Genomic DNA, 56,338 nt, shown 5'->3' on the forward strand with positions numbered 1-56,338 from the left:
CCGCCGCCCCGCTGGTGCGGACCGTGGGCGACGGGGACCTCGCCCGGGACGAGGCGGCGCGGGCCGCCCGGCTGCCCACCCTCGCCTGGCAGATCGTCAGGGACGGCCTGCGCAGCGGGCCCGTGCTGGTGCAGGTGCCCCGGCGCGGCTACGTGCCGAGGATGGCGTGCGCCAGCTGCCGGGCGCCCGCGCGCTGCCGGCACTGCGCCGGGCCGCTGGAGGCCCAGGACGCGGAGGCGTTGCGCTGCGGTTGGTGCGGGCGTGAGGAGGGCGGCTGGCACTGCCCGGAGTGCGGTGGGTTCCGGCTGCGGGCACAGGTCGTGGGGGCGCGGCGCACCGCCGAGGAGCTGGGGCGGGCCTTCCCCGCCGTGCCCGTGCGCACGTCGGGGCGCGAGCATGTGCTGGACACGGTGCCGGAGGCGCCCGCCCTGGTCGTGAGCACGCCGGGCGCGGAGCCCGTCGCCGAGGGCGGTTACGCGGCGGCGCTGCTGCTGGACGGCTGGGCGATGCTGGGGCGGCCCGATCTGCGGGCGGGCGAGGACGCGCTGCGGCGCTGGATCGCCGCGGCCGCGCTGGTCCGGCCGCAGGGCGCGGGCGGCACCGTGGTCGTCGTCGCGGAGCCGACGCTGCGGCCCGTGCAGGCGCTGGTGCGGTGGGACCCCGTCGGGCATGCCGTGCGGGAGCTGGGGGAGCGGGCCGAGCTGGGCTTTCCGCCGGTGTCGCGGATGGCGGCCGTGTCGGGACCGCCGGAGGCGCTGGCCGCGTTTCTCGCCGCCGTCGAACTACCCGCGCGAGCCCAGGTGTTGGGCCCCGTGCCGCTGCCCGTCACGGCGGCCGGACGGCAACGCCGGCCCGGTGCGCCACCGCCCGGCGAACGCTGGGACCGCGCGCTGGTCCGGGTGCCGCCCGGCAGCGGAGCCGCGCTGGCCGCCGCCCTGAAGACCGCCCAGGCGGCCCGTATGGCGAAGGGCGGCGCGGAGCCGGTGTGGGTGCGGATCGACCCGCCGGACATCGGCTGACGGGGCCCGGCCGGGCGGTGCCCGAAGACACCGCTGCCCTCCCAGGTCGGCGCCGGGAGGGCAGAAACAGGTGCGGTCGGCGCCGTCAGCCGTTGCGCGGGCCGGGGAAGGGGGCAGGCCTGGACTCGTCACGGAGGGACGAACTGCCCGCCGTCGGCTGGGTCGGCATGGAGCGGGCCGCGGGGACCGTGGGCATGCCGGAGCCCACGGGGACCGGCCGGGTGCCCGACGGTTCCGGGGTGCTCGTGGCCTCGGCGGCGGCCGCGGTCGCCTGCGGGGCGGCCCGGCGCGCGCCGTAACGGCGGTGCACCGCCTGCTTGGTGACTCCGAGCGCGGACCCCACGGCGTCCCACGAGAAGCCGAGCGAGCGGTCGAAGTCCACGGCGGCGGTGACCAGCGTCTCGACACTGTCCCGCAGTTCCTGGGCGAGACGGACAGTGGGAGCGGGCGCGCGTCCGTAGACGACGAAGCCCGTGGAGGGGCCGGAGCGGCGCGGGCGGTAGACGTTGCCCAACTGGGCGGTGAGGGTGCGCAGTGCGTCCACCTGCCGGCGGACCCGCTCGATGTCCCGCACCAGCAAGTGCAGGCTGGCCCGAGCCTGGGCGTCGTGGGTTGCGTGGTCGGCCATGAACAAGCCTCTCGAACCGGCGTTGAAAGGAAGGGGCCGCGATCGCGGCCCGTAGTGGTCAACTCTTTCTTGACCAACGCCGATCGGCTCCGTGGGTCACGGGTCGGGGGCGTGCGAGCATATGAGTGCGCCCGCTCCGGGCCGCGCACCACCTGTTTCGCGTCGGGCCCGGGACCTGTTTCGCGTCGGGCCCGAGCCGGAGGTTCCCGCCGGGCCGGAACAGCGGGACGAGTCCGCCCGCGAGGGCCCCTCGCCGCCGGCGGTCACCCCCACCGGCTCGCCCTAGACTTGCCCTGCCCGCCGACCCCGCCCGAGAGGCCCGATCCACTCCATGAAGCTCGTCTTCGCCGGTACCCCCGAGGTCGCCGTCCCCGCTCTCGACGCTCTGCTCGCCTCCGGGCGGCACGAGGTGGCCGCCGTCGTCACGCGGCCCGACGCGCCGGCCGGGCGCGGGCGCAGGCTCGTCGCGAGCCCCGTCGCCGAGCGCGCCGAGGAGGCCGGCATCGAGGTGCTGAAGCCGGTGAAGCCGAAGGACCCGGAGTTCCTCGCGCGGCTGCGGGAGATCGCCCCCGACTGCTGCCCCGTCGTCGCCTACGGCGCCCTGCTGCCCCGCGTCGCCCTGGACGTGCCCTCGCACGGCTGGGTCAACCTGCACTTCTCCCTGCTGCCCGCCTGGCGCGGCGCCGCCCCCGTGCAGCACTCCCTCATGGCGGGCGACGAGATCACCGGGGCGTCGACCGTCCTCATCGAGGAAGGGCTCGACTCGGGGCCCGTCTACGGCACGGTGACCGAGGAGATCCGGCCCACCGACACCAGCGGCGACCTGCTCACCCGGCTCGCCTTCGCCGGCGCCGGGCTGCTCGCCGCGACCATGGACGGCATCGAGGACGGCACCCTGAAGGCCGTACCGCAGCCGGCCGAGGGCGTGACCCTCGCGCCGAAGATCACCGTCGAGGACGCCCGGGTCGACTGGAACGCCCCCGCCCTGCGCGTGGACCGGATCGTGCGCGGCTGCACACCCGCGCCGGGCGCCTGGACCACCTTCCGCGGCGAGCGGCTCAAGCTCATCCAGGTCACGCCCGTGCCCGAGCGGACGGACCTCGCCCCCGGCCGGCCGGCCGTCGGGAAGAACAGCGTGCACGTCGGCACCGGCTCGTACGCCGTCGAGCTGCTGTGGGTGCAGGCCCAGGGCAAGAAGCCGATGAAGGCGGCCGACTGGGCGCGCGGAGTGCGGATCGCCGACGGCGAGCACCTCGGCGCCTGACGCGGGAGGTCCGGGCCGCCCCGGACGACGTAGGCTGGAGCGCGCACTTCACCTCACCACCGGAGCACCTTTTTCGTGAGCGACCAGCCCCGTCGGCCCCGCAATCCCGGCAAGCCCTACCGACGGCCCAAGAAGGACCCCGTCCGCATCCTCGCCTTCGAGGCGCTGCGGGCCGTCGACGAACGGGACGCGTACGCCAACCTCGTCCTGCCGCCGCTGCTGCGCAAGGCACGCGAGAAGGAGGGGCCCGAGAAGTTCGACGCCCGGGACGCAGCCCTCGCCACCGAGCTGGTGTACGGGACGCTGCGCAGGCAGGGCACCTACGACGCGGTGATCGCCGAATGCGTCGACCGGCCGCTGCGCGAGGTCGACCCGCCCGTGCTCGACGTGCTGAGCCTCGGCGCGCACCAACTGCTCGGGACGCGGATTCCCACCCACGCCGCGGTGTCCGCCACCGTGGAGCTCGCCCGGGTCGTCCTCGGTGACGGTCGGGCCAAGTTCGTCAACGCGGTCCTGCGGAAGATCGCCCAGCACGATCTCGACGGCTGGCTGGAGCGGGTCGCGCCGCCCTACGACGAGGACCCCGAGGACCATCTCGCCGTGGTGCACTCGCACCCGCGCTGGGTGGTCTCCGCCCTGTGGGACTCCCTCGGCGGCGGGCGCACCGGCATCGAGGACCTGCTGCGCGCCGACAACGAGCGGCCCGAGGTGACCCTGGTCGCCCGCCCCGGCCGCGCCACCACCGACGAACTGCTCGGCGAGGAGGCCGCCGTACCGGGGCGCTGGTCGCCGTACGCCGTGCGGCTGTCCGAGGGCGGCGAGCCCGGCGCCATCGACGCCGTGCGGGACGGCCGGGCGGGCGTGCAGGACGAGGGCAGTCAGCTCGTCGCGCTGGCGCTCGCGAACGCGCCCCTGGAGGGCGACGACAAGCGGTGGCTTGACGGGTGCGCCGGTCCCGGCGGGAAGGCCGCGCTGCTCGGCGCGCTCGCGGCGCAGCGGGGCGCGTTCCTGCTCGCCTCGGAGAAGCAGCCGCACCGGGCCGGGCTCGTGGCCCGCGCCCTGGACGGCAACCCCGGCCCGTACCAGGTGATCGCCGCCGACGGGACGCGGCCCGCGTGGCGGCCCGGCAGCTTCGACCGGGTGCTGGTCGACGTGCCGTGCACCGGGCTCGGCGCCCTGCGCCGCCGGCCCGAGGCGCGCTGGCGCCGCCGCCCCGACGACCTGGACGGCTTCGCCCCGCTCCAGCGCGGTCTGCTGCGCGGCGCCCTGGAGTCCGTGCGGGTCGGCGGCGTCGTCGGCTACGCGACCTGCTCGCCGCACCTCGCGGAGACCCGGGCCGTGGTCGCCGACGTGCTCAAGCAGCATCCCGGCGCCGAGCTCCTGGACGCCCGGCCGCTGCTGCCCGGCGTACCTGACCTGGGCGAGGGGCCGGACGTCCAGCTGTGGCCGCATCTGCACGGCACGGACGCGATGTACCTGGCGCTCATCCGCCGGACGACGTGACGGCGGCGCTCGCGCACGGGAGCCCCGCCGTCCGTGCGGGGAGTCCCGCCCTCCGCGCGGGCCGGCCGTCCTCGGTACGGTAGCCCGTCCTCCGAGCGGGCCGGCCGCCCTTCGCTCAGGTCGGCCAGCCTCCGCGCGGGCCGTCCGTCCTCGGTACGGAAGCCCGTCCTCCGCGCGGGCCGGTCGTCCTCCGGGCGCGGGCCGGTCGTCCTCCGCGGTCGCCGGCCGAGCGGCCGGTGCCGCTGTTTCCGGCGGTGCGGACCAGGCACGCGCTGCCCCGTTCCCCGTTCGTCGCCCCCCTGAGCCGTGGCGGCCCCCGGGGCGCGAGGGCCCGGGGGAGACGTCCCGGCGGACCCGGGCCGTTCATCCGACTCGTCCGGCGAATTCCCCGGGGTACCGATGCCCCTCACGTACCAGGGGCATGGCAGTCTTGGGTCATGGCCCCGCAGATCAACCCCAGCATCCTGTCCGCCGACTTCGCCCGACTCGCGGACGAGGCCAAGGCGGTCGAGGGAGCCGACTGGCTCCACGTCGACGTCATGGACAACCACTTCGTACCGAACCTCACGCTCGGCGTGCCGGTCGTGGAGTCGCTCGCGCGTGCGACGGACACTCCGCTGGACTGCCATCTGATGATCGAGGCACCCGACCGTTGGGCGCCCCAGTACGTGGAGGCGGGGGCCGGTTCCGTCACCTTCCACGTCGAGGCGGCCGCCGCGCCGGTGCGGCTCGCCCGGGAGATCCGGGCCAAGGGGGCCCGCGCCTCCATGGCGCTCAAGCCCGCGACGCCCATCGAGCCGTACGAGGACCTGCTCCCCGAGCTGGACATGCTGCTGATCATGACGGTCGAGCCGGGCTTCGGGGGACAGGCGTTCCTCGACATCATGCTGCCGAAGATCCGTCGCACCCGTGAGCTGATCAGCAAGCACGGTCTGGAGCTGTGGCTGCAGGTCGACGGCGGGGTTTCGGCGTCCACCATCGAGCGGTGTGCCGACGCCGGCGCCGACGTCTTCGTCGCGGGATCGGCCGTCTACGGGGCATCGGACCCGGCCGAGGCGGTACGTGCACTGCGCAACCAGGCGGAGGGGGCGACGGCCAAGGCGTCCTGGGCGTGCGACCACTGAACCACAGGAACATGAACGGCTCCCATCAGGGCTGATCAACCGCGCCGGATCTGCAAGGATGAACGGCGAATCCAGAGTGTGAACAGCAGTGAGGAGATCGCCGTGTCGGGTATGTCGGCGGGCCGGTCAGCCATGCGGATGGGACCCGCTGAGCTGGTGCAGGCGGCGGCCATGGCCCGCCGCTTCTACCTCGAGGGGAAATCCAAGATCCAGATCGCGGAGGAGTTCGGCGTCAGCCGCTTCAAAGTGGCCCGGGTCCTGGAGACCGCCCTCGAACGGGACCTCGTGCGCATCGAGATCCGGGTCCCGGCCGAGCTGGACGCCGAGCGCTCCGACGCGCTGCGCGCCCGCTACGGCCTCAGGCACGCCGTGGTGGTGGAATCCCCGGCCGACGCCGAGGAGACCCCCGATCCGGAGAACCTGGGGGAAGTGGCCGCCGACCTGCTCGGCGAACTGGTCAACGAGGGAGACGTCCTGGGCCTCGCCTGGGGCCGCTCCACCATCCACATGGCGGCGGCCCTGAACCGCCTGCCGCCCTGCACGGTCGTGCAGCTGACGGGGGTCTACGACGCGGGGACCGCCGAGCGCGGTTCCGTCGAGGCCGTCCGCCGCGCCGCGCAGGTGTCCGGGGGCGACGCGCACCCCATCTACGCGCCGATGCTGCTGCCGGACGCCGCCACCGCGACGGCGCTGCGCAACCAGACCGGGCTCGCCCGGGCCTTCGAGTACTTCGACAAGGTCACGGTCGCCTGCGTCTCCATCGGCTCCTGGGAGCCCGGCATCTCGACGGTGCACGACATGCTCAGCGACGAGGAGCGGGCCCACTACGCCTCGCTCGGCGTCGCCGCCGAGATGTCCGCGCACCTCTTCGACGGCGAGGGGCGCCGGGTCGGCCGTGACCTGGGGGAGCGGTGCATCACCGTCAAGGCCGACCAGCTGCGGCGCATCCCGGAGGTCGTCGCGATCGCCGGCGGTCAGCGAAAGGCCGCCGCCATCGACGCGGTGCTGCGCTCGGGACTCGTCACCAGCCTGGTGACGGACACGTCGGCCGCGGACTACCTGATGACGGCGGGGACGACGCCGAAGCCGGCGCTCAACCGGGCGGACCCGGACGGCGTCTGACGACGGGTCGGAAAGGGAGGACCGTGGCAGCATCGGCGGCATGCTGCTGCGGTTCGCCCTCCGGGCCCTCGTCTGCCTGCTCGTCCTGGTCACGGGCTGCACCACCACGGACCCCGCCGCCCCGTCCTGGGCGGACGGCACGGCCACCGTCCGGGAGGCCGACCTGCCCGCCGAGGCCCGCGAGACGCTGCAACTCCTCGACGCGGGCGGGCCCTTCCCGTACGAGCGGGACGGCGCCGTCTTCAACAACTTCGAGGATCTGCTGCCGCGGCACCCGCGCGGCTACTACCACGAGTACACGGTCCGGACGCCCGGCTCGCGCGACCGCGGGAGCCGGCGCATCGTCACCGGCCGCGGCGGCGAGACGTACTACACCGACGACCACTACGAGTCCTTCAGGGCGGTACTGAGATGACGCAAGACGCGGCAGGCCGGATCGTGGTCACCCTCGACCTCGACGGGGTCACGGACAAGGCGGGCCTGATGGACCGCTGTGCCCGGGCCCTGGACCTGCCCGAGTGGTTCGGCCGCAACTGGGACGCCCTCGCCGACTCCCTCGCCGACCCCTCCCTGTGGCCCGAGGGGGCCGTGGAGCGCGGGCTGCTGGTCGTCGTGGAGGGCTGGCGGGCGTACGCGCGGGAGCGGCCCGAGGAGTGGTCGGTCGCCGAGGAGGTGTTCGCCGAGGCGACGGACCGCGGCGCGGGACTCTTCGTCGCCCTGGGCTTTGGAGGTTCGTCCGAACAGGCCTCTGACCAGCCTGGATGATCCGCCCGGGGATAACCGGGCGGGCGTCGTGGGACAATGAAGTACGTGCTCTTTCCCCCTGGCTGACCTGTCCGGGGGCCACCTCTGATCGACTGGGATGTGCAGCACGTGCGTTTTCTCAATGACATCCAGCCCGCCTACGACCTGACGTACGACGACGTCTTCATGGTGCCGAGCCGCTCCGCGGTCGGGTCGCGGCAGGGCGTGGACCTCAGCTCCCCGGACGGGACGGGTACCACGATCCCGCTGGTCGTCGCCAACATGACCGCCATCGCCGGACGCCGCATGGCCGAGACGGTGGCCCGGCGTGGCGGGCTGGTCGTCATCCCGCAGGACATCCCCATCGAGGTCGTCACCGACGTCGTCTCCTGGGTCAAGAGCCGGCACCTGGTGCTGGACACCCCGATCGTGCTGGCCCCCCACCAGACCGTCGCCGACGCGCTCTCCCTGCTGCCGAAGCGCGCGCACAACGCCGGTGTCGTCGTCGACGAGGAGCAGCGGCCGATCGGCGTCGTCACCGACACCGACCTGTCCGGCGTGGACCGCTTCACCCAGCTCGAAGTGGTCATGTCCAAGGACCTGCTGCTGATCGACGCGGACATGGACCCGCGCGAGGCCTTCAACACCCTCGACGCCGCCAACCGCCGCTACGCGCCCGCGGTCGACTCCGACGGCCGTCTCGCCGGCATCCTCACCCGCAAGGGCGCGCTGCGCGCCACGCTCTACACCCCGGCCGTCGACGGGCGGGGCCGGCTGCGCGTCGCCGCCGCCGTCGGCATCAACGGCGACGTGGTGGGCAAGGCCCAGCAGCTGCTGGACGCGGGCGTCGACACGCTCGTCATCGACACGGCGCACGGCCACCAGGAGTCGATGATCAGCGCCGTCAAGCTGGTGCGCGACCTCGACCCGGCGGTGCCGATCGTCGCGGGCAACATCGTGTCCGCCGACGGCGTGCGCGACCTGATCGAGGCGGGCGCCGACATCGTCAAGGTCGGCGTCGGACCGGGCGCCATGTGCACCACGCGCATGATGACCGGCGTGGGCCGGCCGCAGTTCTCCGCCGTCCTGGAGTGCGCGGCGGAGGCGAAGAAGTACGGCAAGCACGTGTGGGCCGACGGCGGCATCCGCCACCCGCGCGACGTGGCGATGGCGCTCGCGGCCGGCGCGTCCAACGTGATGGTCGGCTCCTAGTTCGCCGGTACCTACGAGTCGCCGGGCGACCTCCAGCACGACGCCGACGGGCGCCCCTACAAGGAGTCCTTCGGCATGGCGTCCGCGCGTGCCGTGCGCAACCGCACCAGCGAGGAGTCCGCGTACGACCGGGCCCGCAAGTCGCTGTTCGAGGAGGGCATCTCCACCTCCCGGATGTTCCTCGACCCGGCCCGCCCCGGCGTCGAGGACCTGATCGACTCGATCATCGCGGGCGTCCGTTCGTCCTGCACCTACGCCGGTGCCGCGAGCCTGGAGGAGTTCGCCGAGAAGGCCGTCGTCGGCATCCAGAGCGCCGCGGGCTACGCCGAGGGCAAGCCGCTGCACGCCAGCTGGAACTGACCCGCGAACCGTCCGGCCCCCGGTCGCCCGTCACGGGAGACCGGGGGCTTCGGCATGCCCCCGCGGGCAGCGGCCGGCGAATGTCCCGTCCCCGTCCCGTGTTCGGGCTCCTTTGACGTCGCGCCCCCTCCCGTGTCCGGGTTCTTTGACGTCGCGCGGCCCCGGCGTGAGCCTGGAGACATGAGCACACCGCAGAGCGTCGAACCGCAGTACACACTGCAGACCGCCGCGGCCCGCATCGACGAGCTGCGCCTGCGCGAGTCGCTCGCCGGGGGCGGCGCCGACGCGGAGCGGCTCGACCGGGCCGAGCTGCTCGAACTCCTCGCCCTCGGCGAGGCCGTCGCCCGCAAGGCCGCCCGGGGCCGTCGGCTCACCGTCCGCGCGGCCCGCGAGGCCGGCGCCTCCTGGTCGCAGATCGCGGCCGCGCTGGGCACGAGCGAACAGGCCGCGCGGGAGGCGCACACGCACCGGACCGACGCCCGGCAAGCGCCCCCCGGCAGGCCCGGTGAGCTGGGTCCCGACGCAGGCGGCACGGCCGCGGACCGGGCCGCCGAGGGGCGGCCGGACGAGGCCTGACCTGCCGCCCGACACCCTCCCGACGGGCCCCTGTGCAACGGTCTTGACCCTCCGCGCAACGAACCCCCGCCACCGCCTGAGGAACGCAACGATCTTGCGGAGATGCGCAAGGTTGCTGCATTACAGGGGCAACGTCCCGCTCATAGGGTTCTGCGCTGTACGTGGCGTGGCGAGGACCCCGCTCGGTGGGTCCCCGCATCCGTGGGGTCGCCGCCGGTCCCCGCCACCTCGACCGGCAGCGACGAAGGAGTCAGCGCGTGCTCGACCAAGGCGCACCCCCGCACCACCGCCCCCAGGCCGCCCCACCGTCCCCCGGGGCAGCCGGGCGCCTCATGCGCCGCAAGCCCGTGGAACGCCTGGTCGCGGAGGGTGGCCAGGGCGAGGGAGGCAGCCTGCGCCGCTCCCTCGGCCTGTGGCAGCTGACGATGATCAGCATCGGTGCCACCCTCGGCACCGGCATCTTCGTCGTCCTCGGCGAGGCCGTCCCCAAGGCCGGACCCGCCGTGACGCTGTCCTTCGTCATCGCCGGTCTCACGGCGCTGTTCTCGGCGCTGTCCTACGCCGAACTCGCGGGCACCATCCCGGTCTCCGGGTCCTCGTACTCGTACGCGTACGCAACGATGGGCGAACTGATCGCCTGGGTGTGCGGCTGGTGTCTGATCCTGGAGTACGGCGTCTCGGTCGCGGCCGTCGCCGTCGGCTGGGGCGAGTACCTCAACGAACTGCTCGACGGGACCATCGGCGTCACCATCCCGGCCGCCCTGTCCGCGCCGCCCGGCGACGGCGGGATCTTCAACCTGCCCGCGCTGATCGTCGTCCTGCTCGCCATGGCGTTCCTGCTCGGCGGCGCCCGCGAGTCCGCCCGCGCCAACACCGTCATGGTCGTCGTGAAGATCGGCGCGCTGGTGCTGTTCTGCGCGATCGGCGTCCAGGGCTTCCGCTCCGGCAACTACGAGAACTTCATGCCGCTCGGCATGGCCGGCGTCAGCGCCGCCGGAGCCACCCTGTTCTTCTCGTACATCGGCTTCGACGCCGCCTCCACCGCCGGTGAGGAAGCGAAGAACGCGCAGCGCGACCTGCCCCGCGCGATCATGCTGTCCCTCGTCATCGTCACCGCGCTGTACGTGCTGGTCGCGGCCGTCGCCGTCGGCGCCAAGCCCTGGCAGCGGTTCGAGGGCAGCGAGGCCGGGCTCGCCCAGATCATGCGCGAGGTCACCGGCCAGACCTTCTGGGGCACCCTGCTCGCGTTCTGCGCCGTCATCGCCATCGCCAGCGTCGTGCTGACCGTCCTCTACGGCCAGACCCGCATCCTCTTCGCCATGTCCCGCGACGGTCTCGTCCCCAAGGTCTTCGCGAAGGTCCACCCGCGCACCGGCGCGCCCCGCGCCAACACCCTCATCGTGTCGCTGTTCTGCGGAGTCCTGGCCGCCGCCGTGCCGCTCGGCCAGCTCGCCGACGCCACCAGCATCGGCACCCTCTTCGCCTTCGCGCTGGTCAACATCGCCGTCGTCGTGCTGCGCCGGAAGAGTCCCGAGATGCCCCGCACGTTCCGTGTGCCGCTGTCGCCGGTCCTGCCGGCGCTGGGCTTCGCCTTCTGCGTCTGGATGATGGGCAGCCTCGACAGCGTCACCTGGGCGGTCTTCGGTGTCTGGATGGCCGTCGGGCTCGTGGTCTACTTCCTGTACGGCTACCGCCGCTCGCGGCTGGCCGCACCGCTCGCACCATCGGAGAAGTGAACCACCCACCGTGCTGAACGATCTCGACGAACGCATCGTGCACGCCCTCGCCGAGGACGCCCGCCGCTCCTACGCGGACATCGGGCAGCAGATCGGCCTGTCCGCGCCCGCCGTGAAGCGGCGCGTGGACAGGCTGCGGGCCACCGGCGCGATCACCGGATTCACCGTCCGGGTCGACCCGGCGGCCCTCGGCTGGGAGACCGAGGGGTTCGTCGAGATCTACTGCCGCAGCAACACCTCCCCGGAGACCATCCAGCGGGGCCTGGAGCGCTACCAGGAGGTCGTGGCCGCCTCCACCGTGACCGGCGACGCCGACGCGGTCGCCCAGGTCTTCGCCTCCGACATGCGGCACTTCGAGCGGGTCCTGGAGCGCATCGCCGGGGAGCCGTTCGTGGAGCGCACCAAGTCCGTGCTGGTGCTCTCCCCGCTGCTGCGGCGCTTCTCGTCGGGCTCGCCGACGTAACGGCCCGGGCCGGGCCCGCCCCAAAGGGCTGGCCCGGCCGGACCCTCACGGTCTAGCCTCGTGTCATGACCTGGCGACATTGATCCACCAGCCGTGCCTCCCGGGGACCGCCCCGGACGCCTGACCACCGGCGTCCGAACAGTCCCTGCGGGAAGGCCTCATGACACTCTCACCTGCGCGTGTGCCCGGCACCGGAGCCCGGCGGCTCACGGCCACGCTGTACGGCTACTCGTTCCTGGACGAATGCGTCCTGCTCTACCCGGTGTACGCGCTGCTGTTCAGCGACACCGGGCTGCCCCTGTGGCAGATCTCCTCCCTCTTCGCCCTGTGGTCGGTCACCGGCGTGCTGCTGGAGATTCCCTCCGGCGCCTGGGCCGACGCCCACTCCCGCCGGCTGCTGCTGTGCCTCGGCCCGCTGCTGACCGCCGCCGGCTTCGCCCTGTGGGTGCTCGTGCCGTCGTACGGGGCGTTCGCGCTCGGCTTCGTGCTGTGGGGCGCGGGCGGCGCGCTCGGCTCGGGCGCGCTGGAGGCACTGGTCCACGAGGAGCTGGACCGGCTCGGCGCGGCCGACCGGTACGCCCGCGTCATGGGCCGGGCCCGCGCCGCGGGCCAGATCGGCGTGATGGCCTCGATGGCGCTGGGCGGCCCCCTGTTCGCGCTGGGCGGCTACCCGGCCGTCGGCGCCGCGAGCGTCCTGGCCTGCCTGCTGGCCGCGGCGACCGCGACCCGCTTCCCGGAGCACCGCGGCCCGGCCGCCGCCGACGCCGACGACGGTGACGACGGGTGGGTCGCGACCCTGCGCGCCGGTCTGGCCGAGGCCCGCGCCGACCGCCGGGTGCGCGGCGCGCTCCTGCTGGTCCCGGCCGTCGCCGCCGTGTGGGGCGCCCTCGACGAGTACACGCCGCTGCTCGTACGGGACACGGGCGTCGCCGACCGGACCGTGCCCCACCTGCTGCTGCTGATCTGGACGGGCGCCACCGTGGGCAGCCTGCTGGCAGGCCGCGCCGCACGCCTCGGCGCCACCGGTCTCGCCGGGCTGCTCGCGGGCGCCGCGCTCGCCCTCGCCGCCGGCGCCGCCACGGGCGCCGCCGCCGGGGTGGCCCTGGTGGCCGTCGCCTTCGGCGGTTTCCAGCTGGCGACCGTCCTGGCCGACGCCCGGCGACAGGAGCGCGTCGGCGACGCCCGCCGCGCCACCCTGACCTCGGTCGCCGGACTCGGCACCGAGGTGGCCACGATCGCCGTGTACCTGCCGTACGCGGCCGTCGCCGCGGCGGCCTCGCACAGCACCGCCTTCGTGTGGGGCGCGGTGCCCTACCTGCTCACCGCCCTGGTCCTGACGGCCACCGCGAGAGGGCCGCGCACCCGGCGAGGCAAGGGCCGGGAGGAGACGCGCAACGAATCGCCGCCCAGCCCGACACGGACGCAATGATCGGTGCGTCGGCGCGCAACGGCTCCGTCTTGTCCGCCCGAGCGCGCCGACCGTACCGTCTATCTGGCCCCCGAACCCCCCGCGTACCCGGTGAGGAACACGCATGCGCACCGCCCTGCTCCAGAGCTCCGGCCGACCCGGCTCGACCGTCGAGAACCTGAAGGTCCTCGACGAGGCCGCCGCGCGTGCCGCCGCCGCGCGGGCCGGGCTGCTGGTGGCGCCGGAGATGTTCCTCACCGGCTACGCGATCGGCGACGACATCGCCCGCCTCGCCGAGCCCGCCGACGGCGACTGCGCCGACGCGATCGCCGAGATCGCCTCCCGGCACGGCCTCGCCGTCGCCTACGGCTACCCGGAGCGGGACGGCGAGACGGTCTACAACTCCGCCCAGCTGATCTCCGCCGACGGCACCCGCCTCGCGAACTACCGCAAGACCCATCTGTTCGGCTGCTTCGAGCGCGACCACTTCACGCCCGGCGACCAGCAGGTCGTCCAGGCCGAGCTGAACGGCCTCACCGTCGGCCTGATGATCTGCTACGACGTGGAGTTCCCGGAGAACGTCCGCGCCCACGCCCTGGCCGGCACCGACCTCCTGCTGGTGCCCACGGCGCAGATGCACCCGTTCCAGTTCGTCGCCGAGTCCGTCGTGCCGGTGCGTGCCTTCGAGAACCAGATGTACGTCGCGTACGTCAACCGGGTCGGCCGGGAGGGCGACTTCGAGTTCGTCGGGCTGTCCACGCTGGCCGGTCCCGACGGGGTCGCCCGCTGCCGGGCCGGGCGCGCCGAGGAACTCGTCCTCGCCGACGCCGACCCCGTCCTCCTCGCCGCGTCCCGCGAGGCGAACCCGTACCTGGAGGACCGCCGCCCCGGCCTGTACGGGTCCCTGGTCTGACCCGCCCCCTTCACAGCCTTCCCCAGTAGTTCTTCGTAGTTCTTCGCGCAAGGAGTCCGTACCCCATGACGTCCACGGTGCCCAACGCCGTCGAGCACGCCGACGAGCAGCAGCCGCCGATCACCATGTTCGGCCCGGACTTCCCGTACGCGTACGACGACTTCCTCGCCCACCCGGCGGGCCTCGGCCAGATACCCGCCACCGAGCACGGCACCGAGGTCGCGGTGATCGGCGGCGGCCTGTCCGGCATCGTCGCCGCCTACGAGCTGATGAAGATGGGCCTCAAGCCCGTCGTGTACGAGGCCGACCGGATCGGCGGCCGGCTGCGTACCGTCGGTTTCGAGGGCTGCGACCCGGAACTGACCGCGGAGATGGGCGCGATGCGGTTCCCGCCGTCCTCCACCGCCCTCCAGCACTACATCGACCTCGTCGGCCTGGAGACCCGCCCGTTCCCGAACCCGCTCGCCGAGGCGACGCCCTCGACGGTCGTGGACCTCAAGGGCGAGTCGCACTACGCCAAGACCATCGAGGACCTGCCGCAGGTCTACCGGGACGTCGCCGCCGCCTGGAACAAGTGCCTCGAAGAGGGCGCCGACTTCTCCGACATGAACCGGGCGATGCGCGAGCGGGACGTGCCGCGCATCCGCGAGATCTGGGCCAGGCTCGTCGAGAAGCTCGACAACCAGACCTTCTACGGCTTCCTCTGCGAGTCGGAGGCGTTCAAGTCCTTCCGGCACCGCGAGATCTTCGGCCAGGTCGGCTTCGGCACCGGCGGCTGGGACACCGACTTCCCGAACTCCATCCTGGAGATCCTGCGCGTCGTCTACACCGAGGCCGACGACCACCACCGCGGCATCGTCGGCGGCTCCCAGCAGCTGCCGCTGCGCCTGTGGGAGCGCGAGCCCGAGAAGATCGTGCACTGGCCCTACGGCACCTCGCTGAAGACCCTGCACGTGGACGGCGAGCCGCGCCCGGCCGTGACCCGGCTGCACCGCACCGCCGGCAACCACATCACGGTGACCGACGCGAACGGCGACATCCGCACCTACCGGGCTGCGATCTTCACCGCCCAGTCCTGGATGCTGCTGTCGAAGATCGCCTGCGACGACTCGCTGTTCCCGATCGACCACTGGACGGCGATCGAGCGCACCCACTACATGGAGAGCTCCAAGCTGTTCGTGCCGGTGGACCGGCCGTTCTGGCTGGACAAGGCCGTCGACGACAAGGGCAACCCGACCGGGCGGGACGTCATGTCGATGACGCTCACCGACCGCATGACCCGCGGCACCTACCTGCTGGACGACGGGCCGGACAAGCCCGCCGTCATCTGCCTGTCGTACACCTGGTGCGACGACAGCCTGAAGTGGCTGCCGCTGTCCGCGAACGAGCGGATGGAGGTCATGCTGAAGTCGCTCGGCGAGATCTACCCGAACGTCGACATCAGGAAGCACATCATCGGCAACCCGGTGACCGTGTCCTGGGAGAACGAGCCCTACTTCATGGGCGCGTTCAAGGCCAACCTGCCGGGCCACTACCGCTACCAGCGGCGGCTGTTCACGCACTTCATGCAGGACGCGCTGCCCGAGGACAAGCGGGGCATCTTCCTGGCGGGCGACGACATCTCGTGGACGGCCGGCTGGGCCGAGGGCGCCGTGCAGACCGCGCTGAACGCGGTGTGGGGCGTGATGCACCACTTCGGCGGCACGACCGACGCGTCCAACCCGGGTCCGGGCGACGTGTACGACGAGATCGCGCCCGTGGAGCTCCCGGAGGACTGACCTCCTGGAGGACTGACTTCCGGCCGACCTCCTGGAGGGCCGACGTCCCGGGCGACTGCCGCCGAGGACCGGGGGGCGCGCCCCGAGGGCGACCGGTGGGCGCCCGGTCAGTCCGGCAGCGGGATGAGCATCATGCGGCCCGCGAACCCGACGGCCGCGTCCAGCCGTTCGGTGAACTCCCCGGCGACGTCGGGGAGCCGGCGCAGTGCCCACAGGGCCCGGGCCGCCGCCCAGCTGGCGTCCCGGGCCCGCTCCAGGCTCCAGGAGCCGAGCAGGTGCGTGAGCGGATCGGCGATCTGGAGCAGGTCGGGGCCCGGCATCAGGTCCTCGCGGACGCGTTCCTCCAGCGCGACGAGGAGCTCGCCCACCCGGTCGAACTCGTCCTCCAGGTCGGCCGGTTCGCAGCCGAGCGCGTGGCAGGTGTCCACCAGCGCGAGCGCGAGGTCGTGGCCGATGTGCGCGTTGACGCCCGCCAGCGCGAACTGCAGCGGCCGTACGCCGGGATGGCGGCGGAAGTGGAGCAGGGGCCGCCAGCAGGCGGGCGGGCGGCGGTCCTGGGCAGCGGCGTCGACCGCGTCCAGATAGCGTTCCGCGAACCGCACGCCCAGCGTCGCCGCGGCCCGCGGGTCCCCGAGCGTCCCGGCGTCGATGCGCCGGTCGACGGCCTCCGTGACGGCGAGGTAGACGCGGTTGAAGACGGCGACGCCGTCCCGGGCGGGCAGGGCCGCGTCGAGGGCGTGCATCCGGGAGACGACCGTGTCGACGGAGTCGACGGCAACGGTGAGCTGTTCACTGGGCGCCATGGGGGCAGGGTCGCAGCTTTGGCGCGGCCGCGGTGGCGGCGGGCCGGGCGCTTCCCCGGAACGGGGGAACGCGCCCTCCGCCGGGGAGGGCGCGTCCGGTACGTCCACCCGTCCTGCCCCTACGAACCGGTCCGTTGGGCGTCCTCGGCGTCGTAGGACGAGGTGCCCTCGTCCAGGAGCGGCTCCTGCGTCTTGAGGTGGGCGGGCGCGAAGGCGCGCAGCGCGTGGTAGCCGGTGATGACGACGATCGTGCCGAGCGCGATGCCGCTCAGCGAGAAGGTGTCGGTGAACTCCATCGTGACGTTGCCGACGCCGATGATGATGCCTGCGGCGGCCGGCACCAGGTTGAGCGGGTTGCGCAGGTCGACGCCCGCGTTGATCCAGATCTGCGCGCCGAGCAGGCCGATCATGCCGTACAGGATGACCGTGATGCCGCCGAGCACCCCGCCGGGGATCGCGGCGACGACCGCGCCGAACTTCGGGCACAGGCCGAACAGCAGCGCGAAACCGGCGGCGGTCCAGTAGGCGGCCGTGGAGTAGACGCGGGTCGCGGCCATCACGCCGATGTTCTCGGAGTAGGTGGTGTTGGGCGGGCCGCCCAGCGCGGTGGACAGCATGGAGCCGACGCCGTCGGCGGAGATCGCCGTGCCGAGCCGGTCGTCCAGCTTGTCGCCGGTCATCTCGCCGACGGCCTTGACGTGCCCGGCGTTCTCCGCGACCAGGGCGATGACGACGGGCAGTGCGACGAGGATCGCCGACCACTGGAAGGACGGTCCGTGCAGGTCCGGCAGCCCGATCCAGTCGGCCCCGCCCACGGCGGACAGGTCGAGCCGCCAGTGGTCGGTGACCTTGCCGCTGCCGTCCGCCGAGTGGATCTGCCCGAAGACCTGGCCGAACGCCCAGGAGACGCCGTATCCGAAGATCAGGCCCAGGAAGATCGCGACGCGGGACCAGAAGCCGCGCAGGCAGACCACCGCCAGACCGGTGAACAGCATCACCAGCAGGGCCGTCCACTGGTCCTGCGGCCAGTACGTCGAGGCCGTCACCGGCGCCAGGTTGAAGCCGATCAGCATCACCACCGCGCCCGTGACCACCGGCGGCATCACGGCGTGGATGATCCGCGCCCCGAACCGCTGCACCGCGAGCCCCACCAGGAACAGCGCGACGCCGACCACGAAGACCGCGCCGGTCACCGTGGCGCTCGTGCCGCCCTGAGCGCGGATCACCGCGGCCACGCCGACGAAGGACAGCGAGCAGCCGAGGTAGCTCGGCACCCTGCCGCGCGTCGCCAGCAGGAAGACGACGGTCGCGACGCCCGACATCATGATCGCGAGGTTCGGGTCCAGGCCCATGAGGACCGGCGCCACGAAACTCGCGCCGACCATGGCCACCACGTGCTGGGCGCCGAGCCCCACGGTGCGGGGCCAGGAGAGCCGCTCGTCGGGGCGGACCACCGCTCCGGGCGCCGGTGTGCGTCCGTCGCCGTGCAGTTTCCAGCGGACGCCGAGATCCATGGCAGGTGTCGCTTTCGTCGTACGTGCAGGTCCGGTCCATTGTGAAGGGCGCCGGACGGTGATTCGCACACGCGAGCGCCTGCTTGGCATGGTCGGCGCGCCGTTACCGGTGCATGCACCATCCACCTCGTACGTCCAGGAGTACCGCCCGTGACCGCCGAAGCCCCGACCGCCCCCGCCCTGTCGTACGGACGGCTGGTCCCCGTCACCGTCCACTTCGACGACCTGGACGCGCTGGGACTGCTGCACAACGCCCGCTACCCGCTGATGGTGGAGCGGGCCTGGGCCGAGCTGTGGCAGGAGCACGGCTTCCGCTTCGAGGGCGACTGGGCCGCCGCCGGCGACGCCTGCAACGCGGTGAAGGAACTCCGCGTCAGCTACGAGGCCCCCGTCACCCGGCCCGGCACCTACGCCGTCCACCTGTGGCTGGAGCGGCTCGGCACCACCGGGCTGACCTACGGCTTCCGGTTCTGCTCGGCGGACGGGGCCCTGACCTACGCGCACGGCAGCCGGGTGCTGGTCAGGCTGGACGCCGGGACGCTGCGCCCGGCGCCCTGGAGCGAGGAGTTCAGAGCTGCCGGTCGCGCACTGCTTCGGCCGGCGGACTGATCTTCGGCCGGTCGCGGTCGGCGCCGCGCAGCACGCCCGCGAAGGCGACGAGCCCGCACGCGAGCAGCGTCACCAGCCCGAACGACACGACCAGGCTGGTGGCCTGCGCCAGACCGCCGATCGCGCCGGGTGCGACCAGGCCCGAGGTGTACGTGATGGTGGCGACGCCCGCGATGGCCTGGCTGGGGTTGGGGCCGCTGCGACCGGCCGCGGCGAAGCACAGCGGTACGACCACCGCGATGCCGAGCCCCATCAGCGCGAAGCCGGCCATCGCCACCGCCGGATGCCCCGACACGACGATGAGCAGACCGCCGAGTACGGCGAGCACGCCGCCGACCCGCACCGTGCGCACCGCGCCGAACCGGTCCACGATCTTGTCGCCGGCGATCCGGGCCAGCGCCATGGTGAGCGTGAAGCCGGTGGTGCAGGCCGCCGCCAGACCCGCGGAGGCCTCCAGCTGGTCGCGCAGGTAGACCGCCGACCAGTCCAGGCTGGCGCCCTCCGCGAACACCGCGCAGAACCCGACCGCGCCGATCAGCAGCGCCGACCTCGGCGGCAGCGCGAAGCGCGGCGGGGCGTCCTCGTCCTCGGCGGGCTGGAGGTCGAGCACCCACGCGCACGCGGTCGCGCCGAGCACCGTCAGCACGGCGGCCGCCAGCAGGTGGTGCAGCCGGGCGTCGCTGCCCAGGTGCGCGGCGAGGGTGCCCGCCGCCGAGCCGACCAGGGCGCCCGCGCTCCACATGCCGTGCAGCCCGGACATGATCGACCGGTCGAGCCGGTTCTCGACCTCGACGCCGAGGGCGTTCATCGCCACGTCCGCCATGCCCGCCGTGGCGCCGAACGTGAACAGGGCCAGGCACAGGGTGAGCAGGTTCGGCGCGAGGGACGGCAGGACCAGCGCCAGCGTCCACAGGGCCATCAGGCCGCGCAGCGCGGTGCGGGCGCCGAAGCGGTGGGTGATGCCGCCCGCGAGCGGCATCGCCAGGGACGCGCCGAGCGCGGGGAAGGCGAGCGCCAGACCGAGCTGTCCCGCGCTCACCCCGGCGTGGTCCTGGATCCACGGCACACGTGTGGCGAACGAACCGGTGACGGCGCCGTGCACGGCGAACACGGCGGCCACGGCGTACCGCGCCCGCTTCACCTCGCGCTGCCCGTAGACCACGTCGCTCATTCTCCGGCCCCTCCCAGGTGTACCGCCCCGCATCCGACGCAGTAAATTATCAGGAACCCTGCCTGATAGATAGTGGGTTTCCGGCGGCGCCCGGCCGGCCCGCACCGCAGATCTGGAAGGATCCCGGCATGCCCGCATCCCCGAGCACGGCCCGGGCCATCAACGACCGGCTCGCCCTGCGCCTGCTGCAGCAGGAGGGCCCGTTGACGGCGGGGCAGTTGAAGCAGCTCACCGGCCTGTCCCGGCCGTCCGTCGCCGACCTCGTCGAACGCCTCACGGCCTCCGGCCTGATCGCCGTGGTCGGCGAGACCGGCGAGCAGCGCCGCGGTCCCAACGCCAAGCTGTACGGCATCGTCGCCGACCGGGCCCACCTCGCCGCCCTCGACGTGCGCACCGAGGGCGTCGCCGTGGCCGTCTCCGACCTGCTCGGCCGGGTGCTCGCCGAGGGAGCCCTGCCGATCGACGGCGCCACCGGCACCGAGCCGGCCGTGGAACAGGCGGTCGCCCTGGTCGAACGCGTCGCCAAGGAGGCGGGGGCCGGCCGGCTGCACACCGTCGGCATCGGCGCGCCCGGCCTGATCGACCCGGCCGGTGGCGAACTCCGCGACTCCAACGGCCTGCCCCAGTGGCACCGCCGCCTGGTGGCCGCGCTCCAGGAACGTCTCCCGGAGGCCCGCGTCAGCGTCGAGAACGAGACCAACCTCGCCGCCCTCGCCGAACAGCGCGACGGCGCCGCCCGGGACCGCGACACGTTCGTGCTGCTGTGGCTGGGCATGGGCGTCGGCGCCGCCCTCGTCCTCGACGGCGCGCTGCGCCGGGGCCGGTCCGGCGGCGCGGGCGAGATCGGCTTCCTGCCGGTGCCGGGGACGACCGGGCTGCCGTCGGCCACCGACTGCGGCGGCGGCTTCCACTCGCTGGCCGGCGCGGCGGCGGTCGCGGCACTCGCCGCCGAGCACGGGGTCACGGCCGACGCCGCCCCGCACGAGCCGCACGCCGCGGCGCTGGTCCGGACGGCCGTCGAGCGCGCCGGCGCCGACCCGTCCACCGAGCGCTTCCTCGACACCCTCGCCGACCGGGTCGTCCTCGGCGCCGCCGCCGTGGTGTCCGTCCTGGACCCCGGCTGCGTGGTGCTCGCCGGGGAGGTCGGCCGCGCGGGCGGCGAAGCCCTCGCCGACCGGGTCCGGGCCCGCCTGACCCGGATGTCCCCACTGCCCACGGAGGTACGGCCGAGCACCCTGGGCGGCGGAGCGGTCCTGCGCGGCGCCCTGCTGACGGCCCGGGACCGCGCCCAGGACGACCTTTTCGCTCCGGCCCCGCTGCGGTGAACGCCGCGGCTCGTGCGGGGCCGGGTTCACCGGGTCAGGACGGCCTGTTCGCTCCCAGACCGCTTCGGTGAACGACAGCGCCCCGGACGGGCCCGGGTCCACCAGCGGCGCGGAGCCGTGCCGCTCAGCCGCGCCCCTCGGCACCGAACCGGGCCGCCAGGTACTCCTCGAACGTGCCCTTGCCCACCGCCCGTTCCGGCGCGAGGTGGCCGCCCGCGCGGAAGGCGCGGTACGCCTGTCCGGCCAGAGGGACGTTCACCACGGCCCGGCGCCGCCCGGCCGCCGCGAGATAGGCGCGGGCCCGCGACTCCAGGGACCGCACCTCGGGCCCGCCCATGTCGTCCACCCGCCCCGCCGGTGCGCCCAGGGCCAGCTCGGCGAGCCGCCCGGCGACCTCCGTGACGTCCACGGGCTGGTCCCGCACCCCGGCCGGCAGCACCATGACCGGCGGCTTGGACAGCACGCCGAACAACTGCAGGACGAGGTCGTGGAACTGGGTGGTGCGCAGCACGGTCCAGCCCAGCCCCGACTCCTCGACCAGCTTCTCGACCGCCATCTTGGTCTGGTAGTAGCCGTACGGCACCCGGTCGACGCCGACGATCGAGATGTAGACCAGGTGGCCCACGCCGGCCCGCCGCGCCGCGGCCAGCAGGTGCCCGGCCGCCTCCTCGTCTCCGCCCCGCGGACTGCTGGCGCAGTGCACGACCGTGTCGACGCCCGCCACGGCCGCGTCGAGCCCGCCGCCCCCCTCGCGCAGATCGACGGCGTACGGCGGGGAGTGCCGGCTGAGGACACGCACCTCGTGCCTGTCCGCGCGCAACCGCTCGCCGACGTGCCGCCCGAGGGTTCCGGTGCCACCGGTCACCAGGATCGTCGTCATCGTGTTCAGTCCCTTCGGACGCCGGGGCACTCCCCGGTGGAGCGCCCGTCGCCGGCGTGGACCGAGTAGCCCCCGGCGAATGTGACAACCACCTGCCCGCCGTCCACGCGCGCGCCGGCCCGACGCCGGACGATCTCCGCTTGTCGGGGTCCATCACGGCGTGCCCGCCCGTGCTCAGCCCGTCGCGCTCGTCCATGACGACGAGCCGCTCCCGCCACTCGTACGACGAGCCGCTCCCGCCGCTCGGGCTCCGGGGCGAACCGGCTCTCGTCGACGGCCACCCGCCGCACCCCCGGCGGTACAGCCGGCGGCAGTCCGCCTCCGTCGGGCCGCGCGCGCCGGCGATGGAGGGCCCGGCGGCGGGCAAGGGCCGTCGTCACCGCCGCCGGGCCGGTCGGGTACCGGGGCCCAACCCCTTCGGGGCGGCCCGGATCACGGAAGCTGCGCAGACACTAGAGAGGACTAGACCAGTACGTCAACAGGTATGGACCAATCTCAAGGGCGTGCGTGTGAAGGGGAGTTGGGGCGGGGTTGTACGCGCGGAGAGGGCAGGGTCACCGACTGTGAGGTACCCCACACGACTCACCCGATGGGGTGTGGATCAGGCGTGGCACACTGGGCGTGTACAAAAAGCAGCGCACTCCGGGGTCGGTGAAAGTCCGAACCGGCGGTTACAGTCCGCGACCCGGTCACCTCCAGTGACCGGTTGACCAGGTGAAATTCCTGGACCGACGGTTAAAGTCCGGATGGGAGGCAGTGCGCGGCGGGCGAGCATTCGTGCGCGCCGCCGTACCGGTTCGTCCGCAGGGGCGAGTTCCGTCGGCGTCGCCCCCGGTGTTCTCGTCCGTGGATTCTGTCGTCATCGACAGCCCCGGAGTCCGTGCCCGAAGAGGCAGGAGGACCCGGGAAGTGTTCACCGGAATCGTCGAAGAGCTGGGCGAGGTCACCGCCGTCGAGACACTCGACGACGCCTGTCGCTTCCGTCTGCGCGGCCCCGTCGTCACCGACGGCGCGAAGCACGGCGACTCCATCGCCGTCAACGGCGTCTGCCTCACCGTGGTCGACCACGAGGGCGACGAGTTCACCGCCGACGTGATGGCCGAGACCCTGAACCGCTCCAGCCTCGGCGTCCTCACCGTCGGCTCCCGGGTCAACCTCGAACGCCCCACCGCGGTCGGCGCCCGCCTCGGCGGCCACATCGTGCAGGGCCACGTCGACGGCACCGGCCGGATCCTGGAGCGCAAGCCGTCGGAGCACTGGGAGATCGTGAAGGTCTCCCTGCCCGCCGACCTCGCCCGGTACGTCGTGGAGAAGGGCTCCATCACCGTCGACGGCATCAGCCTCACCGTCGTCGACGCGGGCCCCGACTTCTTCACCGTCAGCCTCATCCCCACCACCCTCGCCCTGACCACGCTCGGCCTGAAGCAGCCCGGCGACCCGGTCAACCTCGAAGTGGACGTCATCGCCAAATACGTCGAGCGACTGCTGGGCGACCGGGGGGTGACCCGGTGAACTGGCTCAACTCCGAGGCCTTCGTCGTCCTCGACCAGCCCATCAAGTGGTCGGACATGATCGGCAACGTCATCGGTCTGATCGCCCTCGCGCTCGGCTGGCGGCGCTCGATCTGGACCTGGCCCGCCCAGTTCGTCTCCGGGCTCATCCTCTTCGCGGCCTTCGCCACCGCCCACCTGTCCGGCAGCGCCGGCAAGCAGATCGTCGTCATGGTGGTCGCCGCCTACGGCTTCACGCAGTGGAACCGCGGCCGGCGGCAGGCCCAGGACGGCTCCGTCGCCGTCCGGTTCGCCACCTGGCGCGAGCGCGGCGTCCTGGCCGGCGCCGCCGCGCTCGGCACGCTCGCGGTCGGCGGCCTGTTCACCCTCTACCCGTCCCTGTCCTGGGACCCCTGGCCGGACGCCTACATCTTCGTCGGCACCGTCGTCGCCATGTACGCCCAGGCACGCGGCATGGTCGAGTTCTGGTTCGCGTGGCTGCTCGTCGACCTGGTCGGCGTGCCGCTCAACTTCGCCAACGGCTTCGCCTTCTCCGGCTTCGTCTACATCGTCTACGGCGCGCTCGTCCTGTGGGGCCTGCGCGACTGGTGGCTGCGCTCCCGCGACGCGGCGCGGCCCGTCCCGGAAGGAGCGCCCGCATGACCGCGGCAACCGTTCTGTACAGCACCGACCCCTTCGAGGATTTCGCGCTCGACCCGGTCGAGCAGGCCATCGCCGACATCGCGGCCGGCCGCCCGGTCGTGGTCGTCGACGACGAGGACCGCGAGAACGAGGGCGACCTCGTCATCGCCGCCGAGAAGGCCACGCCCGAGATCGTCGCGTTCATGATGAGCGAGTGCCGCGGCCTGATCTGCGCCCCCATGGAGGGTGCCGAACTCGACCGGCTCCGCCTTCCGCAGATGGTCGACGACAACACCGAGTCGATGAAGACCGCGTTCACGGTCTCGGTCGACGCCTCCGCCGCCCACGGCGTCACCACCGGCATCTCCGCCGCCGACCGCGCCACCACCCTCCAACTGCTGGCGAGCGGCGCCGCCGAGCCGGACGACCTGGTGCGACCGGGCCACATCTTCCCGCTGCGCGCCCGCTCCGGCGGCGTCCTCGTGCGCGACGGCCACACCGAGGCCGCGGTCGACCTCGCCCGGCTCGCGGGCCTGCGCCCGGCCGGCGCCATCGTCGAGATCGCCGGCGAGGACGGCCGCATGCTCCGGCTGCCCGAACTGGTGCCGTTCGCCCGCAAGCACGGCCTGACGATCATCTCCATCGAGGACCTGATCGCCTACCGCCGCAGCTCCGAACCCACCGTCCGCCGCGAGGCCGAGGTCAACCTGCCCACCGCGCACGGCACCTTCACGGCGTACGGCTACCGCTCCACCGTCGACGGCGTCGAGCACGTCGCCCTCGTGCACGGCGAGATCGGCGACGGCGACGACGTCCTCGTCCGGGTCCACTCCGAATGCCTCACCGGCGACGTGTTCGGCTCCCAGCGCTGCGACTGCGGCCCCCAGCTGGACGCCTCCCTGGCCCGCATACAGTCCGAGGGCCGGGGCGTGGTGGTCTACCTGCGCGGCCACGAGGGCCGCGGCATCGGCCTGATGTCCAAGCTGCGCGCCTACGAACTCCAGGAGCGCGGCCGGGACACCCTCGACGCCAACCTGGAGCTCGGCCTGCCCGCCGACGCCCGCGACTACGGCGCCGGCGCCCAGATCCTCAAGGACCTCGGCGTGCGCGGCGTCCGTCTGATGACCAACAACCCCGACAAGACCGACGCCCTCGTCCGGCACGGCATCGAGGTCACCGGCCGCGAGCCCATGGCGGTGACCGCGGGCGAGCACAACCTCCGCTACCTGCGCACCAAGCGGGACCGGATGGGCCACGACCTGCCCTGGCTGGACACGGCTGCCCCCGTGTCGGCCTGCGGCAACCAGTAACAGCACGCCGGGCGACGGCACCGGCGACAGCACAGCGAAACAGCACACCAGGCACCGAGGAGACGAAGAACGTGAGCGGCAAGGGCGCACCGGAACTGTCCGTACAGAACGTCGGGGACCTCAGGGTCGCCGTCATCGCGGCGCAGTGGCACGACAAGGTGATGGACGGCCTGGTGGACGGCGCCCTGCGCGCCCTGCGCGAACTCGGCATCGACGAGCCGACCCTGCTGCGCGTCCCGGGCAGCTTCGAGCTCCCCGTGGTCGCCAAGGTCCTCGCCGGGCGCGGCTACGACGCGATCGTCGCCCTCGGCGTCGTCATCCGCGGCGGCACCCCCCACTTCGAGTACGTCTGCCAGGGCGTCACGCAGGGCCTCACCCAGGTGTCCGTCGAGACCGGCGTTCCCGTCGGCTTCGGCGTGCTGACCTGCGACACCGAGGAGCAGGCCCTGGACCGCGCCGGTCTGCCCGGCTCGAACGAGGACAAGGGACACGAGGCGGTGACGGCCGCCGTGGCGACCGCTGCCACGCTGCGTTCGGTATCCGAACCCTGGCGCTGAGCCACCTCCAAGAGCGCGTAGGGTTAGCAGCACCATGTCCAAGAAGACGTTCGAGGAGCTCTTCACCGAGCTCCAGCACAAGGCCGCCCACGGCGATCCCGCCACCTCCCGCACCGCGGAACTGGTGGACAAGGGCGTACACGCCATCGGCAAGAAGGTCGTCGAAGAGGCCGCCGAGGTCTGGATGGCCGCCGAGTACGAGGGCAAGGAAGCGGCCGCCGAGGAGATCTCGCAGCTGCTGTACCACGTCCAGGTGATGATGGTCGCCCGCGGGATCTCCCTGGACGACGTCTACGCCCACCTCTGAACCGCACCCGTTCCCACCCCACACCACGCGAAGGAAGCCGACCTCATGCTGCGCATCGCCATCCCCAACAAGGGTTCCCTCTCCGGACCTGCGGGGGAGATGCTGCATGAGGCCGGCTACCAGCAGCGCCGCGAGTCCAAGGAACTGCGCATCGTCGACCCGGAGAACGAGGTCGAGTTCTTCTACCTCCGCCCCCGCGACATCGCGATCTACGTCTCCTCCGGCAAGCTCGACATCGGCATCACCGGCCGCGACCTGCTGATCGACTCCGGCGCCAACGCCGAGGAGATCCTCCCGCTCGGCTTCGCCCGCTCCACGTTCCGCTACGCCACCAAGCCCGGCACCGCGAGCGGCGTCACGGACCTGAACGGCATGACGGTCGCCACCTCCTACGAGGGCATCGTCGCCAAGCACCTCGCCGACAACGGCATCGACGCCTCCGTCGTCCACCTCGACGGCGCCGTGGAGACCGCCATCGAACTGGGCGTCGCCGAGGTCATCGCGGACGTCGTGGAGACCGGCACCTCGCTGCGCAACGCGGGCCTGGAGGTCATCGGCGAGCCGATCATGAAGTCCGAGGCCGTCGTCATCCGCCGCACCGGCTCGGACCCCGACGAGCCCAAGGTGCAGCAGTTCCTGCGCCGCCTCCAGGGCGTCCTGGTGGCCCGGACGTACGTGATGATGGACTACGACTGCCGGGTCGAGCAGCTGGAGAAGGCCGTCGCGCTGACCCCCGGCCTGGAGTCCCCGACCGTGTCCCCGCTGCACAACGAGGGCTGGGTCGCCGTCCGGGCGATGGTCCCCGCCAAGGAGGCGCAGCGGATCATGGACGACCTGTACGAGATCGGCGCCCGCGCCATCCTCACGACGGCCATCCACGCCTGCCGGCTCTGAAGGACGCCCCGATGTCCGATCTGCCCGACCTTCCCGTCACGTTCCGGCCTGCCCGGACCCGAGGGATCATGCTCACCGCGGCCGTCGCGATCTTCGTGGTCGTCACGGCCGTCGGCCTGCTGCTGAAGCCGCTCGGACCGGGGGAGCGCGCCAGCTTCGTCCTGACGGCGGCCCTGCTCGCCGGTGTGATGCTGGTGCTGGCCCGGCCGAAGGTCCTCGCCGAGGAGTCCGGCGTCACCGTCGTCAACCTGACCACCAAGCGGCGCCTGGAGTGGGCGGAGATCGTGTCGGTGAACCTCCGGCCCGGTGACCCGTGGGTGTTCCTGAACCTCAGCGACGGCACCAGCCTGCCCGCGCTCGGCATCCAGCCGGGCATCGCCCGGGAGCGCGCCGTCGCCGACGCGCGGGCGCTCAGGGCGCTCGTCGAAGCCCGGTCCGGCGCCGGTCCCGAGGCCCCGCGGGGCTGACGCGGACCACACCGGCGCCCGCCGGAGGCCCGCCCGGCTCCGATCGGCCTCCGATCGGAGCCGCCCACCCTGCCGCACTTGCCCCTGTCTTGAATATTCTGTCGGCGGAGGCGTGTCGTCGCGCCTCCGCCCCTGTCGCCCCGCCCGGTGCCCAGGGGCTCCAGCTATCCGAGGAGTGACCCTCTCCGGCGATGGACGGATCGTCCTGCAGTACCTGCGCCGCCCCCTGCCGACATAGCGCGGACCCGGTCCGCGCCCACGCGGAGGCGGCGGCATCATGACCATCCCCCTGCTGCTCCTGGCAGCCGCGTTCCTGCTCATCCTCGCCAACGGCTTCTTCGTCGCGGCCGAGTTCGGCCTGGTGACCGTCGAACGCGCCGAGGCCGAACAGGCCGCCGCCGACGGCGACCGACGCGCCCGCCGGGTCGTCGAGTCGCTCAGGGAGCTGTCCTTCCAGCTCTCCGGCACCCAACTCGGCATCACCATCACCTCCCTCGTCGTCGGCATGCTCGCCCAACCGGCGCTGGCCGCCGTGCTCAGCGGCCCCGTCACCGCGGTCGGCGTGCCCGACGGCGCGGTGTCCGGCGTGGCCGTCGTCGTCGGCATGCTGCTGGCCTCGGCCGTGCAGATGGTGATCGGCGAACTCGTGCCCAAGAACTGGGCGGTGTCCCGGCCCATGCAGGTCGCGCGCTTCGTCGCCGGCCCGCAGCACGCCTTCGCGCGCCTGTTCCGCCCGGTGATCGCCGGGCTCAACGCCGTCGCGAACCGGCTCGTACGCGCCCTCGGCTTCGAGCCCGCCGACGAACTGGCCTCCGCCCGCACCCCGGGCGAACTGGTCTCCCTGGCCCGGCACTCCGCCCGGGCCGGCGCCCTGGAACAGGACACGGCCGACCTGTTCGTCCGCACCCTGTCCCTGGGCGAGCTGACCGCGCAGCACGTGATGACCCCGCGTGTGAAGGTCAGCGCCCTGCAGTCGTCGGCGACCGCCGAGGACGTCGTCAACCTCACCCGGGCCACCGGACTGTCCCGCTTCCCCGTGTACCGGGAGAAGATCGACGAGATCGTCGGCATGGTCCACCTCAAGGACGCCCTGGCCGTGCCCGTGGGCGACCGGCTGCGCACCCCCGTGGGCCGCATCGCCCGCCCGGCCCTCCTCGTCCCCGAGACACTGCCCGTACGGCCGCTGCTCACCCGGCTGCGCAGCGAGCAGCCCATCGCGGTCGTCGTGGACGAGTACGGCGGCACCGCCGGCGTCGTCACGCTGGAGGACATCGTCGAGGAGATCGTCGGCGAGGTGCGCGACGAGCACGACGGGCACGACCTGCCCGAACTCGCCGCCGTCCCGCCCGAGGACGGCAGGCCCGCCTGGGACGCCGACGGCGGCTGCCGCGTCGACGTGCTCCGGCGCATCGGCCTCACCGCGCCCGAAGGCCCGTACGAGACGGTCGCCGGCCTGGTCGCCGACCTGCTCGGCCGGATCCCGGCCGTCGGCGACAAGGCCGAACTGCCCGGCTGGCGGCTGTCGGTGCGCCAGGTCGGCCACTACCGCGCCGAGCGGGTACGGATCGTGCGGACGGCTCCCGTCGTGGAGTCGACCGCCCCGGCCGTGGAGGCGGCCCGATGAGTGTGCTGCAACTGCTCTTCGCCGCGCTGCTCGTGCTCGCCAACGGCTTCTTCGTGGGCGCCGAGTTCGCGCTCGTCTCCGTGCGCCGCAGCCAGATCGAACCGCTCGGCACGGCACGGGCCCGCCAGGTCCTGCACGGTCTGGAGCGCCTGCCCCAGATGATGGCCGCCGCCCAGTTCGGCATCACCGTCTGCTCGCTGACCCTCGGCGCGGTCGCCGAGCCGACGGTGGCGCACCTGCTGGAGCCGGTCTTCGCCTGGGTCCACCTGCCGCACGCGATGATCCACCCGCTGGGTTACGTCATCGCCCTCGCCACCGTCGTCTTCTTCCACCTCGTCATCGGCGAGATGGTCCCGAAGAACCTGGCGATGGCGGCGCCGGAGAAGGCCGCGCTGTGGCTCGGCCCCGGCCTGGTCGCCTTCGCCCGCCTGTGCGGGCCGGTCACGGTGGCGCTCGGCGCCTGCGCCCAGGGCGTCCTCAGGCTGTTCCGGGTCGAGCCGAAGGACGAGGTCGAGGCCGTCTTCACGAGCGAGCAGCTCAACCGGCTGGTGGAGGACTCCGGCCAGGCCGGCCTCCTCGACCCGGAGGAGCAGGAACGCCTGGAGGACGCTCTCGAACTGGGCTCCCGACCCGTCACGGACGTCCTGCTCAAGCGCGAGTCACTGGTCACGGTCAGCCCGTCGGTCACGCCCGGCCGGATCGTCGAGCTCACCGCGCGCACCGGGTACTCCCGCTTCCCGATCGCCGCGGACGGCGGCGCCTTCATGGGCTACCTGCACGTGAAGGACGTCCTTGACCTGGAGGACTCCGAGCGCGCGGTGCCCCAGCAGATCTGGCGTCCCATGACCACGCTCAGGCCGGAACTCCCCCTGGACGACGCCCTGACGGTGATGCGCAGGGCGGCCACCCACCTGGCCCAGGTCACGGACGCCTCCGGTCGCGTCCTCGGCCTGGTCGCCCTGGAGGACGTCCTGGAACTGCTGGTGGGCGAGGTCCGCGACCCGGCCCACCGGGAGGCGCTGACGGCGACCTAGTGCGCGGACGGACACCGCTGCTCGGGGCGGCACCTCAGAGGGCCGAGGGGTCCTGCGGTCCCCGCCCCGACAGCACTTCCCCGTACGCCTGCATGAGGTCCGGCAACCGCAGGGTGGCCAGATCCTCCCGGGTCAGCACTCCCGGGTACGCGGACAACCGCAGATCCCGGTAGGCGCAGCTCTTCTCGTACAGCGTCCGCAGGAACCGCCCGTTGCCCAGCTCGTCGATCCAGCCCTGGTCGACGACGTGCCCGGCCAGCGCCCGCAGCTCGTCCAGCGCCTCCGCGTCCCACTCGTCGCCGTTCTCCGCGGCGAGGACCTTGCCGATCTCGGTGAGCTCCGCCGGCCGGTACGAGGGGAAGTCGACGCGCGTCGTGAAGCGGGAGGACAGCCCCGGGTTGGCGGCGAGCAGCCGGTCCATGCCCTCCGGGTACCCGGCGAGGATCACCACGAGATGGTCCCGGTTGTCCTCGGCCCGCTTCAGCAGCACCTGCAACGCCTCGTCCCCGTACGCGTCGCCCTTGCCGTACCCGGAGTTGGACAGTGAGTACGCCTCGTCGACGAAGAGGACCCCGCCGAGCGCGGAGTCGATCAGCTCGTTGGCCTTCACGGCCGTCTGCCCGAGGTACTCGCCGACGAGGTCGGCCCGCTGCGCCTCCACGAGGTGGTCCCCGCCGAGCAGCCCGAGGGCGTAGAAGACCCGGCCCAGGATGCGGGCCACCGTGGTCTTGCCGGTGCCGGACGGGCCGGAGAAGACGAAGTGCCGCTTGGGCGGCTGCACGGGCAGCCCCTGCCCGGCCCGCAGCCTGGCCATGTTCAACTGCGCCGACAGCGCCTTGACCTGGCGCTTGACGGGCTCCAGGCCCACCATGCGCTCCAGCTCGGCGAGCGCCTCCCGCAGCAGCTCCGGGTCGGTGGGTCCCGAGGGCAGCGACTGCGCGGGCGGGCCGGTCTTCTCGCGCACCGCCCGGTCCGGGACCGACGGCAGGGGAGCGGACGGCGGCGGGCCCGGCTTGAGGTCGCGCCCCTCGGTGCCGTACAGCGGGTCGAGGAGGTCCGGGCCGTCCACGATGTCCTGGCCGGCGCCGGTCAGCGTGATCGCCGCGAGGTCGGCGGGGTCGTCGTACCCGTCGCCCTCGGCGATCGCCGCGAGCCGCGCGGAGGTGTCCATGAACGCCGGGTCGACGCGGTGCACCGCCCGGTACAGGGGGAGGGCCGCCGCCGACCGGCCGGTGCCCTCGTGGGCGCGGGCCAGCCAGTAGCGCAGTTCCTTGCGCTGGGGCTGCTCGCTGCGGCAGCGCATCAGGGCCGCCGACAGCAGCGGTTCGGCCTGTCCGTACATCTCCAGGCGCACCCGGGCCATGCCGCCGAACAGGCCCGCCTCGATGCCGAGCAGCGGGTCGTCGAGGAGCGGGTCGGTGTGCCGGACGAGCTGTTCCCAGTCCTTGACGAGGTAGGCGCGGCAGGCGTGCAGGAAGCGGACCTGGGGGTCGGTGTCGACGGGCGGCAGGCCCGCGAGCGCCCGGTCCAGCTCGGGTACGTGCCGGCCGTCCAGCCAGTGCGAGGCGTGCGCGAGCAGCAGGTCCCGGGGGCTCTCCAGGACGGGCTGCACCCACCAGCCCAGCCAGTACCAGGAGTTGAGGGAGCGGCGGTGCCGGGCGCGCTGCTCGCCGAAGCGGTCCCGGTGCCGGTGCATCCGCAGCAGCGCGGTCGTCGTGTCGACGCGCAGCGCGTGCAGCCCGAGCCAGCCGTCCGCCATCGCCGGGTCCAGTCGCACCGCCGTCCGGAACTCCTCCTCGGCCTGCGGATACGCGCCCATGGTGTAGGCGTCCACGCCTCTCAGCCAGGCGAGGTCGGCCGGGCCCTCGGGGCCCTGGGTGCCGAAGTCCATCACGTCCCCCACGAACCGTGCCCCCGTCGGTATGCCGCCGAGCCGTCGCCCGAGGGCCGCCTTTGGTCGAACCACTGTGCTGCGGAACGGAGTTGCAGGTGCCCGAGCAGCCGTCCGGTAGATCGCACCGAGGGCATCGTACCCGCGCGGTGACGCCCTGCCGAAGGGTGCCGCACAGGCCGTTCGGCGAGGTGGGAGCACATGGGGCGCACGCCGGACGGTGACCCAGGGTGAGCGTGCGGGGTCCGTCGGCGTCCGGAAAGGGTGCCTGGAAGGTGATGAGGACAGAACGAAGCCCCCGATCACGGGGGAACAACCGGGGGCTTCGCGTCTGTCGGCGGTCGTCCAGAGACCGCACATTCAGAACGTAAGTCCTGTACGGCCCGCCGGTCAAGCCGAGTTGGGGCACTCGGAGAAGTTCTCCCGACCGGGCTTTTCACAGTTTCACCACATCGGGTGCGGTCCGTCACCGTGAGTGAAGGGCTGGTCGATGGCCGGTGTCCTCACGGGGCCCGGCAGTACCTCGAATCCCCGATTTCGCTGCCGTACCAGAAGGTCCGCGAAGGGCCGGGACGGGTCCTGGGCGAAGTGCCGGCGTTCCGCCTCGACCCACCCGGCCCAGAACTCCCGCTGCTCCTCGCCGTCCCGCTCCCGTCCGCGCCGCCACGCCTCCTCGCGCGGCACCTCCATCCACAGCAGCAGCGCAAGGTGCGGGCGCAGCGCCCGGCGGCCCGCGCCGACGCCCTCCACGAGGACCACCGGCGCCGGCGGCAGCGCGCGGGGCGGACCGAAGTGCCCGGCCCGCCAGTCGTAGGGGGCGTAGTGCGCGCTCTCACCGCGGCCGAGCGGCTCGATCACCTGTTCCCGCAGCCGTCCCGTCCAGTCGAACAGCGCGTCGTGGCTGGCGATGTCGTCGAGATGCAGCACCGGGGCGTCGTCCAGCGCGGCGGCCAACTGCCCGGCGAACGTGGACTTTCCGGAGCCGGCGTGCCCGTCGACGCCGATCAGGCGGACCGGCCCGCAGGACGGCGGGAGGCGGCGGATCGCGGAGGCGAGAGCGTGAATGGCGGATTCCTGGAGGCGGTACGGGTCGGACGAGGGCCCCAGCACTGTAACGGCGGGGGCCGGTGCGGGGCGTGGGCCGGGGCGTGTGCCGCGCGGCAGGTCATGCCACTGGTAGAGGCCAATATTGCTCGGCGTGGCATGGGCCGAAGTGCTGGCCGGACCCGGCGGCGGGCGTCCATAGTTGGCGCACACCCGTCCAACGGACCTGCCCGACTCCATCACACCTGGGGGTCTTCCGCCCATGAGCAGAGCCGAACAGCCGTCCCGCCGCACCGTGCTGACCGTCGCCCTCGCCGCGGCGGTCGCCGCCGGCGCGGGCACCGCGGTCGCCGACACGGGCGGCGCCGACGCCGCCGACCCGGGCGGGGCGCCGGCCCACCCCGTCGACAACCGGGCCTGGACCTCGTACCTCGACTGGCGCGGCGGCACCGCCAAGGGCACGCGTGTCGTCGCCGGCGCCCGCCCCGGCGTCGCCATCGCGAGCCCCGCCGGAACGGTCGACCACACCGACCCGCACACCGGCACCACCGCCGCCTGGGAGTACGCCACCTGGACGTCCCCCGTCCACCGGCTCGCCGTCCCCGCCACCGAGGCCATCGCCTCCTGGAACGCCCACACGCCCGACGGGACCTGGCTCCAGGTCGAGTTGCGGGGCACCTACTCCGACGGCACGGACACGCCCTGGTACGTGATGGGCCGCTGGGCCGCGGGGGACAAGGACATCCGGCGGACCTCGGTCGACGACCAGGGCGACGGCAAGAGCAGCGTGGGGACGGACACCCTCGCCGTGGACGACGCGGCCTCCGGGCTGTGCCTCGTCTCGTACCGGCTGCGGCTCACCCTCTACCGCAGGCCCGGCACGCGGCTGACGCCCACCGTGTGGCGGCTCGGCGCGATGGGCTCCGACGTTCCCGACCGCTTCACCGTCCCGGCCTCCACGCCCGGCGTGGCCCGGGAACTGGCCGTACCGCGCTACTCGCAGGAGATCCACAAGGGCCAGTACCCGGAGTACGACAACGGCGGCGAGGCCTGGTGCAGCCCCACGTCCTCCCAGATGATCATCGAGTACTGGGGCGGCCGTCTCACCCCCGAGCAGCTGTCCTGGGTCGACCCGGCCTTCGCCGACCCGCAGGTGTGCCACGCGGCCCGGTACACCTACGACTACCAGTACGCCGGCTGCGGGAACTGGCCGTTCAACGCCGCCTACGCCGCCACCTTCGACGGCATCCAGGGCGTCGTCACCCGGCTCGGCTCGCTCACCGACGTGGAGACCCTGATCGCGGCGGGCATCCCGGCCATAACGTCCCAGTCGTTCCGCGCGGAGGAGCTGACCGGGGCGGGCTACGGAACCTCCGGGCACCTGATGACCGTGATCGGCTTCACGCCCGACGGCGACGTGATCGCCAACGACCCGGCGTCGCCCAGCAACGAGGCGGTGCGGCGCGTCTACAAGCGGCGCGAGTTCGAGAACATCTGGCTCCGGACGAAGCGGTACAACGCCAGCGGCAAGGTCGTCTCCGGCACGGGCGGCGTCTGCTACCTGTACTTCCCGGCGCGCCCGACCCCGCGCCAGCGCGAGGCGCTCGCGGCGGTGGGCGTGCGCTGATCCCGGCCGCCGCAACAGGGCCCCGGTTTCCCGGGGCCCTGTTCCGTGTGACCAACGTCTCCGCCGCAAAAGCCGCTCACGGTGGCAAGGTGGACAGTCCCTGAGGGGAGTCCACTGCACGCCGAACACCAGCGAGAGACCATGACCGCGAACTCAGCCGCAGCCGTCCGTGTCCGTACCGGCGGCCCCAAGGACGACGGCCCGCAGATCCTGGAGCACGCCATGGGCTGGGTCCTCGTGGTGGTCGTCGCGATGCTCGTCACCCAGCTCGGCCTGCTCTGACCGCGTCCGCCGCGGCGCCGGATCCGACGGGTCCGCCGGCGCGTCCGCCGGGCATGTCCTCTCCGGCGGTACTGTCGAATCCGCGTCGAACAAGCAGGTGACGCCGGTCTGCCATACTGCGGATTTCCCGCCGCCCGTTGGAGACCAGGGTCGAAATTGAACGTCAGCCAGCAAGGCGCCGTGCGCCCCCACCGGGCACGCGGCACCGAACGATCCCTGGCGCGCCGTGCCGAACTCATCGCCATAGGCCGGAAGTTGTTCGCCGACACGTCCTACGACGCGCTCTCGATGGACGACATCGCCCGGCACGCGCATGTCGCCAAAGGGCTGATCTACTACTACTTCCAGTCCAAGCGCGGCTACTACCTGGCGATCATCCAGGACGCGGTCGCCGGCCTGGTGGCCCTCGCCGCGAGCGGCGTCGAACTGCCCGCGACGGACCGGGTGTACCGCACCATCGACAGCTACCTGCGCTACGCCGAGCACAACCAGGCCGCCTACCGCGCGATCGTCAGCGGCGGCGTCGGCTTCGACGCCGAGGTGCACGCCATCCGGGACGGCGTGCGGGAGGCCATCGTCGCCACCATCGCCGAAGGGGCGTACGGCCGCCGGGACATCGCGCCGCCGGCGCGCATGGGGCTGCTCGGCTGGGTGTGCGCCGTCGAGGGCGCCACCCTCGACTGGATCGACCGCCCCGCCCTGCCCCGCGAGACCATGAGCGACCTGCTGGTCAGGATGCTCGGCGGCACCCTGCGCGCCATCGAGGAGCTGGACCCCGCCCACCCGGCTCCGGAGCCCGCCCGCCGTCACGCATGAGGAAGGGGCGGAAACCGTCGGCCTCCGCCCCCAACCGCTCCCCGCTGTCGCCTAGTTGATCGCCCTGATCAGCTCACCGTCCGCGGTGTCGCCGCTCAGCTCCCAGAAGAACGTGCCGCCGAGCCCCTGCTCGTTCTTGTAGGTCATCTTGCCGGCGATCGTGGCCGGGGTGTCATAACTCCACCAGTCGTTCCCGCACTTGGCGTAGGCGGTGCCGCCCACCGTGCCGGTCGCCGGGCACTTGTCCTTGAGCACCTTGTAGTCCTCGATGCCCTGCTCGTAGGAGCCCGCCGCCGGTCCGGTCGCGGTGCCGCCGGGCGCGTCCTGCGTGACGCCGGTCCAGCCGCGGCCGTAGAAGCCGATGCCGAGCAGCAGCTTCTCGGCCGGCACACCCAGGCCCTTGAGCTTGGCGATCGTGGCCGAGGTGTCGTAGTTCTGCTTCGGGATGCCGTCGTACGAGGTCAGCGGCGAGTGCGGGGCGGTCGGCCCGGCCGCCTCCCAGGCGCCGAAGTAGTCGTACGTCATCGGGTTGTACCAGTCGACGTACTGTGCGGCGCCCGCGTAGTCCGCCGCGTCGATCTTGCCGCCGTCGGTGGCGTCGGCGGTGATCGCCGCGGTGACCAGGTAGTCGGGGCCGAACTTGGCGCGCAGCGCCGACATCAGCTTCGGGAAGGAGTCCCGGCCGCTGGTGTCGCAGGTCGCGCCGCAGGCGTTCGGGTACTCCCAGTCGATGTCGATGCCGTCGAAGACGTCGGCCCACTGGGAGTTCTCGACCAGGTCGTAGCAGGACTGGGCGAACGCGGCCGGGTCCTTCGCGGCCTCGGCGAAGCCGCCCGACCAGGTCCAGCCGCCGAAGGACCACAGGACCTTGAGGTCGGGGTGCTGCTTCTTCAGCTTGAGGAGCTGGTTGAAGTTGCCGCGCAGCGGCTGGTCCCAGGTGTCGGCCACGCCGTCGACGGACTCGGCCGCGGTGTACGCCCGGTCGGTCGCCGCGTAGGCGTCGCCCATCGCGCACTTGCCGCCGGTGACGTTGCCGAACGAGTAGTTGATGTGCGTCAGCCTGTCCGCGGAGCCCGACGTCTCGATGTTCTTGACGTAGTACTTGCGGTCGTAGGTGCCCCATTCCGTGAAGTAGCCGACGACCTTGGAACCGGCGGCCGCCTCGGACTTCCCGGCCGTGGGGGTGGCGGTCGCGGAGCCGGCGCCGGCCAGCAGCCCGGCGCCGAGGGCCACGCAGCCGACGGCCGCCAGGAGCCCTCGGAGACGGGGGCGGGGGTGGGGGGAGTTGTGCATCGGGTGTCACCTCGTGGGGGAGAGGGGAACACGCGCCGATTGACATGGACGCGTTGAAGCGATTGCGCAGCGAAACCGTAGGAGGACTAGACCACTCGCGTCAATGGTGCGGACCAAGTCCGTCCGCTTGCCCCCGGCGGATCAGCGGGACCGGGCCTCCCGGGCGATGGCCCCGCGGCGCTGTTGGCGATATCTTGAAGTAAGCGGTCGTTAACTGGTGACTGGCAGTCTGTGATCAGGCATACTCACAGCGCACAGCCGCTGGTCAGCCGCTTCCGAGACCCGGAGGTGGGACCTCGGCCGAGCATCGGAATGACCTGGCGGAGCGGCCCCACCTAAGGCGCATCCGTCGATGTGCCCGACAGGGAGGAGAGCGTCGCCATGCCCGACCGCGCCCCGCAGCCGGTGGACCGGCAACTGCCCACGGACGAGGCCCGGGACCTGATCTCGCTGGTCCGCGACATCGCCCAGCGGGAGATCGCCCCGAAGGTGGCCGAGGAGGAGGACGCCGGCCGCTTCCCGCGCGAGGTCTTCACCCTGCTCTCCGAATCCGGTCTGCTCGGCCTGCCCTACGACTCCGAGTACGGCGGCGGCGACCAGCCGTACGAGGTCTACCTCCAGGTCCTGGAGGAGCTCGCCGCCGCCCGCCTGACCGTCGGCCTCGGCGCCAGCGTCCACACCCTCGCCTCCTACGGCCTGGCGTCCTACGGCACCAAGGAGCAGCAGGTCGAGCATCTGCCCGCGATGCTGGGTGGCGGTCTGCTCGGCGCCTACTGCCTCTCCGAGCCGTCCTCCGGCTCGGACGCGGCCTCCCTGCGCACCAAGGCCGTCCGGGACGGCGACGAGTGGGTGATCACCGGCACCAAGGCCTGGATCACGCACGGCGGCATCGCCGACTTCTACACCGTCATGGCCCGCACCGGCGAGGACGGCCCGCGCGGCATCACGGCGTTCCTGGTGCCGGGCGACGCGGAGGGCCTGAGCGCCGCCGCGCCGGAGAAGAAGATGGGCATGAAGGGCTCGCCCACCGCGCAGGTCCACTTCGACGGCGTGCGCGTGTCCGACGACCGGCGCCTCGGCGAAGAGGGCCAGGGCTTCGCGATCGCCCTGTCCGCGCTGGACTCCGGCCGGCTCGGCATCGCGGCCTGCGCGATCGGCGTGGCCCAGGCGGCCCTCGACGAGGCCGTCACGTACGCCACCGAGCGCCGGCAGTTCAACCGGCCCATCGCCGACTTCCAGGGCCTGCGCTTCATGCTCGCCGACATGGCGACCCGGATCGAGGCGGGCCGCGCCCTGTACCTGGCGGCTGCGCGGCTGCGCGACGCCGGGCGGCCCTTCTCGAAGCAGGCGGCCATGGCCAAGCTGCACTGCACCGACACGGCCATGCAGGTCACCACGGACGCCGTGCAGATCCTCGGCGGCTACGGCTACACCGCCGACTTCCCGGCCGAGCGCTACATGCGCGAGGCCAAGGTGCTCCAGATCGTGGAGGGCACCAACCAGATCCAGCGGATGGTCATCGCCCGTCACCTCGTGGGTCCGGAGACCCGTTGAACTGAGCGAGGCCGCGCAGGGGCGCCGCGAGCCGCACCCACTCCGGGTCGTGGTGCCCCGGCAGGGTGCGGCCGCGGTCGGCCCACGTGCGCATCATGTCGCGGTAGATGGGCGGGTCCGGAATCTGCGGAGGGCTGAGCGGAACCGATCCTGCGGGCGGCGGGACGAACACGCGGCGCGGACGCCCGGCTGCCGAATGCGTGTGGGTCATACCTGGGCAACGCGATCCCGGGCGGGCAGGTCACCGGCCGGTGGTATCGAGTGTGAGTTCACCGCCGCCCGGGATGTGGTGACGACGCGCCACTCAGGGTTGACGCGCCGTCAATTCCTCGCCGGACCCAGCGGCTTGGGCCGCTCGCCTCAGGCGGCGTGGCGGCGCATCGTCGGCACGCGCATCGGGCGCGAGCCCGGGCCGCCGACGTGCGAGAACGGCTGCTTGCGCCAGTCGAGCCCCTGCGGGAGCGTCAACAGCAGGGCGGTGTCCTGCTCCTGGGGCTCGACGGACTCGTCCGCGGGGCGGGCCTCGGTGGCGCGCCGGCCCGTACCGGCGCAGACCGTGAGGCCGAACGGGTTCCACGGCGTGGCGCACAGCGCGTGCTCCGGCAGGACCTCCTCGTCCGCCAGCAGCGCGATGGGCTGCGCGCAGTCCGGGCAGATCACCCGGTACATCTCGAAGGTGTCGTACGTGTCGGGTTCCTCGTCGTCGAAGGCGTCGGGTTCGACACCCTCCGGCTCGGGTTCGACGACGGGCTGCCGGCGCGTGGGCGCGATACGACCAGGGCGCTTAAGACTCTGCATGGGATTCTCCCCCTCGGGCTGGGCCGTGAAGGCACTGCGGCCTCGACCACAGCAAGCACTTCCCGTCCGCTCTCGCGGGTAATCACGAGAACATCACGGAGACGGTTCCTGGCCTGTGGCGTTCGTCACATGCCACTCGCAGGTGCCCGCCGGGACGCGATCTCCGCCCTCCGCCGGCACCGCGACCGACGCGCGGTCGGGCCGCCGCCGACATCACGAACCGGGTATGACCTGGCCGCTCAGGTGTCCCGGAGATCAAGCGCACTGTAGGTTCTTGCGCCATGGAGGAGCTGGACCGTCAGATCGTGCAGCTGCTCGTCACGGACGGGCGGATGAGCTACACAGACCTGGGCAAGGCCACGGGCCTGTCCACGTCGGCGGTGCACCAGCGGGTGCGCCGCCTGGAACAGCGCGGCGTCATCCGCGGCTACACCGCGGTCGTCGACCCCGAGGCCGTCGGGCTGCCCCTCACCGCCTTCATCTCGGTGAAACCGTTCGACCCCAGCGCCCCCGACGACATCGCCGAACGGCTCGCCGGAGTCCCGGAGATCGAGGCGTGCCACAGCGTCGCTGGCGAGGAGAACTACATCCTCAAGGTGCGCGTGGCCACGCCGCACGAGCTGGAGGAACTGCTGGCCCGGCTGCGGTCCCTGGCGGGGGTGTCGACCCGGACGACGGTCGTCCTGTCGACGGCGTACGAGGCCAGGCCCCCGCGCGTCTGACCGCCGGGCGCCCGGCGCGCGCCGGACCTGCGTTCCGGTGCGCGCGGGCCAGGCGCGACACTGTCCGTCATGAGTGAACGCACCGCCCCGCCGAAGACCGTCCTGCTCCGCCGCGGAGAGGTCCACAGCCCCGCCGACCCCTTCGCGACCGCGATGGTCGTGGAGCGCGGCCAGGTCGCCTGGGTCGGCTCCGAGGGCGCCGCCGACGCCTTCGCGGACGGCGTCGACGAGGTGATCGACCTCGACGGGGCGCTCGTCACGCCCGCGTTCACCGACGCCCACGTGCACACGACGTCCACCGGACTGGCCCTGACCGGCCTCGACCTGTCCGGCGCCGCGACGCGCGAGGAGGCCCTGGACCTCGTACGCGCCTTCGCCGCCGCCCGCCCCGCCGACCGGGTCCTCCTCGGGCACGGCTGGGACGCCTCGCGCTGGCCCGGCGGGCAGCCGCCGACACGGGCGGAACTCGACGCGGCCACCGGCGGCCGGCCCCTCTACCTGAGCCGCATCGACGTGCACTCCGCCGTCGTCACCACCGCCCTGCTCGACCTCGTCCCCGGCGGCGTGCCCCGCGAGGACGGCCCGCTCACCGCCGACGCGCACCACGCCGTCCGCGCCGCCGCCCTCGCCGCCATCACCCCCGCGCAGCGCGCCGAGGCCCAGCGCACGACCCTCGCGCACGCCGCCTCGCTGGGCATCGGCACCCTCCACGAGTGCGCGGGGCCGGAGATCTCCTCCGAGGACGACCTGGCGGGCCTGCTGCGGCTGGCCGCCGAGGAGCCGGGGCCGCGGGTCGTCGGCTACTGGGCCGAGCACGGCGAGGAGGGCATCGCCCGAGCCCGCGCGCTGGGCGCGGCCGGTGCCGCCGGCGACCTGTTCGTCGACGGCGCCCTCGGCTCGCACACCGCCTGCCTGCACCGCCCGTACGCCGACGCGGGCCACACCGGCACCGCCTACCTGGACGCCGCCGCCGTCGCCGCCCACGTGGTCGCCTGCACCGAGGCGGGCCTCCAAGCCGGGTTCCACGCGATCGGCGACGCCGCCGTCACCGCCGTCGTCGAGGGCGTGCGCGCCGCCGCCGACAAGGTGGGCCCAGCCCGCGTCCGCGCCGCCCGGCACCGCGTCGAACACGCCGAGATGCTCACCCCGGACACCGTCGCGGCCTTCGCCGAACTCGGCCTGACCGCCTCCGTGCAGCCCGCGTTCGACGCGCTGTGGGGCGGCGAGGACGGCATGTACGCCCAGCGGCTCGGCGCCGAGCGGGCCCGCACCCTGAACCCGTTCGCGGCCCTGCTGAAGGCAGGTGTCCCGCTCGCCTTCGGCTCCGACAGCCCGGTCACCCCGCTGGACCCGTGGGGCACGGTGCGCGCCGCTGCCTTCCACCGCACGCCCGAGCACCGGGTTTCCGTGCGCGCCGCGTTCACCGCGCATACGCGGGGCGGCTGGCGGGCGGTCGGACGGGACGACGCGGGTGTCCTGGTGCCGGGCGCGCCCGCGGACTACGCCGTGTGGCGCACCGGGGAACTGGTCGTGCAGGCCCCCGACGACCGCGTCGCGCGCTGGTCCACCGACCCGCGTTCGGGCACCCCCGGCCTGCCCGACCTCACGCCGGGCCGCGACCTCCCCGTCTGTCTGCGCACCGTGGTGGACGGGCGGACGGTCTACGTACGGCCGGGCGAGTGATCTACGGCGCCGCCCGGCCGCGGACGGCCGGCCGGGCGCCCGTCGCGCGACCTGCGCATCCTCGGGGCTGACCAGGCCTTCGGCCGGTGAACCGCAGGTCAAACGGCTGTTGACAGGCGGCGGCCGAGGGCCGGTAGGTTCTGGCGGGTCCACCACCGGACGCCCCACCGGGGAACCTCCGCGCACGCGTCGCGGCGCACCGCTGGGTCAGGGACGGTGTGCCGCCGCACCGGGGCACCGCCACTGGGAGCCAGGCTCAGCGCAGGCACGGCGACGAGGAACGTTCCGGCCGGTCGGGGAGGTGTGACCCGGGTGGGGCCCGGGCGCTCAGTAGACAACGGCTTTCGGACGATCCGCAGCCAGCGGGTCCCAGGTCGGCCCGAAGGGCGCCGGGCCCCCATCCGCCGCACGGCGGCCCTGCGAACCCTCCGGGCGGCCCGGGCGGGCCCTGATCCGTCGCCCGAACCCGGGCGCCTACCCGGCGCTTGCCGAATCCACACCCCCAGGCCTCCGTGCCGTCGCGTCGGCGCAGGCCGGGACCACTATGGTGGTCCCCTGCGTACGGACATGAAGGGGCAGCAGTGAACGACGGCGACGGGACTCTCGCGGCACGAGCCCAGGAGAGGCGGTTCGGCCCGCTCGGCACGGCCTTGGTGATCATCCCGACCTACAACGAGGCCGAGAACATCAAGGGCATCGTCGGCCGGGTGCGCAAGGCCGTCCCCGAGGCGCACGTCCTGGTGGCCGACGACAACAGCCCCGACGGCACGGGCAAGCTCGCCGACGAGCTGGCCGCCGTGGACGACCACGTCCAGGTGCTGCACCGCAAGGGCAAGGAGGGTCTCGGCGCCGCCTACCTGGCGGGCTTCCGCTGGGGCCTGGAGCACGGCTACGGCGTACTGGTCGAGATGGACGCCGACGGCTCCCACCAGCCCGAGGAACTGCCCCGGCTCCTCACCGCCCTGAAGGGCGCCGACCTGGTGCTCGGCTCCCGCTGGGTGCCCGGCGGACGGGTGGTGAACTGGCCCAGGTCCCGCGAGGTCATCTCCCGCGGCGGCAGCCTCTACTCGCGCCTCGCCCTCGATCTGCCGCTGCGCGACGTCACCGGCGGCTACCGCGCCTTCCGCCGCGAGACCCTGGAGGGCCTCGGCCTCGACGACGTCGCCTCGCAGGGCTACTGCTTCCAGGTCGACCTGGCGCGCCGCGCGGTCCGGGCCGGCTACCACGTGGTCGAGGTGCCCATCACCTTCGTGGAGCGCGAGCTCGGCGACTCCAAGATGAGCCGGGACATCCTCGTGGAGGCGCTGTGGCGGGTCACGGCGTGGGGCGTCGGGGAGCGCGTCGGCAAGGTCATGGGGCGGGGCGGGAAGCCCGTGGAGAAGCCCGCCGAGAGGCCCACGGAGAAGCCCACCGAGAGGCCCGCCGGGAAGCCTGCGGAGAAACCCGCGGGGACGGCGGCGGACGAGCCCGCCGAGGAGCCTGTCGAGGAGTCCGCCGAAAAGCCTGCCGAGAAGCCCGCCGAGCCGAAGCAGCCGTGAGCTGCCAGGAGCTGCCGTGAGCAGGGTGAGCGCAGCAGGCAGCGGTGAACGGCGGTGAGTGGCCGTGAACAGCCCTGACGGCGCGGGCGGCCCCTTATGCCGCGCTGAGCCGGGCCCAGGCACACTGGGAGCATGACGACTGGCGCTCAGACCCCCAGGTATCCGACCCGGCCCCGGCGTTCCCGGCTGCTTACGTTCCTGCCGCTGGGCGTGGCCGCGTGGCTCGTCCTGGAGATCTGGCTGCTGACGGTGATCGCCGGCGCGTCGAGCGGGCTGGTGGTCCTCCTGGTCCTGGTGGCGGGCTTCGTCCTCGGCTCGGCGGTGATCAAGCGGGCCGGCCGGCGGGCCTTCCGGAACCTCACCGAGACGCTGCAACAACAGCAGAACGGCGTGCCGCCGACACCCCGGCCGAACAGCGAGGGCAACGGCCTGACGATGCTGGGTGGCCTGCTCCTGGTCATCCCCGGCGTGATCTCCGACGCCGTGGGCCTGGTCATGCTGCTGCCTCCCGTCCAGAAGGCGGTGAGCCGGTACGCGGAGCGCACCTTCGAGCGCAAGCTCCGGGAGGCGTCGCACGGCAGCCTGGGGGACGCCTTCCAGCAGGCCCGTATGCACCACCCCGACGGCAAGGTCGTCCAGGGCGAGGTCGTCCGGGACGAGCCCGGCGGCACCCCGCGCGAGGACCCGCGCCCGCCGCTGACGCACTGACCGGCGGGGGAGCCCGACCGGCCGGCGCAGCGCTCTCGCGCCGGCACCGGTCGATGTCCGCGGAAAACAGGAAAACCGCGGGCGCCGTACGTCAGTCAGACGTACGGCGCCCGCGGTTCACTGCTGGTGTATGCGGAACAGTCGCGTAAGTCCCCGCGGGGACTTACGCGCTCTTGCGGCTGTCCCGCGGATGCACCGCGATGTTCATCGCGCCGGACCGCAGAACGGCCAGCCGCTCCTCAAGGACCTCTTCGAGTTCCTCGCGGGTGCGGCGCTCCATCAGCATGTCCCAATGCGTACGCGCGGGCTTGGCCTTCTTCTCTTCCGGACCGTCGCCGTCCACGAGGAGTGCCTGCGCTCCGCAGACCTTGCACTCCCACTCCGGCGGGATCTCCGCCTCGACCGAGAAGGGCATCTCGAAGCGGTGCCCCTTCTCGCATGCGTACTCCACGGCCTGGCGCGGGGCCAGGTCGATGCCGCGGTCCGTCTCGTAGCTGGTCACCACGAGGCGCGTGCCGCGAAGAGCTCGCTCACTCATGAATCGTGCCTCCCGGGCTTGTCGCCCACAGGACAGGTGTCGCTGTCGTCGTCATCCGGTCAACGTCCGGTCGGCGGTAAAGATTCCCGTTCCGAGTCCCGTTCCGGGTCATGCGTCGCCGTCGTAGCCGCCCCTTGTTGTACCCACCAGCGCCCGGTTTGTCACATCTGCTGGTAGATGTGACCCCGCGTTTCGGCACCTTTGACGCGCAGTAACGGTACGCCAGGCAGGCCAAACGCGTACACTACAGCCCTTTCGCTCCGAGTGCTAAATCCGCTCGGGAACGGGGTTGCCCGCGTCGCCGATCGCCCGCCGTACCGGTACCCGCGCGAGCAGCGCGAAACCGAGCACGAAGAAGACCACCAGCGAGATGATCGCGTCCCGGTAGCTGCCGGTCAGCTGGTAGGTGAGCCCGAACAGCAGCGGCCCAAGCCAGCTCATGCCGCGGTCGCTGATCTCGTAAGCCGAGAAGTACTCGGCCTCCTTGCCGGGCGGCACGAGGTGGGAGAACAGCGAGCGGGACAGCGCCTGGCTGCCCCCGAGCACGAGCCCGATGCCGGCGGCCAGCACGAAGAACCACACCGGTTCACCCGCCGGCAGGAAGTAGCCGGCCGCCAGCGTCACCGTCCACGCGACCAGCGAGCCGAGGATCGTGCGCTTCGCCCCGTGGATCCGCGCCAGTCGGCCGAGGGCCAGGGCGCCCGCCACCGCCAGCACCTGGACCAGCAGTACGGCCACGATCAGCGTGGACTGGCCGAGCCCGAGCTCCTTCGAGCCGTAGACCGAGGCCTGCGAGATCACCGTCTGGATGCCGTCGTTGTAGACGAGGTACGCCAGCAGGAACGACAGCGTCAGCGGGTGCCGGCGCATGTCCCGGAGCGTGGCGGCGAGCTGCTTGAAGCCGGGCAGGCCCGGGGCCGTCTCCCGCGCGGGGGTCCGCCGGTCGCGCAGCCGGCGCAGGGGAATGAGGGTGAAGGCGCCCCACCACAGCCCGGCCGACGCCAGGCAGATCCGGACCGCCTCGCCCTCCGAGAGCCCGAAGCCGGCGTGGGAGGTGTAGAGGACCAGATTGGCGACGAGGACCAGGGCGCCCGCCGCGTACCCGAAGGCCCAGCCGCGGGAGGAGACCGCGTCGCGCTCCTCGGGGCCCGCGATCTGCGGCAGGTAGGAGTTGTAGAGCATCATCGCCACGGACTGCGCGGCGTTCGCGACGATCAGCAGGGCGCCGCCCAGCAGGTAGCGCTCGCCGTCGAGGAAGAACATGCCCGCCGTCGCCGCCGCCCCCACGTAGGCGGCGGCGCCCAGCAGGGGCTTCTTGCGGCCGGTGCGGTCGGCGGCGGCGCCCACCAGCGGCATCGCCAGCACGGCGAGGATCACCGACAGGGACACCGAGTACGCGAAGAAGGAACCGGCGCGCACCGGGATGCCCAGCGGATGCACGAACCCGTCCGCGTCCGCCGCCGACTCGGCGACCGACGTCAGGTAGGGCCCCAGGAACACGGTGAGCACGCTCGTCGAATAGACGGAGCAGGCCCAGTCGTAGAAGTACCAGCCGCGCTGCTCGCGCCGCCGCGCGGAAGCCTCGTCGGCCTCCCCCGCCCGCACGGTGTCGGTGCCCACCCGTGCCCTCGCTTCCCCGTGAAGGTGCCGCGCGAGGCAGCGGGCGGCGCGGGGTTCAGACCCAGACGCCGCGGTCCTCCATGACCTTGCGCAACGTGTCGATGTGATCGGTCATGATGCCATCCACTCCCAGGTCCAGGAGCCGGTGGATGCGATCCGGGTCGTTGACCGTCCACACGTGTACGTGCAGTCCGCGCGCGTGTGCGGTGCGTATGAAGCGGTGGTCCACCACCTGGATGCCCGACTGCGACTCGGGCACCTGCGCGGCGACGGCCGAACGGCGCAGCGCGGCGGGCACGCCCCAGGACCGCAGCCGCAGGTTCAGCACCCCGCGGGTGCCGTACGAGGTGGCCAGGCGCGGCCCCGCCAGCCGCTGGGCGCGCACCACGCGGGCCTCGGAGAACGAGCCGAGGCAGATCCGGTCCCAGGAGTCGGTGCGCTCGACGAGGTCCAGGAAGGGGAGCAGTGCCGGTTCCGCCTTGACGTCGACGTTCCAGCGGACCTCGGGGAACAGGTCGAGCAGGTCCTCGAACAGCGGCACCGGCTCCTCGCCGGCCACGCGGGCCTGCCGCACCTCGGCCCACGGCAGGTCGGCGATGCGGCCCGCGCCGTCCGTCACCCGGTCCAGCGTCGCGTCGTGGAAGGCGACGATCCGGCCGTCCCGGGTGACGTGCACGTCGGTCTCGATGTACCGGTAGCCCGTCTCGACCGCCTTCCGGAACTGCCGGACGGTGTTCTCCAGGCCGTCCGCGGCACCGCCCCGGTGGGCGAAGGCGATGGGGCCCGGATGGTCGAGGTAGGGGTGGCGTATCCGCGAGGTCACGAACGCAGTATCGCGCGCCGGGGTTGCCCGGTGGCAACGACCGTGCTGCCGTCGGATGCCGACGGGACGGCGAACACGCGCAGGAAGAACTGGGCGAGCGGGCCGATGGACACCGCGTACAGCAGGGTGCCGGCGCCGACGGTGCCGCCCAGGGCGAAGCCGGTGACGACGACCGCCACTTCGACGGCGGTGCGCATCAGGCGGATCGAGCGGCCGGTGCGCCGGTGCAGCCCGGTCATCAGCCCGTCCCGCGGGCCGGGGCCGAACCGCGCGGCGATGTACAGGCCGGTCGCGACGCCGTTGAGGACGATGCCCGCGAGCAGCAGCGGCACCCGGACGGCCAGGCCGTGCGCGGCGGGCAGCAGGGCGAGCGTGCCGTCCATGGCGATGCCCACGACGAACACGTTGGAGACGGTGCCGAGGCCCGGGCGCTGGCGCAGCGGGATCCACAGCAGCAGCACCGCGGCCCCCACGACGATCGAGACGACGCCGATGGTGAGCCCGGTGAGTTCGGCGAGTCCCTGGTGGAGCACGTTCCAGGGCTCAAGGCCCAGGCCCGCCTCGACGAGCAGCGCGGAACTGGCCCCGTACAGGGCCAGTCCGGCGTACAGCTGTGTCAACCGCCGTCCCAGACGGCTGTTCGTGGACAAAGGGTCCCCCCAGTGGTCGCAGTGGCCTGATGCATGACACCCTGTGGCTTGAGAATGCGGGCCAGCCATGGCCAATTCGGGGAAGGTGGACTGATTTCCATGCCGCAGTGGACTTCGGCGGTGGGGGCTGCGCAGCTGGCACGGCTGCTCACCTCCCAGCAGGACCGTCCGGCCGGACCGGGCACCCGCCGCCCGCCCGCCTACCGGGCGCTCGCCGACGGCATCCGGCTGCTGGTGCTCGAAGGGCGCGTGCCGGTCGCCGCCCGGCTGCCCGCCGAGCGGGAGCTGGCCGTCGCCCTGTCCGTCAGCCGCACCACCGTCGCCGCCGCCTACGAGGCGCTGCGCGCCGAGGGCTTCCTGGAGTCCCGGCGCGGCGCGGGCAGCTGGACCGCCGTCCCGGCGGGCAACCCGCTCCCGGCCCGGGGCCTCGAACCGCTGCCCCCGGAGGCGCTCGGCTCCGTGATCGACCTGGGCTGTGCCTCGCTGCCCGCGCCCGAGCCGTGGCTCACCCGTGCCGTGCAGGGCGCGCTGGAGGAGCTTCCGCCGTACGCGCACACGCACGGCGACTATCCCGCCGGGCTGCCCGCGCTGCGCGCGATGATCGCCGAGCGCTACACCGTGCGCGGCATCCCCACCATGCCCGAGCAGATCATGGTGACGACCGGCGCGATGGGCGCCATCGACGCCATCTGCCATCTCTTCGCGCCCCGCGGCGAACGCGTCGCCGTCGAGTCGCCGTCCTACGCCAACATCCTCCAGCTCATGCGGGAGGCGGGCGCCCGGCTCGTGCCCGTCGCGATGGCCGAAGGGCTGAGCGGCTGGGACGTGGACCGCTGGCGGCAGGTGCTGCGGGAGGCCGCGCCCCGGCTGGCGTACGTGGTCGCCGACTTCCACAACCCGACGGGCGCCCTCGCCGACGAGGAACAGCGGCGCCGGCTCGTGGAGGCCGCCCGCTCGGCGGGCACCGTGATCGTCGCCGACGAGACGATGAGCGAGCTGTGGCTGGACGAGGACCTGGACGGCGCCGCCATGCCGCGCCCGGTGTGCGGGTTCGACCCCGCCGGGTCCACCGTGATCACCGTCGGCTCGGCGAGCAAGGCGTTCTGGGCGGGCATGCGCATCGGCTGGGTGCGGGCCGCCCCCGACGTGATCCGCAGCCTGGTCGCCGCGCGGGCCTACGCCGACCTGGGCACCCCCGTGCTGGAGCAGCTGGCCGTGAACTGGTTGTTCAGCACCGGCGGCTGGGAGCAGGCGGTGGAGGTGCGGCGCCGCCAGGCCCGGGAGAACCGGGACGCGCTCGTCGCCGCCGTCCGGCGGGAACTGCCCGACTGGGAGTTCGAGGTGCCCCGGGGCGGTCTCACGCTGTGGGTCCGCGCGGGCGGCCTGTCGGGCTCGCGCCTCGCCGAGGCGGGCGAACGGGTCGGCGTACGCGTGCCCTCGGGCCCCCGCTTCGGGGTCGACGGTGCCTTCGAGGGGTATGTGCGGCTGCCGTTCACCGTCGGGGGAGCGGTGGCGGAGGAGGCGGCGGCACGGCTGGCGGCGGCTGCCCGCCTGGTCGAGAGCGGCGGCACGGCGGGCGCCGAGCCGCCCCGCACCTTCGTGGCGTAGCGGGTTCGCCGCCCGGAACCGATGAGCCCCGCCGCACGGTGGGTCCGTGCGGCGGGGCTCGGGGACGGACAGGGGCGACGCGTTCGCCGGGTCACGACGTCTCGGCCGCCACCGCCTTGGGAGTCGCCGCCTCCGGCACGAGCTCCGGTTCCGGGGCCGGGTCCGGTGCCGCCGCTTCTCGCAGCGGGTCCGGAGCCACCTCCCCGGCGGGCTCCTGGGGCGGCGCCGCGTCCGCCGGCGTCGAACGCGGCGGGAGCAGGTCCAGGACGGCCTGGCGGTGCGCGTCGCTGATCGCGTCGTCGTACGGGTCCGGTGTCGCCGGGACCTGCAGGCGGTGCACCGGGCCGCTGCCCAGCCGGGCGTAACCCCGGCCGGGCGGCAGCTGCGCGACCGGAGTGGTGCGCGGCGCGGCGCCCAGGACGGCCGGCAGCTGGTCGGGGGCGGCCGGGCCGAGGACGACACGCGCGCGTGTGTGCTGGAGTACGGCCTCGCTCAGCGTCTCCGTGCCGTCCAGCTGGTCGGCGACGACCACGGTCACGTTGGCGGCGCGGCCGTGCCGCAGGGGGACCTGGAGCAGCGCCTGCGGGTCCCGGCCGCCGTCCGCCGCGGCGAGGTGCGTGAACGCGCTCGGCCGGTCCAGCAGGACCCACAGGGGGCGCTTGGTGTCCTCCGGCGGCGGGTCACCGGCCTGACGCGCGTGGTTGGCGGCGATCAGCCGGCGCTCGGTCTCCTGCGCGGCCCACTCCAGGCTCGCCAGCGCCCCGCCGAGATCGAGCTCCACGGCCAGGACACCGTCCCGGCCGGTCAGGCAGGCGTACTCGCCGGTGCCGCCGCCGTCCACGATCAGGACGTCGCCGTGCTGCAGCGCCTGCAGGGCGATCGAGCGCAGCAGCGTGGAGGTGCCGCTGCCCGGCTGGCCGAGGACCAGCAGATGGGGCTCGGTGGAGCGGATGCCGGTACGCCAGACGACGGGCGGCACGTCGCGTTGCTCGTCCCCGTGGGTGAGGGGGAGCGTGCGCTGCACCTGCGTGGGGTCGGTGAACCCGAGGACCGTCTCGCCGGGAGCCGTGACGAAGCGCTGGGCGGCGATGTCGGTGGGCAGCGGGGCGAGGACGGTGACGGTGAGCCGGTTGCCCTCCTCGTCCCACGCGAAGTGGTATTCGCGTCCGCGTCCCGCCTTCGCGGCGAGCAGGTGCTCGATCCGGGCGCGCGCCTCGGCCTCGCCGTCGGTGAAGTACGCCGGGTAGCGGATCACCAGCTGCGAGACCCGGCCCGTGCCGTCGAACTCGTAGGCCGGGAACGCCTTGTCCCACTCGCCGCCGTGCGCGTACAGCGGCGCGGGGTCCTCCGCGGCCGAGAAGTACGGGACGAGGGCCTCGTAGAGCGATCGCAGCCGCTCGGACTGGGACTCGTCGGGGCCGTCGGACGACGACGGCGTGCGGTCCCGGCCCTGCCAGGCCGCCGCTCCCATGAGGGTGATGACGGCGAGGAGCGGGCCGTAGGGCACCAGTGCCACGACCAGGACCACGGACGCCACCAGGAACAGCAGCGCGCCTCGCTTGTCCTTGGGGGTGTCGCACCATTTGCGCCGGCCGGCCGAGGCCAGCCGGCGCAGCCCGCGCGTGATCGTGATCAGCGGGTGGAGGACGTCGGTGGCGCCGTCGGCCGCCGTCCGGGCCAGCTCCCGGCTGCGGGCGAGTTGCGCTCCGCCGTTGCTCAGAATGCGGGGGAGGGGGCGCCGGGCCACTGCTGCCTCCAGATAGTGCGTGCGTGTGGGCGGGCGGGCGTCAGAACTTGATACCGCCGAGGAGGCTCGCGAGGCTCTCGCCGCCCGCCTTGATACTCGGGGCGATGGCCGTGCTGGCCAGGTAGAACCCGAACAGCGTGGCCACGATGGCGTGCGAGGCCTTCAGGCCGTCCTTGCGGAAGAAGAGGAAGACGATGATGCCGAGCAGGACCACGCCTGAGATGGAGAGGATCATGTGAGTTCTCCTGGTTCGCGGGGACAGTCACCATGAGTACTTCCAGGCTCACAGCATGTATCCATACGATAAAAGGTGCAACTGAGTGAAATTCGGTCGATTCCCCTCGTTCGGCGGAGCCGTCCCGGGCCTGTCGGAGCGCGTCGCCGCCTCCGGCCGGTTCCGCGGTGATCTTTGCCTCGGGCACGTCCCGTCATGTGCCCCACGAGCCAGTACCCTGGCGATTCACCCGTACGGCGCGCCGCTCGCCGCCGTGCGCGCAGTCCCCGAAGTTCGCAGTGAGAGGCGGTTCCGCCGATGAGTGATGCCCCCGACCCCGAGGTCGTGGAACTCGCGACCAAGATCTTCGACCTGGCCCGGCAGGGGCGGACGGAGGCACTCGTCGAGTACGTCGACGCCGGCGTACCGGCCAACCTCACCAACGACCGCGGCGACTCCCTCGTCATGCTCGCCGCCTACCACGGCCACGCCGACGCCGTCCGCGCGCTGCTCGCCCGCGGCGCCGACGCCGACCGGATCAACGACCGGGGCCAGACCCCGATCGCGGGAGCCGTGTTCAAGGGTGAGACGGAAGTGATCCGTGCGCTTCTGGAGGGCGGCGCGGACCCGCACGCGGGCACTCCCTCGGCCGTCGACACGGCCCGCATGTTCGGCCGGACGGAACTGCTCCAGTTGTTCGGCGAGCAGTGAGCCGACGCTGACCCGTACGTCCTGACCAGGAAAAACACCGAAAACGGGGGAGGCGGTACAGGGCCGCCGAAATATCGGTCGCGGCAGGTCTTACCACCGGGTCATCATGACGTCGTGGTTCACGGACGCGATGGCTGGGCAGGTGTTGCCGCACCGCGCGGGCCGTGCCGCGGCCCGCAAGGGCCACCGACGAGAGGCAGAGGAAGATGGTCTACAGCAAGCAGGAAACGGCGGGCGCCCCGACGTGTTGTCTCGCGGCCAGGTAAGGCACGTCCCCGGTTGCGTCGACGCTTGATGTGAGGCTGTTTCCCATGTTCGATCCGGTCATAGCGCCCAGCGGTACGCTGCTCGGCCTGCTCCAGAGGGGCCGCGGCGACGGCACACTGCACGCGCTCACCGCCCCCCGTGACGAGGCTCTCGCCGCACTGAACCACTGCGTGCTGCGCGACCCCCGCCACGACTGGCAGGTGGAGAACCGCTCCCTCTACTACGCGCGCCTCTACCTCGACCTGAACGGCGAACTCGACGCCGTCGAGGCCCACCTCTTCGACGCCGAGGACATCCTCGACACCGAGGAGTCACGCACCGGCCTCGCCCTCGCCGTCCTCGGCCACCTCGCCTCCTACGGCAGGCGGGACGCCCTCGAACTGCTGCGCAGGTACGCCGCCCACGGCACCAACTGGGCCTGGGCCCTCGACGAACTGGCCCTGAGGGACGACGACGCCGGGCTGCGCGCCCTCGCGGCACCCGTGCTCGCCCGCTTCCCCGCCGATCCCGAGGGCGAGGCCGAACTGGCCGCCGCCGTCCGCGACGCCTTCGAGCCCCGGCCCTGGCGGCTGTGGGCCGACGACCCCCGCGAATCCGTCGCCACGCGCGTGCGTGCCGCTCAGGAGACCGGCTGCTTCGACCGCTGGCAACGGCAGATGCGGCCCACCGGACCCCGGCCGGGGTGGAGCGTGCAGGCCGTCTTCGACTGGGCCCAGCAGGGCCTCGAACGCGGTGCCGCGCTGCACGTCCCGGCCGCCCGATGTCTCGCCGCGGTCGCCGGCCCCGAGGACCGGCCCGAGATCCTCACGGCCGCCGCGTCCGGCAGCGACGGCGCCCGCTGCACCGCCCTGCGCTACCTCGCCGACGGCAACGACCCCCGCGCCCTCGACCTGATCGAGAACGCCGTGGCCACCGGCACGAGCGCCGTCGCGGACGCCGCCGTCGACGCCTTCGAACGAATGCGCAGCATCGCCGCCGTCGACCGCGCCCGCCGGTGGGTGCACCGGCCCGACCCGCTGGGCGCCGCCGCCGGACGCGTCCTCGCCTGCCGCGGCGGCGCCCAGGACCGTGAACTGGTCCTCGCCGCGCTGCGCGAGGCGGTACGCGGCGAAGGCCCCGACGCGCCCACCCTGTGGACCCTCGTCGACGGCACCGGACGGCTCGGCATCGCCTGCGCCGCACCCGTCCTGCGCCACATCTACCGCGAGACCGCCTCCTCCCATCTGCGCGGCCGGGCCGCCCGGGCCCTCGCCGCCACCGACCCCTCCTTCGCCACCGGCTTCGCCGTCGAATGCCTCTGGGACTGCGAGGAGACCACCCGCGAGCTGGCCGCCCGGCACGCCGAGACCGGAGACGCCCGCGTCGTCGAGCGCCTGCGCAGGCTCGCCACCGACCCGGCCGAGGAGGCCGAGGTCCAGACGGCCGTACGCAGCCGCATCGGACCCGACGCACCCGCCCTGTGAGACCCCGCCCCGCAGGTGAGCACGGCGGATTCCGGCCCGCCGGGTGAACGACGGATGACCCGCGGGTCAGGAGCGCATGGCCGCCGCCTGACCTGCGCGGGCGCACGATCCAACGCTCACGGGACGTTCCTCGGCCGGAAAGATCCACGTTGACGCGGCCACGTCCGGCACGGCGACAACACCGTTATGCGTGTCGTCATCGTGACCGAATCCTTTCCCCCCGACGTGAACGGCGTGGCCCACTGCGCGCTCCAGACCGCCCGGCACCTCGTCGATCGCGGTCACACCCCCGTCGTCGTCGCCCCCGCCCCGGCGCCCGGCAGCAGGCCCGACGCCCTCGCGCCCTGCCCCGTCGCCCACGTCCCCTCCCTGCCGCTCCCCGGCTACCCCCAGGTCCGCGTCGCGCTGCCCAGCCGGCGCCTCGCCGGGGCCCTCGTCGAGCACCGTGCCGACGTCGTCCACCTGGCCAGCCCCTTCGTCCTCGGCGTGCGCGGCATGGCCGCCGCCGCCCGGCTCGGCATCCCCGCCGTCGCCGTCTACCAGACCGACCTCGCCGGATACGCACGCACCTACATGGGCGCCGGCGAAGCCGCCGCCTGGCGCCGGATCCGCTCCGTCCACGCCGCCGCCGACCTCACCCTCGCCCCGTCCAGCGCCGCGCTGAACGACCTGGAGACGCACGGCGTGCCCCGGGTCAAGCTGTGGCCCCGCGGCGTCGACACCGTCCGCTTCCGGCCCGGCCACCGCGACGAGGCGCTGCGCCGCGAACTCGCCCCGAACGGCGAGGTCGTCGTCGGCTACGTCGGCCGCCTCGCCCCCGAGAAGCAGGTCGAACTGCTCGCCGGCGCCTGCGCACTGCCCGGCGTCCGGGTCGTCGTCGTGGGCGACGGACCGAGCCGACCCGGCCTGGAACAGGCCCTGCCCGGCGCGGTCTTCCTCGGCCGCCGCACCGGCCACGACCTCGCCCGCGTCTTCGCCTCCCTGGACGTCTTCGCGCACACCGGCCCCTTCGAGACCTTCTGCCAGACCGTGCAGGAGGCCATGGCCAGCGGCGTCCCCGTCGTCGCGCCCGCCGCCGGCGGCCCGCTGGACCTGGTCGCCCACGGCCGCACCGGACTGCTGGTCCCGCCGCGCGACGCGAACGCCGTACGCGACGCGGTGGCGTCCCTCGCCGCCGACCCCGGGCGGCGGGCCGCCTACGGCGCCGCCGGACGCGCCATGGTCGAGGGCCGCACCTGGGCCGCCGTCGGCGACCAGCTCATCGGCCACTACGCGGACGTGCTCGCCGCCCGGCAGACGACGGCGGTGGCCGCGTGACCGGCTCCCTGCGCATCGTCCGGCTCGCCAACTTCGTCGCGCCCGCGTCCGGCGGACTGCGCACCGCGCTGCGCGAACTCGGCAAGGGCTTCGCGGCCGCCGGACACGAACCCGTCCTCGTCGTGCCCGGCGAGCGGTACGACGACCGCGACACCGAACAGGGCCGCGTCATCACGCTGCCCGGACCGCGACTGCCCGGCACCGGCGGCTACCGCGTCCTGGTCGACAAACGGCGCGTCGCCCGGCTGCTCGAACAGCTCGCGCCCGACCGGCTCGAGGTGTCCGACCGCACCACGCTCCGCTGGACCGGTACCTGGGCGCGGCGCGCGCGGGTGCCCGCCGCGATGGTGTCCCACGAGACCGCCGACGGAGTGCTGCGCACCTGGGGCCTGCCCGAACCGGCCGCCCGGCGGGCCGCCGACAGCCTCAACACCCGTACCGCGCACACCTACGCGCGCGTGGTGTGCACGACCGAGTTCGCCGAGCGGGAGTTCCTCCGGATCGGCGCGCGCAACGTCGTACGGGCCCCGCTCGGCGTCGACCTGGAGGCGCGGCACCCCGCCCTGCGCGACCCCGCGCTGCGGGACCGGCACGCGCGCGAGGACGAGACGCTGCTGGTGATGTGCTCCCGGCTGTCCGTCGAGAAGCGGCCCGGCACCGCGCTCGACGCCCTGGAGTCGCTGCGGCGGCGCGGCCGGCGCGCCGTGCTGGTGGTGGCCGGCGAGGGGCCGCTGCGCTCCCGGCTGGAGCAGCGGGCCCGGGAGCGCCGGCTGCCGGTCACCTTCCTCGGGCACGTCTCCGACCCCGGTCTGCTCGGCGCGCTCCAGGCGTCCGCCGACGTGTGCCTGGCGCCCGGCCCCGCCGAGACGTTCGGGCTCGCCGCGCTGGAGGCGATGGCCTGCGGCACGCCCGTCGTGGCCAGCGCCTCGTCCGCGCTGCCCGAGGTC

At 73.3% G+C, this 56,338-nt stretch carries 51 protein-coding genes, 2 pseudogenes and 1 riboswitch (1 of these 54 cut by a window edge); of the genes and pseudogenes, 38 read left to right on the forward strand and 15 right to left on the reverse strand.

Annotated elements, in window-relative coordinates; translation table 11 throughout:
• A pseudogene (locus QC282_RS23525) lies at positions 1 to 1,019 on the forward strand (primosome assembly protein PriA); the annotation flags it as partial.
• 85 nt (positions 1,020 to 1,104) lie between these two features.
• Here the strand turns inward: QC282_RS23525 and QC282_RS23530 are convergent.
• Positions 1,105 to 1,647: a hypothetical protein gene (locus tag QC282_RS23530; RefSeq protein ID WP_279551538.1), complete on the reverse strand. Its 543-nt coding sequence runs from the start codon at positions 1,645 to 1,647 to the stop codon at positions 1,105 to 1,107.
• 331 nt (positions 1,648 to 1,978) lie between these two features.
• On the opposite strand from QC282_RS23530, the gene fmt reads away from it, so the two are divergent.
• The 13 genes and pseudogenes from fmt to QC282_RS23595 all read left to right on the forward strand — a co-directional run bounded on the left by fmt (position 1,979) and on the right by QC282_RS23595 (position 15,850).
• On the forward strand, positions 1,979 to 2,911 hold the full coding sequence (fmt, locus tag QC282_RS23535; RefSeq protein ID WP_279551539.1) for a methionyl-tRNA formyltransferase: 933 nt from the start codon (positions 1,979 to 1,981) through the stop codon (positions 2,909 to 2,911).
• Positions 2,912 to 2,986: 75 nt separating this feature from the next.
• Positions 2,987 to 4,414 carry an RsmB/NOP family class I SAM-dependent RNA methyltransferase gene (locus tag QC282_RS23540; RefSeq protein WP_279551540.1) on the forward strand — a complete coding sequence of 476 codons (1,428 nt, stop codon included), beginning with the start codon at positions 2,987 to 2,989 and terminating at the stop codon, positions 4,412 to 4,414.
• A gap of 437 nt (positions 4,415 to 4,851) precedes the next feature.
• The gene (rpe, locus tag QC282_RS23545; RefSeq protein ID WP_279551541.1) at positions 4,852 to 5,538 is read left to right on the forward strand and encodes a ribulose-phosphate 3-epimerase; all 687 of its coding nucleotides are present in this window, start codon (positions 4,852 to 4,854) and stop codon (positions 5,536 to 5,538) included.
• Positions 5,539 to 5,616: 78 nt separating this feature from the next.
• A complete protein-coding gene (locus tag QC282_RS23550; protein WP_279551542.1) occupies positions 5,617 to 6,660 on the forward strand; it encodes a sugar-binding domain-containing protein in 1,044 nt (347 codons plus the stop codon).
• Between the two features lie 40 nt (positions 6,661 to 6,700).
• Positions 6,701 to 7,075: a ribonuclease domain-containing protein gene (locus tag QC282_RS23555; protein ID WP_279551543.1), complete on the forward strand. Its 375-nt coding sequence runs from the start codon at positions 6,701 to 6,703 to the stop codon at positions 7,073 to 7,075.
• Positions 7,072 to 7,425: a barstar family protein gene (locus QC282_RS23560; protein WP_279551544.1), complete on the forward strand. Its 354-nt coding sequence runs from the start codon at positions 7,072 to 7,074 to the stop codon at positions 7,423 to 7,425. Before QC282_RS23555 ends, QC282_RS23560 begins: the two co-directional genes overlap by 4 nt.
• Positions 7,426 to 7,533: 108 nt before the next feature.
• Positions 7,534 to 8,976: pseudogene (locus tag QC282_RS23565) on the forward strand (GuaB1 family IMP dehydrogenase-related protein).
• Between the two features lie 180 nt (positions 8,977 to 9,156).
• Positions 9,157 to 9,552, forward strand: a complete 396-nt coding sequence (locus QC282_RS23570; RefSeq protein ID WP_279551545.1) for a hypothetical protein — start codon at positions 9,157 to 9,159, stop codon at positions 9,550 to 9,552.
• A 257-nt stretch (positions 9,553 to 9,809) separates the two neighbouring features.
• Positions 9,810 to 11,288: an amino acid permease gene (locus QC282_RS23575; RefSeq protein WP_279551546.1), complete on the forward strand. Its 1,479-nt coding sequence runs from the start codon at positions 9,810 to 9,812 to the stop codon at positions 11,286 to 11,288.
• 10 nt (positions 11,289 to 11,298) lie between these two features.
• Positions 11,299 to 11,751, forward strand: coding sequence for an Lrp/AsnC family transcriptional regulator (locus QC282_RS23580; RefSeq protein ID WP_279551547.1), 453 nt, complete (start codon positions 11,299 to 11,301; stop codon positions 11,749 to 11,751).
• 160 nt (positions 11,752 to 11,911) lie between these two features.
• Entirely contained in the window at positions 11,912 to 13,180 is a 1,269-nt protein-coding gene (locus QC282_RS23585) for an MFS transporter (RefSeq protein WP_279551548.1), read from the forward strand.
• Between the two features lie 103 nt (positions 13,181 to 13,283).
• A complete protein-coding gene (locus QC282_RS23590) occupies positions 13,284 to 14,072 on the forward strand; it encodes a carbon-nitrogen hydrolase family protein (RefSeq protein WP_279551549.1) in 789 nt (262 codons plus the stop codon).
• A gap of 65 nt (positions 14,073 to 14,137) precedes the next feature.
• Positions 14,138 to 15,850 carry an NAD(P)/FAD-dependent oxidoreductase gene (locus QC282_RS23595; protein WP_279551550.1) on the forward strand — a complete coding sequence of 571 codons (1,713 nt, stop codon included), beginning with the start codon at positions 14,138 to 14,140 and terminating at the stop codon, positions 15,848 to 15,850.
• Between the two features lie 107 nt (positions 15,851 to 15,957).
• On the opposite strand, the gene QC282_RS23600 is transcribed toward QC282_RS23595, so the two are convergent.
• Positions 15,958 to 16,653, reverse strand: a complete 696-nt coding sequence (locus tag QC282_RS23600) for a DUF5995 family protein (protein WP_279551551.1) — start codon at positions 16,651 to 16,653, stop codon at positions 15,958 to 15,960.
• A gap of 119 nt (positions 16,654 to 16,772) precedes the next feature.
• On the reverse strand, positions 16,773 to 18,167 hold the full coding sequence (locus QC282_RS23605; protein ID WP_279551553.1) for a uracil-xanthine permease family protein: 1,395 nt from the start codon (positions 18,165 to 18,167) through the stop codon (positions 16,773 to 16,775).
• Between the two features lie 150 nt (positions 18,168 to 18,317).
• Between QC282_RS23605 and QC282_RS23610 the strand changes: the two genes are divergently transcribed.
• Positions 18,318 to 18,776, forward strand: a complete 459-nt coding sequence (locus QC282_RS23610; RefSeq protein ID WP_279551555.1) for a thioesterase family protein — start codon at positions 18,318 to 18,320, stop codon at positions 18,774 to 18,776.
• On the opposite strand, the gene QC282_RS23615 is transcribed toward QC282_RS23610, so the two are convergent.
• Positions 18,736 to 19,947 carry an MFS transporter gene (locus QC282_RS23615; RefSeq protein WP_279551557.1) on the reverse strand — a complete coding sequence of 404 codons (1,212 nt, stop codon included), beginning with the start codon at positions 19,945 to 19,947 and terminating at the stop codon, positions 18,736 to 18,738. The genes QC282_RS23610 and QC282_RS23615 overlap by 41 nt on opposite strands.
• A 128-nt stretch (positions 19,948 to 20,075) precedes the next feature.
• Between QC282_RS23615 and QC282_RS23620 the strand changes: the two genes are divergently transcribed.
• Positions 20,076 to 21,272, forward strand: a complete 1,197-nt coding sequence (locus tag QC282_RS23620; RefSeq protein ID WP_279551558.1) for an ROK family transcriptional regulator — start codon at positions 20,076 to 20,078, stop codon at positions 21,270 to 21,272.
• Between the two features lie 124 nt (positions 21,273 to 21,396).
• Here QC282_RS23620 and QC282_RS23625 read toward each other — a convergent pair whose 3' ends face one another.
• Positions 21,397 to 22,152 (reverse strand): SDR family oxidoreductase, encoded by a 756-nt coding sequence (locus QC282_RS23625; RefSeq protein ID WP_279551559.1) that lies wholly within the window; start codon positions 22,150 to 22,152, stop codon positions 21,397 to 21,399.
• 633 nt (positions 22,153 to 22,785) lie between these two features.
• Positions 22,786 to 22,916: riboswitch (FMN riboswitch) on the forward strand.
• Between the two features lie 145 nt (positions 22,917 to 23,061).
• Between QC282_RS23625 and QC282_RS23630 the strand changes: the two genes are divergently transcribed.
• The 9 genes from QC282_RS23630 (at position 23,062) to QC282_RS23670 (ending at position 30,477) form a co-directional block, all read left to right on the forward strand.
• Positions 23,062 to 23,664 (forward strand): riboflavin synthase, encoded by a 603-nt coding sequence (locus tag QC282_RS23630; RefSeq protein WP_279551560.1) that lies wholly within the window; start codon positions 23,062 to 23,064, stop codon positions 23,662 to 23,664.
• A complete protein-coding gene (locus tag QC282_RS23635; protein WP_279551561.1) occupies positions 23,661 to 24,305 on the forward strand; it encodes a nicotinamide mononucleotide transporter family protein in 645 nt (214 codons plus the stop codon). Before QC282_RS23630 ends, QC282_RS23635 begins: the two co-directional genes overlap by 4 nt.
• On the forward strand, positions 24,302 to 25,594 hold the full coding sequence (locus tag QC282_RS23640) for a bifunctional 3,4-dihydroxy-2-butanone-4-phosphate synthase/GTP cyclohydrolase II (RefSeq protein ID WP_279551562.1): 1,293 nt from the start codon (positions 24,302 to 24,304) through the stop codon (positions 25,592 to 25,594). Before QC282_RS23635 ends, QC282_RS23640 begins: the two co-directional genes overlap by 4 nt.
• A 71-nt stretch (positions 25,595 to 25,665) precedes the next feature.
• Positions 25,666 to 26,151, forward strand: a complete 486-nt coding sequence (gene ribH, locus QC282_RS23645; RefSeq protein WP_279551563.1) for a 6,7-dimethyl-8-ribityllumazine synthase — start codon at positions 25,666 to 25,668, stop codon at positions 26,149 to 26,151.
• A gap of 34 nt (positions 26,152 to 26,185) precedes the next feature.
• Positions 26,186 to 26,458: a phosphoribosyl-ATP diphosphatase gene (locus QC282_RS23650; RefSeq protein ID WP_004990764.1), complete on the forward strand. Its 273-nt coding sequence runs from the start codon at positions 26,186 to 26,188 to the stop codon at positions 26,456 to 26,458.
• A 45-nt stretch (positions 26,459 to 26,503) separates the two neighbouring features.
• Positions 26,504 to 27,352 carry an ATP phosphoribosyltransferase gene (hisG, locus tag QC282_RS23655; RefSeq protein ID WP_279551564.1) on the forward strand — a complete coding sequence of 283 codons (849 nt, stop codon included), beginning with the start codon at positions 26,504 to 26,506 and terminating at the stop codon, positions 27,350 to 27,352.
• Positions 27,353 to 27,363: 11 nt separating this feature from the next.
• The gene (locus QC282_RS23660) at positions 27,364 to 27,819 is read left to right on the forward strand and encodes a PH domain-containing protein (RefSeq protein ID WP_279551565.1); all 456 of its coding nucleotides are present in this window, start codon (positions 27,364 to 27,366) and stop codon (positions 27,817 to 27,819) included.
• A gap of 277 nt (positions 27,820 to 28,096) precedes the next feature.
• Positions 28,097 to 29,443 carry a hemolysin family protein gene (locus QC282_RS23665; RefSeq protein ID WP_279551566.1) on the forward strand — a complete coding sequence of 449 codons (1,347 nt, stop codon included), beginning with the start codon at positions 28,097 to 28,099 and terminating at the stop codon, positions 29,441 to 29,443.
• On the forward strand, positions 29,440 to 30,477 hold the full coding sequence (locus QC282_RS23670; RefSeq protein WP_279551567.1) for a hemolysin family protein: 1,038 nt from the start codon (positions 29,440 to 29,442) through the stop codon (positions 30,475 to 30,477). Before QC282_RS23665 ends, QC282_RS23670 begins: the two co-directional genes overlap by 4 nt.
• Positions 30,478 to 30,511: 34 nt before the next feature.
• Here the strand turns inward: QC282_RS23670 and QC282_RS23675 are convergent, their stop codons facing one another.
• Both QC282_RS23675 and QC282_RS23680 read right to left on the reverse strand, forming a co-directional pair.
• Positions 30,512 to 32,368 (reverse strand): AAA family ATPase, encoded by a 1,857-nt coding sequence (locus QC282_RS23675; RefSeq protein ID WP_279551600.1) that lies wholly within the window; start codon positions 32,366 to 32,368, stop codon positions 30,512 to 30,514.
• 444 nt (positions 32,369 to 32,812) lie between these two features.
• Positions 32,813 to 33,478 (reverse strand): hypothetical protein, encoded by a 666-nt coding sequence (locus QC282_RS23680; protein ID WP_279551568.1) that lies wholly within the window; start codon positions 33,476 to 33,478, stop codon positions 32,813 to 32,815.
• Between the two features lie 196 nt (positions 33,479 to 33,674).
• On the opposite strand from QC282_RS23680, the gene QC282_RS23685 reads away from it, so the two are divergent.
• The 3 genes from QC282_RS23685 (at position 33,675) to QC282_RS23695 (ending at position 36,137) form a co-directional block, all read left to right on the forward strand.
• A complete protein-coding gene (locus tag QC282_RS23685; protein ID WP_279551569.1) occupies positions 33,675 to 35,039 on the forward strand; it encodes a peptidase C39 family protein in 1,365 nt (454 codons plus the stop codon).
• A 141-nt stretch (positions 35,040 to 35,180) separates the two neighbouring features.
• Positions 35,181 to 35,321 carry an SCO1431 family membrane protein gene (locus QC282_RS23690; RefSeq protein ID WP_279551570.1) on the forward strand — a complete coding sequence of 47 codons (141 nt, stop codon included), beginning with the start codon at positions 35,181 to 35,183 and terminating at the stop codon, positions 35,319 to 35,321.
• 156 nt (positions 35,322 to 35,477) lie between these two features.
• A complete protein-coding gene (locus QC282_RS23695; protein ID WP_279551571.1) occupies positions 35,478 to 36,137 on the forward strand; it encodes a helix-turn-helix domain containing protein in 660 nt (219 codons plus the stop codon).
• Positions 36,138 to 36,188: 51 nt separating this feature from the next.
• On the opposite strand, the gene QC282_RS23700 is transcribed toward QC282_RS23695, so the two are convergent.
• Positions 36,189 to 37,430: a glycoside hydrolase family 18 protein gene (locus QC282_RS23700; RefSeq protein ID WP_279551572.1), complete on the reverse strand. Its 1,242-nt coding sequence runs from the start codon at positions 37,428 to 37,430 to the stop codon at positions 36,189 to 36,191.
• Positions 37,431 to 37,811: 381 nt separating this feature from the next.
• Between QC282_RS23700 and QC282_RS23705 the strand changes: the two genes are divergently transcribed.
• Positions 37,812 to 38,984, forward strand: coding sequence for an acyl-CoA dehydrogenase family protein (locus tag QC282_RS23705; protein ID WP_279551573.1), 1,173 nt, complete (start codon positions 37,812 to 37,814; stop codon positions 38,982 to 38,984).
• 360 nt (positions 38,985 to 39,344) lie between these two features.
• Here QC282_RS23705 and QC282_RS23710 read toward each other — a convergent pair whose 3' ends face one another.
• The gene (locus tag QC282_RS23710; protein WP_279551574.1) at positions 39,345 to 39,782 is read right to left on the reverse strand and encodes a hypothetical protein; all 438 of its coding nucleotides are present in this window, start codon (positions 39,780 to 39,782) and stop codon (positions 39,345 to 39,347) included.
• A 281-nt stretch (positions 39,783 to 40,063) separates the two neighbouring features.
• Between QC282_RS23710 and QC282_RS23715 the strand changes: the two genes are divergently transcribed.
• The 4 genes from QC282_RS23715 to fxsA all read left to right on the forward strand — a co-directional run bounded on the left by QC282_RS23715 (position 40,064) and on the right by fxsA (position 44,433).
• Positions 40,064 to 40,504: an Lrp/AsnC family transcriptional regulator gene (locus QC282_RS23715; protein WP_279551575.1), complete on the forward strand. Its 441-nt coding sequence runs from the start codon at positions 40,064 to 40,066 to the stop codon at positions 40,502 to 40,504.
• A gap of 69 nt (positions 40,505 to 40,573) precedes the next feature.
• The gene (locus QC282_RS23720; RefSeq protein WP_279551576.1) at positions 40,574 to 42,187 is read left to right on the forward strand and encodes an amidohydrolase; all 1,614 of its coding nucleotides are present in this window, start codon (positions 40,574 to 40,576) and stop codon (positions 42,185 to 42,187) included.
• 581 nt (positions 42,188 to 42,768) lie between these two features.
• Entirely contained in the window at positions 42,769 to 43,725 is a 957-nt protein-coding gene (locus tag QC282_RS23725; RefSeq protein ID WP_279551577.1) for a glycosyltransferase, read from the forward strand.
• Between the two features lie 132 nt (positions 43,726 to 43,857).
• On the forward strand, positions 43,858 to 44,433 hold the full coding sequence (gene fxsA / locus QC282_RS23730) for an FxsA family membrane protein (protein ID WP_279551578.1): 576 nt from the start codon (positions 43,858 to 43,860) through the stop codon (positions 44,431 to 44,433).
• Positions 44,434 to 44,596: 163 nt separating this feature from the next.
• Here the strand turns inward: fxsA and QC282_RS23735 are convergent, their stop codons facing one another.
• The 4 genes from QC282_RS23735 to QC282_RS23750 all read right to left on the reverse strand — a co-directional run bounded on the left by QC282_RS23735 (position 44,597) and on the right by QC282_RS23750 (position 48,064).
• A complete protein-coding gene (locus QC282_RS23735) occupies positions 44,597 to 44,971 on the reverse strand; it encodes an RNA polymerase-binding protein RbpA (RefSeq protein WP_003977404.1) in 375 nt (124 codons plus the stop codon).
• A gap of 267 nt (positions 44,972 to 45,238) precedes the next feature.
• Complete coding sequence (locus QC282_RS23740) at positions 45,239 to 46,591, reverse strand: MFS transporter (RefSeq protein WP_279551579.1); 1,353 nt, start codon at positions 46,589 to 46,591, stop codon at positions 45,239 to 45,241.
• Positions 46,592 to 46,646: 55 nt separating this feature from the next.
• Positions 46,647 to 47,414 carry a glycerophosphodiester phosphodiesterase gene (locus QC282_RS23745; RefSeq protein WP_279551580.1) on the reverse strand — a complete coding sequence of 256 codons (768 nt, stop codon included), beginning with the start codon at positions 47,412 to 47,414 and terminating at the stop codon, positions 46,647 to 46,649.
• Positions 47,411 to 48,064 carry a hypothetical protein gene (locus QC282_RS23750; protein WP_279551581.1) on the reverse strand — a complete coding sequence of 218 codons (654 nt, stop codon included), beginning with the start codon at positions 48,062 to 48,064 and terminating at the stop codon, positions 47,411 to 47,413. Before QC282_RS23750 ends, QC282_RS23745 begins: the two co-directional genes overlap by 4 nt.
• Before the next feature lie 99 nt (positions 48,065 to 48,163).
• Between QC282_RS23750 and QC282_RS23755 the strand changes: the two genes are divergently transcribed.
• The gene (locus QC282_RS23755) at positions 48,164 to 49,672 is read left to right on the forward strand and encodes a PLP-dependent aminotransferase family protein (protein WP_279551582.1); all 1,509 of its coding nucleotides are present in this window, start codon (positions 48,164 to 48,166) and stop codon (positions 49,670 to 49,672) included.
• A gap of 91 nt (positions 49,673 to 49,763) precedes the next feature.
• Here QC282_RS23755 and QC282_RS23760 read toward each other — a convergent pair whose 3' ends face one another.
• Complete coding sequence (locus QC282_RS23760; RefSeq protein ID WP_279551583.1) at positions 49,764 to 51,419, reverse strand: hypothetical protein; 1,656 nt, start codon at positions 51,417 to 51,419, stop codon at positions 49,764 to 49,766.
• 40 nt (positions 51,420 to 51,459) lie between these two features.
• Positions 51,460 to 51,654, reverse strand: coding sequence for a hypothetical protein (locus tag QC282_RS23765; protein WP_279551584.1), 195 nt, complete (start codon positions 51,652 to 51,654; stop codon positions 51,460 to 51,462).
• Between the two features lie 297 nt (positions 51,655 to 51,951).
• Between QC282_RS23765 and QC282_RS23770 the strand changes: the two genes are divergently transcribed.
• The 4 genes from QC282_RS23770 to QC282_RS23785 all read left to right on the forward strand — a co-directional run.
• Positions 51,952 to 52,344 (forward strand): ankyrin repeat domain-containing protein, encoded by a 393-nt coding sequence (locus tag QC282_RS23770; protein ID WP_279551585.1) that lies wholly within the window; start codon positions 51,952 to 51,954, stop codon positions 52,342 to 52,344.
• A 311-nt stretch (positions 52,345 to 52,655) separates the two neighbouring features.
• Complete coding sequence (locus tag QC282_RS23775; RefSeq protein ID WP_279551586.1) at positions 52,656 to 54,074, forward strand: HEAT repeat domain-containing protein; 1,419 nt, start codon at positions 52,656 to 52,658, stop codon at positions 54,072 to 54,074.
• Between the two features lie 186 nt (positions 54,075 to 54,260).
• Positions 54,261 to 55,391 (forward strand): glycosyltransferase family 1 protein, encoded by a 1,131-nt coding sequence (locus QC282_RS23780; RefSeq protein WP_279551587.1) that lies wholly within the window; start codon positions 54,261 to 54,263, stop codon positions 55,389 to 55,391.
• Positions 55,388 to 56,338 carry the 5' portion of a glycosyltransferase gene (locus QC282_RS23785; protein WP_279551588.1) on the forward strand. Its footprint extends 219 nt past the window's final position, so 951 of the gene's 1,170 nt are visible here — the first part of the coding sequence; it begins with the start codon at positions 55,388 to 55,390; the stop codon falls past the right edge of the window. The genes QC282_RS23780 and QC282_RS23785 overlap by 4 nt, the downstream gene beginning before the upstream one ends.

Source organism: Streptomyces sp. DH24 (assembly GCF_029813775.1).
Lineage (GTDB): Bacteria > Actinomycetota > Actinomycetes > Streptomycetales > Streptomycetaceae > Streptomyces.

What these genes read in the sequence shown, in the direction of transcription:
- QC282_RS23620 (WP_279551558.1), top strand. Translation starts at nt 20,076, where the DNA reads ATGCCCGCATCCCCGAGCACGGCCCGGGCCATCAACGACCGGCTCGCC.
- QC282_RS23755 (WP_279551582.1), top strand. Translation starts at nt 48,164, where the DNA reads ATGCCGCAGTGGACTTCGGCGGTGGGGGCTGCGCAGCTGGCACGGCTG.
- QC282_RS23685 (WP_279551569.1), top strand. Translation starts at nt 33,675, where the DNA reads ATGAGCAGAGCCGAACAGCCGTCCCGCCGCACCGTGCTGACCGTCGCC.
- QC282_RS23775 (WP_279551586.1), top strand. Translation starts at nt 52,656, where the DNA reads ATGTTCGATCCGGTCATAGCGCCCAGCGGTACGCTGCTCGGCCTGCTC.
- QC282_RS23650 (WP_004990764.1), top strand. Translation starts at nt 26,186, where the DNA reads ATGTCCAAGAAGACGTTCGAGGAGCTCTTCACCGAGCTCCAGCACAAG.
- QC282_RS23690 (WP_279551570.1), top strand. Translation starts at nt 35,181, where the DNA reads ATGACCGCGAACTCAGCCGCAGCCGTCCGTGTCCGTACCGGCGGCCCC.
- QC282_RS23600 (WP_279551551.1), bottom strand. Translation starts at nt 16,653, where the DNA reads ATGGCGCCCAGTGAACAGCTCACCGTTGCCGTCGACTCCGTCGACACG.
- fxsA (WP_279551578.1), top strand. Translation starts at nt 43,858, where the DNA reads ATGACGACTGGCGCTCAGACCCCCAGGTATCCGACCCGGCCCCGGCGT.
- QC282_RS23570 (WP_279551545.1), top strand. Translation starts at nt 9,157, where the DNA reads ATGAGCACACCGCAGAGCGTCGAACCGCAGTACACACTGCAGACCGCC.
- rpe (WP_279551541.1), top strand. Translation starts at nt 4,852, where the DNA reads ATGGCCCCGCAGATCAACCCCAGCATCCTGTCCGCCGACTTCGCCCGA.
- hisG (WP_279551564.1), top strand. Translation starts at nt 26,504, where the DNA reads ATGCTGCGCATCGCCATCCCCAACAAGGGTTCCCTCTCCGGACCTGCG.
- QC282_RS23625 (WP_279551559.1), bottom strand. Translation starts at nt 22,152, where the DNA reads ATGACGACGATCCTGGTGACCGGTGGCACCGGAACCCTCGGGCGGCAC.
- QC282_RS23615 (WP_279551557.1), bottom strand. Translation starts at nt 19,947, where the DNA reads ATGAGCGACGTGGTCTACGGGCAGCGCGAGGTGAAGCGGGCGCGGTAC.
- QC282_RS23720 (WP_279551576.1), top strand. Translation starts at nt 40,574, where the DNA reads ATGAGTGAACGCACCGCCCCGCCGAAGACCGTCCTGCTCCGCCGCGGA.
- QC282_RS23770 (WP_279551585.1), top strand. Translation starts at nt 51,952, where the DNA reads ATGAGTGATGCCCCCGACCCCGAGGTCGTGGAACTCGCGACCAAGATC.
- QC282_RS23735 (WP_003977404.1), bottom strand. Translation starts at nt 44,971, where the DNA reads ATGAGTGAGCGAGCTCTTCGCGGCACGCGCCTCGTGGTGACCAGCTAC.
- QC282_RS23590 (WP_279551549.1), top strand. Translation starts at nt 13,284, where the DNA reads ATGCGCACCGCCCTGCTCCAGAGCTCCGGCCGACCCGGCTCGACCGTC.
- QC282_RS23585 (WP_279551548.1), top strand. Translation starts at nt 11,912, where the DNA reads ATGACACTCTCACCTGCGCGTGTGCCCGGCACCGGAGCCCGGCGGCTC.
- QC282_RS23675 (WP_279551600.1), bottom strand. Translation starts at nt 32,368, where the DNA reads ATGGACTTCGGCACCCAGGGCCCCGAGGGCCCGGCCGACCTCGCCTGG.
- QC282_RS23705 (WP_279551573.1), top strand. Translation starts at nt 37,812, where the DNA reads ATGCCCGACCGCGCCCCGCAGCCGGTGGACCGGCAACTGCCCACGGAC.
- QC282_RS23605 (WP_279551553.1), bottom strand. Translation starts at nt 18,167, where the DNA reads ATGGATCTCGGCGTCCGCTGGAAACTGCACGGCGACGGACGCACACCG.
- QC282_RS23780 (WP_279551587.1), top strand. Translation starts at nt 54,261, where the DNA reads ATGCGTGTCGTCATCGTGACCGAATCCTTTCCCCCCGACGTGAACGGC.
- QC282_RS23665 (WP_279551566.1), top strand. Translation starts at nt 28,097, where the DNA reads ATGACCATCCCCCTGCTGCTCCTGGCAGCCGCGTTCCTGCTCATCCTC.
- QC282_RS23530 (WP_279551538.1), bottom strand. Translation starts at nt 1,647, where the DNA reads ATGGCCGACCACGCAACCCACGACGCCCAGGCTCGGGCCAGCCTGCAC.
- QC282_RS23670 (WP_279551567.1), top strand. Translation starts at nt 29,440, where the DNA reads ATGAGTGTGCTGCAACTGCTCTTCGCCGCGCTGCTCGTGCTCGCCAAC.
- QC282_RS23560 (WP_279551544.1), top strand. Translation starts at nt 7,072, where the DNA reads ATGACGCAAGACGCGGCAGGCCGGATCGTGGTCACCCTCGACCTCGAC.
- QC282_RS23555 (WP_279551543.1), top strand. Translation starts at nt 6,701, where the DNA reads ATGCTGCTGCGGTTCGCCCTCCGGGCCCTCGTCTGCCTGCTCGTCCTG.
- QC282_RS23700 (WP_279551572.1), bottom strand. Translation starts at nt 37,430, where the DNA reads ATGCACAACTCCCCCCACCCCCGCCCCCGTCTCCGAGGGCTCCTGGCG.
- QC282_RS23765 (WP_279551584.1), bottom strand. Translation starts at nt 51,654, where the DNA reads ATGATCCTCTCCATCTCAGGCGTGGTCCTGCTCGGCATCATCGTCTTC.
- QC282_RS23640 (WP_279551562.1), top strand. Translation starts at nt 24,302, where the DNA reads ATGACCGCGGCAACCGTTCTGTACAGCACCGACCCCTTCGAGGATTTC.
- fmt (WP_279551539.1), top strand. Translation starts at nt 1,979, where the DNA reads ATGAAGCTCGTCTTCGCCGGTACCCCCGAGGTCGCCGTCCCCGCTCTC.
- QC282_RS23595 (WP_279551550.1), top strand. Translation starts at nt 14,138, where the DNA reads ATGACGTCCACGGTGCCCAACGCCGTCGAGCACGCCGACGAGCAGCAG.
- QC282_RS23710 (WP_279551574.1), bottom strand. Translation starts at nt 39,782, where the DNA reads ATGCAGAGTCTTAAGCGCCCTGGTCGTATCGCGCCCACGCGCCGGCAG.
- QC282_RS23715 (WP_279551575.1), top strand. Translation starts at nt 40,064, where the DNA reads ATGGAGGAGCTGGACCGTCAGATCGTGCAGCTGCTCGTCACGGACGGG.
- QC282_RS23660 (WP_279551565.1), top strand. Translation starts at nt 27,364, where the DNA reads ATGTCCGATCTGCCCGACCTTCCCGTCACGTTCCGGCCTGCCCGGACC.